This window comes from Bradyrhizobium sp. U531 (assembly GCF_051710265.1).
In the GTDB taxonomy this organism is placed as follows: Bacteria; Pseudomonadota; Alphaproteobacteria; order Rhizobiales; family Xanthobacteraceae; genus Bradyrhizobium.
Genome location: NZ_JASVEN010000018.1, coordinates 1 through 55776, shown reverse-complemented (window position 1 = coordinate 55776; position 55776 = coordinate 1). Strand labels below are relative to the sequence as shown.

Sequence of the window (55776 nt, the reverse complement as noted above, 5' to 3'; positions counted from 1 at the left end):
GCGGGACTTGTTCTGAGCCCCTGTGGCTTTAGACTGCACAATGAAAAGATATCGGGAAACGATCCAGGCCCATGCTGACCGAAGCCAAGACCTACGACGAACTCGTTCGCAACTTCCGCTGGGACGTCCCTGATCGCTTCAACATGGCGGAGGCGTGCTGCGATCGGCATGCCGACGGAACGGGTCGGCTCGCGCTGATCTATGTCGACGAGAACGGCGCGACCAGCCGCACCTCCTTCGACGAGGTCGCCGAGATGTCGCGCCGCCTCGCCAATGTGCTGAAGGCGGACGGGCTCGTGCGGGGCGACCGCGTCGCGGTGTTCTTGTCGCAATCGCTGGAATTGCCGGTCGCGCATATGGCGGCGTTCCGCTCCGGGATGATCTCGATCCCGCTGTTCGCGCTGTTCGGCGAGGACGCGCTGGAATTCCGCCTGTCGAACTCGGAGGCCAAGGCGATCGTCACCGACGAGAGCGGGTGGGAGAAGCTTGCAAAGATCCGTGATCGCCTGCCGCAGTTGAAGACCGTCTATATCGTCGGCGCGCGTGCGCCTTCGGGCACGACATCGTTCTGGGACGCGGTAAAGGCAGCATCACCCGACTTCGCGCGCGTGGACACCTCGTGCGACGATCCCGCGCTGATCATCTACACCTCGGGCACGACAGGTAATCCAAAGGGGGCGCTGCATGCGCACCGCGTCGTGCTCGGGCATCTCCCGAACGTGGAGATGTGTCACAATTTCCTGCCCCGGCCCGGCGATCTCATGTGGACGCCGGCGGACTGGGCCTGGATCGGCGGCCTCGTCAACGGCCTGCTCGCGTTCTGGTATCACGGCATTCCCCTGGTCGGCCATCGCGCGCGGAAATTCGAGCCGCAGGCGGCGATGCAGATGATGGCCGATCTTGCCGTGCGCAACGTCTTCCTGCCGCCGACCGCGTTGAAGCTGATGCGGCAGGCCGGGGTGAAGCATCCGGGCGTCAAGCTGCGCAGCATCTTCACCGGCGGTGAATCGCTCGGCGGCGAGCTGCTCGGCTGGGTGCGCGAGACCTTCGGCATCGACGCACATGAAGTGTTCGGCCAGACAGAGTGCAATCTCGTGATCGGCAGCAACTCCAATTTGTTTCCGATACGCCCGGGGTCGATGGGCAAGGCGACGCCGGGCTTCGACGTTCGCATCGTCAACGACAAGGGCGAAGAGCAGAAGCGCGGCCAGCGCGGCATCATCGGCGTACGCCAGCCGTGCCCCGTCACCATGCTCGAATATTGGCGCAATCCGGAAGCAACCGCGAAGAAATATGCCGGCGAGTTTCTGCTCACCGGCGATCTCGGCGTGCAGGACGAGGACGGCTATTTCTGGTACGTCAGCCGCGAGGACGACGTCATCACCACCGCCGGCTATCGCGTCGGCCCCTCCGAGATCGAGCATACGCTGATGAAGCATCCCTCGGTGGCGATGGCGGCCGTGGTCGGCATCCCCGATCCGATCCGCACCGAATCGATCAAGGCCTGGATCGTGCTGCGTCCCGGCTTTGCCGGCACCGATGCGCTCGCCCGCGAGATCCAGGAGTTCGTCAAGGTGCAGCTCGCCGCCCACGAATATCCGCGCTTCGTCGAATTCGCCGAGACATTGCCGATGACGGCGACGGGCAAGGTGCTGCGGCGCGAGCTGCGCGCGAAAGGCTAGCTTTCACACCATGGCAAAGGCGTCTCAAGCCGCGGGACTTCACCGCGCCTCGCTCGACAAGCTGCACGATCTCGATGCGGCGCTGGAGCTGATGTACTACGGCTGGCGCGGCATGACGCTCGAGGCCGACGAATACCTCGCGAAGCAGGGCCTGTCGCGCCCGCACCACCGCATCCTCTATGTCGTGGCGCGCCGGCCCGATATCGCGATCGGCGCGCTGCTCGAGGTGCTCGGCATTTCCAAGCAGGCGCTCAACCGGCCGCTCAATTTGCTGCTGGAGCGCAAGCTCGTGACCTCGAAGCGCGCGCCCGAGCAGCATCGCTCGAAGCTGCTGCGTCTGACAGCGGCCGGGCAGCGCATCGAGCAGCGCGCCTCCGACCACGAGCGCAACGTGATGCGCCAGGCGTTCGATCGCGCGGGGGCGTCCGGCACGGCGGCCTGGATGGCTGTCATGGGGGCCATCGCCGACCACAATTGACGAATCTCAAGTCAACATGGTTGACATGAGGCGCCGGCTTTGCCACTTTCCTCGCCGACAAGCGAGGGGAGGGCCGCCTCATGAGCGGACATGCAATGAATCACGCGGCGGCCGGACCCTTCGTCGCGGCCTGGTGCGCGAGCTGGTGCAGGGTCGATATCGATGCCGTCGTTGCGCATTTTGCCGAGAACGCGCAGATGCGCAGTCCGCTGGCTTTGACGCTGACCGGCTCGCCGGTGGTGAGCGGCGCCGAGAACATCCGCGCCTATTGGCACAAGGCCTATGGCCACATCGAAAGCGCCGATCTGAAGATCCTGAGCTGGAGCTGGGACGATCGCATCGCGCGCCTGGTCGTGTGGTGGCAGCTCGGCGACACGCGCGCCAGCGAGTTCATGGATTTCGACGATGCCGGCCGCGTCGTCCGCAGCGAAGCCTTCTACGGAAAATGACCATGCGCCTTTCAGATATCGTCCTGCTCCTCAACACGCTGTGGTTCGTCGGCGCCTTCGTCCAGTTCAGCATCGCGCAAACCAACACGCTGAAGATCCTGCTGCCGCGGGAAGAGCGCGGCAATCCGATCGCGCCGACGCTCGCGGCCAGCGTGGCGTTCCTGGGCGGGATGAACCTGCCGATCGGGCTGTTGTCGTTCTACCTTCTGGCCGCGCGTCCGTCCTTCTTCCAGCCGGTCGAGGCGCAGCTCGCGCTGTTCCTGTTCTTCTCCGCCTGTCACTTTAGCCAGTTCGTCTACAACCTCCCGATCCTGATGCGCGGCGGACGGGTCGGGGTTGCCTATTGGCCGGTGTTGAAGGGCCCGATGCTCAAGATCTTCGTCATCGACGCGGGCCTGTTCGCGGCAAATCTCGCGGTGGCGCTCCGGCTCGCGATCGCGTCCTGAGTTACCGCGACGGCTCGGAGAGCGCGGCCCGCAGCATCGCGGCGAGGTCCTTGCGGCGGAACGGCTTGGTCAGGATGCGGGCGTCGCCGATTCCATCGGGCGACTTGACGGGATTTTGGCTGTAGCCGGAGGTGAAGAGCACCTTGAGGCCGGGCCGCAATTGAATGGCCTGCCTCGCCAGCTCCGGCCCGAACATGCCGCCGGGCATCACGACGTCGGTGAACAGCAACTGGATGTCTCCCGCCTGCCGCAGCACGTCCAGCGCGGCGGGGCCGTTCGAGGCCGTGATGACGCGGTAGCCGAGCGCCTTCAGCTCGTTCTCGACATAGGCTCGCACCATGTCGTCGTCCTCGACGACGAGGACCGTCTCGTGGCCGTCGGGTGCGGTGACGCGCTCTGCGGGCAACGGCTCCTCGTTCGCCGGTGTCGCGAGACGGGGGAAGAACAGCTTGACGACGCTGCCTTGCCCCGGTTCGGACTGCATCTGCACGAGGCCGCCGGATTGCTGCGCGAACCCGTAGACCATGCTGAGGCCAAGGCCGGTCCCTTTGCCCACCTCCTTGGTGGTGAAGAACGGCTCGAACGCGCGCCCCAGCACTTCGCTGCTCATCCCGCTTCCGGTATCCTTCACGGCCAGCATGACGTAATCGCCAGGATGCGGCTCGCCGTTGACGTCGAGATCGGCTTCGCCGAGCGATGCGTTGCGCACCTCGACCGCCAGCTTGCCGCCGTCGGGCATCGCATCGCGCGCGTTGAGCACGAGGTTGAGCACGGCCGTCGCCAGCTGGCCGGGATCGACGCTGGCGAGCCAGAGATCCGGTGCGAAGGTGAAGCTGGACTCGATGTGCTCGCCGAGGGTCCGGCGCAGCAGTTGCTTCATGCCGGTTATCTGCTCGGCGATGTCGATCTCTCGCGGCCGCAGCGGCTGCTTGCGCGCGAAGGCGAGCAGGCTCCGCGTCAGGTCGGAGCCGCGCTCGGCGGCGGTCGCGATGTCGTTGGCGATCCGGTGCAGCTCCTTGTTGCCTGCCAGCCTGTCGGCAAGGTGCTCCGAATTGCCGAGAATGACGGTCAGGAGATTGTTGAAATCATGCGCCACGCCGCCGGTGAGCTGGCCCATGGCTTCCATCTTCTGGGACTGGCTGAGCTTGTGGCTAAGATCCGCGATGGCGGCGCGCTGCTGCTCCAGCGATTCGGCCGTGCCGTTGAGCAGGCTCATCAAGCCGCCGAGCTCGCCGCTCGGATGAGGCTCCGGAATGCGCGCGCTGAGATCGCCGCGCCCGAGGCTCTTCGCCATCGCGGCGAGCCGCCCGACCTGTCGTCCGATGCTCACGGTGGTGAGGATCCACAGGCCGGCGAGCAGCAGCAGCAAGGCCACGGCAAGAATCGCCATGTCCTCGTAAAGCCGGCGGTTCGCCGCCGCGACCAGCTGGTCCTTGGACCGTCCGACGAGAATATAGAGTCCGGCCTTGCGGATCGAGGGCGAGCGGGCAACACCCCAGATCTGTGTGCGGCCCTCGCGGTCGGTGACCTCCCGGAACGGCTCGCCGTCGGGCGCCGCCGCAAAGCGGAACAGGTCGGAGCCCGCGATGGATCCGCCAATGGGCACGCTCCAGCCGCCGCCCTTGGGGGCAGCCAGCACCGTCCCCTTGGCGTCGAGGAGCAGGATGTCCTTCTCGGCGAGCAGCCGCTTGTCGTGAAACTCCGCGAACTTGTTCAGATTGAAGGACGCAAGCAGCACGAATTTCAGCGCGCCCGCCTCCGATCGCACGGGATAGGCGATCTGCAGCACCGACAGGCCGGTGAGACGGCCGAACACCGGCTCCACCGCGACGACGCCTTGCAGCCCCTTCACCTGCTTGAAATAGCCGCGGTCGTTGAGGTCGAGTGTGCGGTTGGTCCGCAGCGAGTCGCAGAACAGGCTGCCGTCGGGCTCGATGGTCAGGATGCCCGTGAACTGCGGATATTCCTCGCGAACATCGGACAGGAACGCCGAGCACGCCGCCTTGTCGCGCGTGTCGAGGTCGCGGGCACGGGCGAGCCCGTAATGGAGCTGGGCGGTGCCCTGGATCTTCTCGTCGAGATCGCTGGCGATGTCGTCGGCGGACGCAGCCAGATTGGCCAGCGCCGCGTCGATCTCGCTGGTCCTGTTCTGCACGAAGCGCAGCCCGACCAGGATCGCCGGCACCAGCATGGCCGCGATGACGAGGATCAGTAACCGGGTACGCAGGTTCATCGGTGGGGCGGTCCGCTCTCGGACGAGGGGGCTCGGAGGTACAATTTGCGGCACGAACATCTGCCCAGTCCATAGCCATTGGCGCGGAAATCGCACCCATGGTCAAGGATTTCACACCGCGTGCATCGTGTCCTCGCCGCTACCTTCCGCGCCGGCCGGCATCAAGTTGCGCCCGCGCGCGGTGGCGCTAATATCACGGCATGCGCGCGACGACAGATCGCGCCGATATGCGGAGGAAGCTGATGTCCATCTCGGGCAAGGTCGATCCGGTGGTGCGTCCGGTCGCCGTGACCGACATCGCCGAGGCGCTGGTCGAGGGCCTGCGCGATTTCCAGGCGCTGCCGCTTTACGGCCTCTGCTTCGGCGGGCTCTACGCGGCCGGCGGCATCGCCATCATGCTGTGCTTCACCGCCTTCGGCATGGTCTATCTCGTCTATCCCCTGGCGGCAGGCTTCGCCCTGATCGGCCCGTTCGTGGCGATCGGCCTCTACGAGGTGAGCCGCCGCCGCGAGCGCGGCGAGCCGGTGTCCTTCGGTGCGATCTGGTCGGCCGTGCGCTCGCGCCACGAGATCGGGTGGATGGCGTTCGTCACGCTGTTCGTGTTCGTGGTCTGGATGTACCAGGTGCGGCTCCTGATCGCACTGCTGCTCGGCCTGCACGCCTCGTTCTCCAGCTTTCAGGAATTCATGACGGTGGTGCTGACGACCAACGAGGGCCTGCTGTTCCTCGGCATCGGCAATGCGGTCGGTGCCGCGCTGTCGCTGATCCTGTTCTCGCTGACCGTGGTGTCGTTTCCGCTGCTGCTCGACCGTGAGGTCGATTTCGTCACGGCGATGGTGACGAGCGTGCGTGCGGTCATGACGAGCCCGCTGCCGATGATCTCGTGGGCCGCCGTGATCGTGATGCTGCTGATCGTCTCGTCGCTGCCCTATTTTCTCGGGCTGATCGTGACGCTGCCCGTGCTCGGGCACGCGACATGGCATCTCTACCGGCGGCTGGTGGCGCCGGTGTAGCTTCGCTGCCCTTCTTCCTTCTCCCCTTGTGGGAGAAGGTGGCGCGAAGCGCCGGATGAGGGGTATTTATCCGCATGCACTGATGCGAGAGAATACCCGCGGAGAGAGATCCCTCACCCGTCTCGCCGCTATCGCGGCTAGCCACCCTCTCCCACAAGGGGAGAGGGAAAGAAGCGGCCGTTGTCCGGCCGTCTTCATCTACGGCGTCTTGATCCCCATCGCCTTCAGCGCTTCCAGCATCTTCACCGGCGGGGACATCTTGATTTGCGGCGCCTTGCCTGTTTCGAGCAGGCTCTTCAATCCGGAGAGGATCGCAGGCCAGCCGGTGCGGCCGCCGGAAAGGATATCGTCACTGAGCGCGCGGTCGTGGCGTTCGCTCATGGTGAGACGGACGGCTTCACCGGCTGTCTCGATCTCGTAGGTGACGAGCGTGGAGCCGAGCTTGGCGACGAGGTCGGGCCAATTGACGTTCCAGCTCACCGTGAGCTTTCTCGGCGGATCGTATTCGAACACCTCGCCGGAGATGTGCTCGGAGCCGTCGGGTGCGCGCACGACGAAACGGCCGCCGAGCTTCGGCTCCATCTCGACCGCAAAGCCGGAGAAATACTTTCGGCTGAACTCGGCCGAGGTCAGCGCCTCCCACACCTTCTCCGGCGTCGCGGCGATGTAGATGGTGTAGACGGTCAGCGGCTTGAATTGATCGATGTTCATCACGCAAATCCTTCGATGCCGAGCGCTGCGGGCGGGATCGCCGGTGCCCTGCCGGTCTCCAGCAGGCTCTTGAGACCCGACAGGATGGCGGGCCAGCCCCTGGAAATGCTGTCGAGAAGCTTGCTGCCCGGGGCGAAGCCTTCATGCGTCACCGTCAGCTTCACGAGATTGCCGCAGGGCACCAGGGTGAAGACGACCTTGGTCGCAGCTTCGTTCCGCATCTCCTCCATCAGCTCGTGCTTGAACGTGTAGGAGAGCCGACGCGGCCGGTCGGCCTCCAGGATCTCGCCGGTGTCCGTGACCTTGCCGCCCATCACGAGCGCGAAAGGCGAGCCGACCTTCCAGTCGGACCTGACTTCGGTGTCGAACCAATAGGCCCTGGTGAATGCGCTGCTGGTGAGCGCCTCCCACAGCTTGTCCGGCGTGGTCTCGATATAGGTGACATAGACGAATTCCGGCTTACTCATCACGCTTCTCCAACTGGCGTTTCAATTCGCCGAGCGCGGTGAGCTTGCCGCGCTCGAATTTTTTGATCCAGCGTTCGCCGATCTGATGGATCGGCACCGGGTTGAGGTAGTGCAGCTTTTCACGGCCGTGCCTGATGGCCGTGACGAGGTTGGCTTCCTCTAGGACCATGAGGTGCTTGGTCACCGCCTGCCGCGTCATCGCGAGGCCCTCGCAAAGTTCGTTCAGCGTCTGGCCGTTCCTGGCGTGAAGCCTGTCCAGCAGCGAGCGTCGCGAGGCGTCGGCGAGCGCTTTGAAGACCTCATCCATGGCGGTGACAATAGGCAACCAAATAGTTGCATGTCAAGGGTCGCTTCATTCCGGGGCGGCGCGTTAGCGTCGAACCCGGAATCTCGAGATTCCGGATAACCGCTGCGCGGTTTCCGGAATGACACCTTGAGAAATCGTGTTTTGGTCGATCGCATTCGGCTGTGTTAGCCTCGAAGCTCAGCCAACACAGATTGGTTCCGGGAGGACATCGATGTTCCGTTGCGTTCTGACTGCTGCAAGCCTCGTCCTTCTCGTATGCAGCACCGCCGTTCACGCGCAGAAGCAAACCATCGGTGCGCCGCCTGAAGCGTCCAACATGAAGCTCGTCGGCAGCAATGATCTGCAGGCCCGCAGCGCCTATCAGCCGACCATCCATCACCAGGGCGATCGCTGGATCGCCTATATCGGCCATCACGGCGGCACCGACGACGTGCCGGCTCCCGTCAATCCGATGACGGGCAAGGCCGAGCCGAACGGAACCTCGATCGTCGACGTCACCGATCCCGCGCGGCCGAAATATCTGCGGCACCTGCCGGGGCAGGAGGGCAAGTACGAATCCGGCGGCGCGCAGATGGTGCGGGTCTGCGACGGCAAGACGCTGCCGAAGGGCGATCCCAATGCGGTCTACATGCTCAGGACGTTCGGCGGCGAGGCGCACGAGATCTGGAACGTCGCCGATCCCGCGAGCCCGGTGCTGATCACGCGGATCGGCGGCTTGAAGGACACGCACAAGAGCTGGTGGGAATGCGGCACCGGCATTGCCTATCTCGTTTCGGGCGCGCCCGACTGGCGCACGCGGCGGATGACGCAAGTCTACGATCTCTCCGACCCCGCGCGCCCGCAGAAGATCCGCGACTTCGGCTTGCCGGGGCAGGAGCCCGGCTCGACCGGCGCGGTGCCGACCGAGTTGCACGGGCCGATCTCGACCGGGCCCGATGGCAACCGCGTCTATTTCGGCTACGGCACCAACAAGGGCGGCATCCTGCAGATCGTCGATCGCGACAAGCTCCTGAACGGGGCGAAGGAGCCGACCCCCGAGAATCTGCGCTATCCCGAGATTGCGCGCATGCCGATGTCCGCCTTCAACGGCGCGCACACGACCTTTCCTATGCTGGACATGCCCATCGCCGAATTCTCCGAGGACAAGGACGGCAAGACCCGCGACATCGTCATGATCGTGGACGAGGCGATCCTCAACGAATGCGGCGAAGCCAGGCAGATGGTGTGGTTCGCCGACGTCACCACCGAGACGCGGCCGATGATGATCTCCAGCTATACCGTGCCGGAGGCGAGCGGACAGTTCTGCCAGCGCGGCGGCCGGTTCGGCGCGCATTCGTCCAATGAGAGCATGGCGCCGGTCTATTACAAGAAGATGGCTTTCATCGCCTTCTTCAATGCCGGCGTGCGCGCGCTCGACATCCGCGATCCCTATCACCCCAAGGAGGTCGGCTATTTCATTCCGTCGATCACGCAGGCGACCGACAAGCGCTGCATCCCGATCGAGGGCGGCGAGCGTTGCAAGGTCGCGATCCAGACCAACAATGTCGAGACCGACGATCGCGGCTACATCTACATCGTCGATCGCGCCAATACCGGCCTGCATATTCTCGAACTGACCGGCGCGGCTCGCGCGGCTGCCGGCCTGCCAAAAAACTGACGATGCGGCACGCGGCGATGATCGCGGGCCTGGCCATCGCGCTCGCTGCCTCCGGTGTCGGCGCCTATCAGCTTGCACCGTTGCCCGCGGAGCCATCGCCGCATTGGCGTGAGATCGCCTGGCCGTTCCCGCGCGACGGCTGGCCCGCAGGCCGCGCGTTTCGCTGCACGGTGGGTGGCTGCGAGGGGGCCGAGCTCTACGTCCGCGCCAAGCGCGGCTTCTGCAATTGCGACACCGGCGTTGCCGATGACGACGAGGTCGATCGCGTCGCCGATCTCGACCTCATCAGCCCGCGCTTTGCGGCGGTCGCGCCCGGCACGGTCGCGGGCGTCGCCGACATGAAGGGCCGCATCAGGCAATATGATCTCGGCATGCCTGGCGGTACGCACCACGCCGCCGGGCTCGCACTGTCGCGCCGCTGCGACCTGCTCGTCGCGGTCATGCAGGGACGCGGGGAGGCAGGCGCGATGCAGCGCGCGGCGCTGGCGTTTCTGGACACGCAGGAGATGAAGGGCTGGATGATCGCGGCGCTCGACGGAGGGTGAGGGGCGCGTGGGGCTTCCGCTTCACCGCTGTCATACCCCGCGAAGGCGGGGTATCCAGTACGCTGCGGCCTCTCCGTATCCCACGTACGCCTCGGCGTACTGGATACCCCGCCTTCGCGGGTGATGACACTGGTGATTGAGGAGCTTCCGTGGCCCGCGCTCATCCGGCTTCCGTTCCCGGCCGTCCCATGCATTAATACCTCCAAATCGCTCTCAGCCGAGTCTTCCCCATGATGTCCATGCAAGCCTATTTCGCCTTCCTCGCCGCCTGCATTGCGCTGGCGCTGCTGCCGGGGCCGATCGTCACGCTCGTGATCGCCAACGGCTTGCGTCACGGCACGCGCGCTGCGCTCACCAACGTGGCCGGCGCGCAGGCGGGCCTCGCCATCGTGATCGGCATCGTCGCGATCGGCCTGACCTCGCTGATGGCGACCATGGGCTATTGGTTCGACTGGGTGCGCTTTGCCGGCGCTGCTTATCTGGTCTGGCTCGGCATCAAGCTGATCTGGGCGCCGGTCGAGGGCGTCGAGGTCGACACGCCGCCTCCGCCGCCGCGCGGCGGCTTCTTCCTGCAGGGATTTCTGGTGCTGCTGTCGAACCCGAAAGTGCTGGTGTTCTTCGGCGCCTTCATTCCGCAGTTCATGGACATGAACCAGCCGCACTTTCCGCAGGTCGCACTGCTCGGTGCCACCTTCATGGTCACCGCCGTGATGACGGATGCGCTCTATGCCATCGCCGCCGGGCGCGCGCGAAAGTTCTTCTCGGCCCGCCGCACCCGGATGATGTCGCGCATCTCCGGCGGCTTCATGATCGGCGGCGGCATCTGGCTGGCGCTGACCCGGGCGAAATAACCCGATTTCGGGCCGGTCCGGCTTGAACCCTTCGCGGCGGCAAAGCGTCCAATCGGGCATTGCCGCCGACGAAGGATTTTTGCCGTGCCGAATTTGCCGCCGCTGGTTTACGCGATGCTGCTTGCGCCGCTCGCGCTCATCCTGATTGCCGCGATCGTCAAGACCTGGCAAGTGCGAGAGGCGCGAGGCTGGCCGCAAGCCGCGGGCAAGGTCGTCACCTCCGTGGCCGAAGTGCGCGAGGTCAAGGTGTCCGATGACGAGCGCGAGGACGGCTATCGCACCGAGAACCGCAATTTCGCGAATGTCACCTACGAATATTCCGTCGGTGGCCGCAAGCTGCGCTGCAATCGCATCTCGATCGGCGAGGACCTCGGCAATTTCCAGGTCGCCGAGAAGCTCGCGAAATATCCCGCCGGCAGCATCGTCACCGTCTATTACAATCCGCGCCACCCCGATCAGGCCGTGCTCGAGCGTGATCTGCCGAAGGGCCTGTGGGGCTGCCTCGGGATCGGCTCGGCGATCGTTCTCGCCATCATCTTCGGCTCGGTCTTCGGGCTGAACCAGAGCTATCAATATCTCGCGCGTCACATCGGCCGGCCCGATCTTGCCGGTCTCGTCGTCGCCTTCGGCGCGTTCGGCCTCGTCATCGCGCTGATGGCGTGGGCGGTGCGGCGGCAGGCGTCGATGGCGACGCGCTGGCCGGTCGTGCCGGGCACGATCAAGCTGTCGGGCGTCGAGGAGTATCACGAGGCCAGCGAGGCGGGCGAGGGGCGCGGCCTCGAGATGTTCGGCAAGCGGGTGACCTACACCTATCGCTACCAGAACATCAGCTACACCAATGAATGCGCGCGCGTCGCGGCGGAATCGCCCGAGTCCTCGGACGCGATGCTGAAGAAGCTGATGTCGCGCTACCAGGACGGTGCCACCGTCGAGGTGCGCGTCAATCCCGACAATCCGGCAGAAGCCACGCTCGACGCCCGCGCCGACGGCCGCATGGCCTACGTGCTGTGGGGCATTGCCGCGATCTTCGCCGCGCTCGCGCTGTTCGTCGCAACCCGCGGCGGCTGATATCCACCTCGCCCCGCAAGCGGCATGGCCATCGCATATGGCGCGATTTCGCCTGTGGCCATCCTTCGAGACGCCCGCCGTTGGCGGGCCCTCAGGATGAGGACCGGAGGGCGTTGCGCCCGTTTCACTAGGCTCCGATGCTGCTTAGCCTCATCCTGAGGAGACCGCGAAGCGGTCGTCTCGAAGGACGAGGCGTGCGCTCAACTCACCAACAACTCCGCCTCGATCTCGCCGAAGATCCTTGCCAGCCGTTCGGCCCATTGCTGCTGGCCCGTGTGGTCGGCGATCAGATCCTGCCGGATCTCGATGCCGGTGTTGACGAGGCCGCGCGCTTCGCCGTGGACGGGAATGGTGTAATCGGTGAGATCGCTCACGGCATAAGGCTCGTTATCGCCGACGACGAGATCGCCTTCGCCGCGCAGATGCCTTAGCAGCAGATGCGGCAGCACGGTGTCGCGGTTGTACAACGCGCCGATGTGCCAGGGCCGCGCGACGCCGGCATAAACAGGCGTGAAGCTGTGCAGCGAGACCAGCACGGTCGGCCGCCCGGCATCGCGGCGGGCGTCGATCGCAGCATCGATGCGATCGTGATAGGGCGCGAAGATCTCCCGCCGCCGCGCCTCGCGTTCTTCATCGAGGAGGGCCTCGTTGCCGGGAATCGCGGTCGCCTCGGAGATGATGGGGATCGAGCTCACCGCCGTGGGAGGCCGGTTGCAGTCGATCACAAGCCGCGAATAGCGCTGCGCGATCAGATGCGCGTCGAGCATTTTGGCCAGGCGGTCGGCGACGCCGGCAATGCCGATGTCCCAGCCGATGTGCCTGACCAGCTCGCGCTCCGGGATGCCGAGATCGCCGAGCGCGCGGGGCAACACCCGGCCGTAATGATCCGAGGTGAGCAGGAAGGGCGACGTCCCTGCCGCATTCACCTCATGCACGGGCTCGATGTCGCCCTCGCCGAGCAGCTGATCGGCCGCCTCGGCCGTGCGCACGTCCATCCTGATTGCCTATGAAACGATTACGTGTCTAAACGGAGTAACCTGATTGCACCGACGTCGCAACGTTAGAACAGCATGACCTCCGATCGCCTTTTCGTCTACGGCACCTTGATGCGCGGCTTCGACCATCCGATGGCGCGGCTGCTCGCGGGCCATGCGGATTTCCTGGGTGAAGCGACCTGCCGCGGCCACCTCGTGCTGGTGAAGCATTATCCGGGATTGCTGCTGTCGCATGCTGCCACCGACATCGTCCATGGCGAGCTGTTTCAGATGCGCGTGCCGGGCGAGCTCCTCGGCGAGCTCGACATGTACGAGGCCTGCGGCGAGGGCTTTCCGGAGCCGACCGAATATCTGCGCCAGCTGGTCGACGTGACGCGCGCCGATGGTGCCGCCGAGAAGGCCTGGACCTATGTCTACAACTGGCCGGTCACCGATCTGCCGCGCATCGAGTCCGGCCGCTTCCTCGATCACTAAGCCGATAGCACTTCCTTCACCACGCGCACGTCGACCTCGTGCTCGACATAGCTCCATTCCTCGGTCCGTCGCAGCATGCCCACGAGCTCCTCGAACAGCGAATCGTGCGCGGGGGCGAATTCGAACCAGGTGAGGAAGTCGAAGGGGCCGCCGAGGTCGCGGCAGTGGTGGAGCTGGCGCGCGATCGCGGGCAGGAAACGCATGCTGCTGGCGATGTGGTGCGACTTGTCCTCGAAGATCTTGCGGCGCTCTTCTTGGGTCAGATCCCACCAGGCCTGCGCCTTGCGGATCGGGATCAGCGCCGCGCTCGTCGCCTCCATCCGGCCGAGCCCGGCCTGCACGGTGATGAGCTGCTCCTTCTCGGCCCGCTCGGTGTAGCGCAGATTGCTGGCGACGCCGACCAGCCGCCAGGCATTGCGCGAGGGCACCAGCGGCAGCGAGACGGCCGCGCTGTCGGTCACCGACAGCGCAGGGACGAAGGGCAGGGGCTCGCCCGTCACCGGTACAATCGAGGTCACCCGCCAGCCCCCGCTCTGGCCGCCTCGGAACGTCCTGAACATGGGGGTATGGAAGCGTGGAACCGGGCGCGGTTCAAGCCTTCTGTCATTCCGGGGCGCGCGAAGCGCGAACCCGGAATCCATTTCTCCCAGCATTTCCGCGGCCCGATGGATTCCGAGCTCGCGCTTTGCGCTCCCCGGAATGACGGAAAGGCCTGTGAACAGCGCGCATAATCCTGACAAACCTGACTTTTAGGCCCGTCATCCCTATATCCCTCATCCTTCGCCCGACTCAAACGCTCGGCTAAACTCACACCATGCGCTTCACGCCCCAGTTCCTCGACGAGCTTCGTGCCCGGCTTTCGGTTTCCGAGGTCGTGGGCAAGCGCGTCAAGCTGAAGAAGGCGGGGCGGGAGTGGAAGGGGCTGTCGCCGTTCCAGCAGGAAAAGACGCCGTCCTTCTACGTCAACGACCAGAAGGGTTTTTACCACGACTTCTCCTCGGGCAAGCACGGCGACATCATCAACTTCGTGATGGAGACCGACGGCCTGCCGTTCGCCGAGGCCGTCGAGCGGCTTGCCAACATGGCGGGGCTGGCGCTGCCGGCGGTGACGCCCCATGCGGCACGCGAGGAGCAGCGGCGGCGTTCGCTCTACGACGTCATGGATCTCGCAGCCAAATATTTTGCGGAGACGCTGGCCTCGCGCGTCGGCGCCAAGGCGCGCGGCTATCTCGCCGACCGCGCCATCTCGCCCGCGACGCAATTGCAGTTCCGCCTCGGCTATTCCTCGCCGGACCGTTTCGCGCTGAAGGAGCATCTCGGCAAGCTCGGCGTCTCCGTCGAGGACATGGTCGAGACCGGCCTGTTGATCGGCGGCGAAGACATTCCCGTGCCTTACGACCGCTTCCGCGATCGCGTGATGTTTCCCATCACGGATTTGCGCGGCCGCGTCATCGCCTTTGGCGGACGCGCGCTGGAGAAGGACGTTCCCGCAAAATACCTGAACTCGCCGGAGACGCCGCTCTTCCACAAGGGCGACAACCTCTACAACCACCAGACCGCGCGGAAAGCGACCCATGACGGCAGCGCGCTGATCGTGGTCGAGGGCTATGTCGACGTCATCGCCATGGTCACCTCGGGTTTTGCAGGCGCCGTCGCGCCGCTCGGCACCGCGCTCACCGAGAGCCAGCTCGCGCTGCTCTGGAAGATGGCGGACGAGCCGATCCTCTGCTTCGACGGCGACCGCGCCGGCCAGAAGGCGGCGTATCGCGCGGCCGATCTTGCCTTGCCGTTCCTCGCGCCCGGAAAGAGTCTCCGGTTCGCGCTGCTGCCGGAAGGACAGGACCCCGACGATCTCGCCCGCTCCGGCGGGCGCGGCGCGATCGAGGAGGTGATCGGCGCGGCCCGTCCGCTCGCCGACATGATCTGGTCGCGCGAGCTCGAAGGCGGCAACTTTGCCACCCCCGAGCGCCGCGCCGCGCTCGAGGCGCGCATCAAGGAACTGACCAACGGCATCCGCGACGAGGTGGTGCGGCGCTATTATCGCGACGAGTTCGTCGAGCGGCTGCAGCGCGCCTTCGCGCCCGAGGGCGGTCGCGGCGGCTTCGGCGGCCGCGGCAATTTCCGCCAGGGCGGCGGTGGCCGCCCGTTCCAGCCCGGCGGCGGCGCGAATCGATTCGGCGGCCAGAGATTTGGCGGAGGGTTTGGCGGCGGGCGCCGCGGCCCGTCCGGCCCCACCCCGCTACCGTCCGGCCCCTACCAGGCATCCAGTCCCCAGCTGGCGGCGAGCCCGATCATGAAGGGCCAGCGCAGTGCGATCTCCCGCCGGGAAGCCCTGATCCTGCAATGCCTGATCAACCACCCCTGGCTGCTGCACGACCACCTCGAGGAGGTCGCGGCGCTGGAGCTGGCCCACCCCGAGGCCCACAAGCTCAGGGCCGGCATCATTGCCGCCTTCGCCAACGACCATCATCATTCGCCGGACCCTGAAGAGCAGGCCGAGAAGATGCGGGCCGACATCGAAAAAGGCGGATTTTCACAGCTTCTTCAAAGAGTTGAAGGTGGCATCACGACCGCGGCGGTGTGGGGCGTCCGCGAGGGGGCGGCACGCGACGACGTTCTCGCCACCTGGCACCAGCTCGTCGCCTTGCATCGCCAGTACCATTCACTACTTAGAGAGCTGAAGGACGCCGAGCTGGCCTTGGGGGAGGACCCCAGCGAGGCCAATTTGGCGTGGCTGCGTGACGTCAAGGCTCGGATCGGCGAAGTCGATGGCACCGAAGCCCTGATCGAGGGTTTTGGCGAGCTGTCGGGCCGGTTCCAGAAGAGCGTGTGATGAAAGAATCATGCGGACGGCCGTGGCCGGAACCGCTAAAAGACTCGCCAAATCCAAGGTTTGGCGACAAAAACAGGGTTAATCGAGGCTTAACGGTCTTGTAGCACTTTGGCCACCAGGCGGCCGCAGGCATAACAGACGCGTCAGGAATGAATCCGCGCAATCGCTGTTGGCACTACACCTGCATCCGCTGCGACAAAGAGGCTGACGAAGCGTTAGGCAAATCCGGCGAGAGAAAAGGTCGGGGTGGCGAGAGATATCCGCGCCGCCCTTTCCGTGTCGCGATCTGACGAAACGAGAGCGTCGAGCAACAGGTTCAAGTGATTTCACACGGGCGCGGCGAGCCGTCGGTGTGAAGCGCGTTTAGGAGCAATGGATGGCCACCAAGGCAAAGACGCTGCAGGCGAAGGACAAGGAAAAAGACGACAAGGCAGCGGATGCTCCGGAGAAGGATTCCCAGGACGCGCCCTCGCCGTTGCTCGATCTGTCCGACGCGGCCGTGAAGAAGATGATCAAGCAGGCCAAGAAGCGCGGCTTCGTGACCTTCGATCAGCTCAACGAAGTCTTGCCGTCCGACCAGACCTCGCCCGAACAGATCGAGGACATCATGTCGATGCTCTCGGACATGGGCATCAACGTCACCGAAGCCGACGATAGCGAAGGCGAGGAAGAGAAGGACGAGGGCGAGGACGAGACCGACAACGAGCTCGTCGAGGTCACCCAGAAGGCCGTCACCGAAGTCAAGAAGAGCGAGCCGGGCGAGCGCACCGACGATCCCGTGCGCATGTATCTGCGCGAGATGGGCACCGTCGAGCTGCTGTCCCGCGAAGGCGAAATCGCGATCGCGAAGCGCATCGAGGCCGGCCGCGAGGCGATGATCGCAGGGCTGTGCGAAAGCCCGCTGACCTTCCAGGCCATCATCATCTGGCGCGACGAATTGAACGAAGGAAAGATCTTCCTTCGCGACATCATCGATCTCGAAGCGACCTATGCCGGTCCCGACGCCAAGGCCGGCATGAACAACGCGATGATCGCTGGCCCCAACGGCGAGGGCGGCGAAGCCTCCGCCGAGGGCCAGGCGGCCGCGAACGGCGGTGCGCCCGCGCATGTCGCGCCGCCCGCAGCGCCGCCGTCGCCGACCCCGTTCCGCGCTGGCCAGCCCGCCCCCGGCGGCAACCAGGGTGGTGAGGAGAAGGATCCTGCGGAGTCCGCCGCCGAAGCCGACATGGACGAGGACGACGAGTTCGAGAACCAGATGTCGCTCGCGGCCATCGAGGCCGAGCTCAAGCCGAAGGTCGTCGAGATCTTCGACAAGATCGCCGAGAGCTACAAGAAGCTGCGCAAGCTTCAGGAGCAGGACATCCAGAACCAGCTCGAGAGCACCTCGCACGGTCCCTCGCTGTCGCCGCACCAGGAGCGCAAGTACCGCAAGCTCAAGGACGAGATCATCGTCGAGGTGAAGTCGCTGCGCCTCAACCAGGCGCGTATCGATTCACTCGTCGAGCAGCTCTACGACATCAACAAGCGCCTCGTCTCGCATGAGGGCCGCCTGATGCGCCTCGCCGACAGCCACGGCGTCGCGCGCGAGGACTTCCTGCGCAATTACACCGGCTCGGAGCTCGATCCGCGCTGGCTCAACCGCGTCTCGAAGCTCTCGGCCAAGGGCTGGAAGAACTTCGTCCACCACGAGAAGGACCGCATCAAGGACCTCCGTCACGAGGTGCATCAGCTCGCCGCGCTGACCGGCCTCGAGATCGTCGAGTTCCGCAAGATCGTGCACTCCGTGCAGAAGGGCGAGCGCGAAGCCCGCCAGGCCAAGAAGGAGATGGTGGAAGCCAACCTCCGTCTCGTGATCTCGATCGCGAAGAAGTACACCAACCGCGGCCTGCAGTTCCTCGACCTGATCCAGGAAGGCAACATCGGCCTGATGAAGGCCGTCGACAAGTTCGAGTATCGCCGCGGCTACAAGTTCTCGACCTACGCGACGTGGTGGATCCGGCAGGCTATCACGCGCTCGATCGCGGACCAGGCCCGCACCATCCGCATCCCCGTGCACATGATCGAGACGATCAACAAGATCGTGCGCACGTCCCGCCAGATGCTCAACGAGATCGGCCGCGAGCCGACCCCGGAAGAGCTGGCCGAAAAGCTCGGCATGCCGCTCGAGAAGGTCCGCAAAGTCCTCAAGATCGCCAAGGAGCCGCTGTCGCTCGAAACCCCCGTCGGTGACGAAGAGGATTCGCACCTCGGCGATTTCATCGAGGACAAGAACGCGATCCTGCCGATCGACGCCGCGATCCAGTCGAACCTGCGCGAGACCACCACGCGCGTGCTGGCGTCGCTCACTCCCCGCGAAGAACGCGTCCTGCGCATGCGCTTCGGCATCGGCATGAACACCGACCACACGCTGGAAGAGGTCGGCCAGCAGTTCAGCGTGACCCGCGAACGTATTCGTCAGATCGAAGCGAAGGCGCTGCGCAAGCTGAAGCATCCGTCGCGGTCGCGGAAGCTGCGGAGCTTCCTGGATAATTGATCGTAGATTGCGAGCCGGACATGCCCGGCCGTCACTGTCAAAAACGGCGGGTGTAGAACCCGCCGTTTTTTGCTTTTGCATTTGAGGAATGCGGCGTGCCAAACTACTTCGAATACAGGGTGATTGGCTAAGAGATGACGCCCAACGACTTTATCAAAAAATGGAAGCACGTTGCTCTTACAGAGAGGGCGGCTGCACAGTCCCATTTTCTAGATCTATGCTCCTTGCTGGGTCACGAAGATCCTGTTTCCGCCGATCCAAACGGGGATTGGTTCACCTTTGAGAAGGGGGTGACAAAGACCGGCGGGGGATCGGGTTTCGCCGACGTCTGGAAACGTAATTACTTCGCGTGGGAGTACAAGAAAAGGAAAAAGAACTTGGACGATGCTGTTGCTCAGCTCGTCCGATACGCATCCGCTCTTGAGAATCCTCCGTTGCAAGTTGCTTGCGACACAAGCCGCATCGTAATTAGAACCGCTTGGACTAACACTGTTCCAAAGACTTATGAGCTTGCGCTTGAGCAGCTGGCTGACCCAACTAAGCTTGACATTTTACGAGCAGTTTTTTTCGCTCCTGAGAAGCTTAGACCGAGCGAGACCCGTGCTGGAATCACTAAGGATGCTGCCGACAAATTTTCAGCCATCGCATTGCGTCTCCAGGGAATGGGTACCCCAGAGCAGGTGGCGCACTTTGTAAACCAGTTAGTTTTTTGCTTTTTTGCAAACAGCAGAGACATCCGGCTCTTGCCGGAGGGGCTGCTGCCGAAACTGCTTGAGCGCGCAGCAAAAGCGCCTACGCGCTCAAAAGAGTATTTTGACCGGTTCTTCTCGGCCATGCAGACCGGCGGAGAGTTTGATCTAACAGATATCGTCTGTTTCAATGGTGGGCTATTCGATGGTCGTCGTGCCCTTCAGTTAGATTCCGGCGATGTCGCGCTTCTCCAAACAGCGGCTGCTCTAGACTGGAGTCAGATTGATCCGACAATTTTTGGTACGTTGTTTGAGCGTTTTCTCGATCCGGCCAAACGCTCCCAGATTGGAGCTCATTACACCGATATTGAGAAGATTCTACTGATCATCGAGCCTGTCGTATTGGAGCCTCTTCGGGAAGAGTGGAGCGTAACCCGGCTTGAAATCGAGGGCCTGCTGCTAGGCACGACCAAGCCGCCGATGCGGGCCAAGCCGCGCCGTCGAATGACGCCCCATGAGGCGGCTGAGGAAGTCAGATCGCGCTATCTGGAGCGCCTCCGAAAGGTAACTATTCTCGATCCAGCGTGCGGGTCCGGAAATTTTTTGTACCTTGCTCTCCAGGGGGTTAAAGATATTGAAAACCGCGTGAATTTGGAGTGCGAGTCTCTTGGCCTCGCCCCGAGGGCGTTAATGGTAGGCCCTGAAATTGTGCACGGGATCGAGCTGAATCCCGTTGCCGCCGAACTCGCGCGCACCACAATTTGGATCGGCGACATTCAATGGCGCCGTCGCAATGCGATATATTCCGAGCCCCCGCCAATTTTGCGACGACTGGAGTCCATCGAATGTCGAGATGCCATCCTCGATGGATCTCGTGGCGCGCCCGCGCTCTGGCCACCTGCAGAATTCATAATTGGTAATCCACCATTCTTGGGCGGAAAGTTGCTTCGGTCGGGGCTTGGAGATGACTATGTCGCTGATCTTTTTGCTGCCTATCGCGGCCGAGTCCAACCAGAGGCCGATCTGGTCTCGTATTGGTTTGAAAAGGCCCGGGAGCAGCTGAGCCTTGGCCAGAGCAGGCGCGTCGGCCTTGTTTCGACGAACTCTATCCGGGGCGGCGCGAACCGTCGGGTGTTGGACAAAATTCTTGAAGTTGACGAAATTTTCGAAGCTTGGAGTGATGAGCCGTGGATCGTTGAAGGCGCGGCTGTCCGAGTTTCGTTGATCTGCTTCGGAGTTGGGAGTCACGGAAAGGCGTTTCTGGACGGTAAGCCAGTTTCGCAGGTGAATGCAGACCTGACGTCGGGCGCGTTGGATCTGACGAGAGCCAAAAGACTGGATGAGAATCTTGGATGTGCCTACATGGGGGATACCAAAGGTGGCGCATTTGATGTACCCGGGGAATTGGCGCGCGCCTGGCTCGCACTGCCCGTGAATCCAAATGGTCGACCAAATTCCGATGTTTTGCGACCGTGGAGAAACGGACAAGACGTTGTTCGACGTCCGTCCGAGAAGTGGATTATCGATTTTGGATTTGACATGACGGAGAAGGAAGCCTCCTTGTACGAAGCTCCCTTCCAGCACATCAAAGAGCATGTCTTCCCTGAGCGTTCGACGAACCGACGCGAAGCGTATCGCTTAAGATGGTGGCGCCACGTTGAACCGCGTCCAGCCCTAGTCAAGAAGCTCAGCCGACTTGCACGCTTCATCGTTACTCCGACTGTGGCAAAGCACCGAGTCTTCGTATGGTTGGATCGGGAAATCTTGCCGGATCATCAGCTAATTGCGATTGCGCGTGATGATTATACAACCTTCGGCATCTTGCACTCTCGTTTTCACGAGCTTTGGTCACTGCGTTTGGGTACGTGGCTTGGTGTCGGAAATGACCCACGTTACACCCCGACAACCACCTTTGAGACTTATCCCTTTCCAGAAGGCCTAACGCCAAACGTATCCGCCAACAGCTACTTGGATGATGCGAACGCGCAAGCGATCGCACGGGCTGCGCAACGCCTTGATGTTCTAAGGGCCGCTTGGCTAAATCCGTCAGATATTACTATCTCAGAAGGAGAGGTGGTTGCTGGATTTCCCGCTCGGATACTGCCGAAAGACTCTTCTGCTCTGGCTACCTTGCGCGAACGGACCCTAACCAAACTTTACAATAGTCGCCCGCAGTGGCTCATTGATGCGCACCGCGATTTAGATGCTACTGTTGCGGCTGCGTACGGATGGAGCCAGGATGTATCTGACGAGGATGCGCTTTCGGAGCTGCTTAGCCTAAACGTGGCACGATCGGGAGTGCCGCCAGTTGTTCCTGGAAAACCTCACGTAATCGGTCGCGCCTCATTTGCAAAGATCAACGAAGTCGAGGGAGTGGTACTTAGCGACTCCATGAAGAGTGTTTTTCGCGAGGTTGATCGAGAACATGAGACGGCAGAGGAGCGTCGACGTGCGATCAAGCGAAAGCTGAAGCAGATTACTCCGTGACATGTACGAGGTTGATGACAATCGATACTGCTATCCAAACAGCATGGTGCTGAAGAACAAGGCCGACCTTCGAACGCAAGACGAACTCGCTAAATTCGAGACCTTGATGATCACTCAGCGTTCTGATGAGCCGCTGCCGGTTGCGCGACATTTTAACGTAAAGCACTACCGAGCTGTCCACGCTCATCTCTTTCAAGACGTGTACACTTGGGCAGGACGTCTGAGAACGGTTCGGATATCGAAGGCGGGGAGTATGTTTTGCTACCCAGAGAATATTGGAGAGCAATTACGACTTCTGTTTGCGAGCCTTAGTCTTGAAAATGAATTTCGCGATCTGGAGCAAGAATCATTCGCGCGGAAAGCTGCTCATTTTCTCGCTGATCTGAATGCAGTCCATCCGTTTCGGGAGGGAAACGGACGAACACAAACTGTATATTTAAGTGTGATCGCTAACCAAGCAGGGCACCCATTGGACTTGGAGCGCCTGCACCCAAATAAGATGATGAGTGCGATGATCGCGAGCTTTCATGGGGATGAGGAGCCCCTTGTGGCTGTTATCCTCGAGCTAATGAGGCGTCGATCGTAGCGCATTCCGCCCTTGGGCCAAATGTCTAGAATCTGCAACAGGTTCAATGAATCGCGAACCACAAAGTCCGACATTCTTGTTTTAGCTGACGCTTTGCGTGCCGCGCTGTTGGCCCCTACTTCTTCTTCGCCCCGACCCGCTCGAGCCGCTTGATCTCCAGCACCGGCTTGCCGCTCTTTTCGGCGATCTCGCGGTCCTGCTCCATGATGAAGGCGCGGGCGGGTTCGTCGCCGTCGAGGCCGCCGAGCAGCTCTGAGGGCACGCGGCGGTTGGAGCGCTGGGAATCGTCTTCATAGAAGACGTTGAAGAAGGCGAATTCGCCTTTGGGGTTGGTTCCGGGTTTCTTGGCCATGGCGGCTTGTCGTCGATTGCAGGGCCGCAGTCAAATGACTTCGGCGGCGGTCGACCTCCGCCCGGGCGCGGCCTGGCTCGGTGCGGCTGATTGAAATCCGGCTGCGGGAGGGGGAAACGAGCGCCGGGTACTAATGCCGCCGGCCAGGTTCCTTCGCTAAAACACCCGGCCTCAATAAACGGCGGGCTCGGAGCCCGCCGTTTATTTTGGTCTTCAGTGTCGCCCGGGGCTGGCGGGGCGACAACCTAAAATAGAAGGCTATAGAAGACGCTCTGCGATGGCAAGGCAAATCATGGCGCGTCGGTGTCGCAGCGAGCGCATCAGATATGCGCTGCTTGCGATCTGCGGTTCCCGCGTGCGTCGAAGCAATTGTTTGGATCGTCGAACTACTTTGTTCATCTTCGCAGGCCGCGCAGCGCCGCGTGTGTGACGTGTTGTGCCGCAAGGTGCGCCAGCCTGCATGTCTTCCCGTCGACGTGCAGACACTGTGACCTGATGTGCGCGATTGCATCACCGCCGGGCATCTCATTGCGCGCGCGAACGCTTCGTCACTTCCTGCACGGCGAGCCGCGCTCCGTGTCCACCGCCTTTGCTGCTGTCCTCCTTGCGCCCCTGCGCCATGATCGCGCTGCCCATCGCGGCCGAGCCGAAGGTGATGAGGAAGGAGGCCAGCAGCAGCGCGAGCGCGATGCCGGGCGAGTTGTCGGCGAAGATCAATTCGCGCAGATGTCCGGGATTGAGCCAGAGCAGGCCGCCGACGAGAATCGTCGCGGCGCAGGCGCCGATCGCAAGGTTGATGGCGAGCAGGCGGAACAGCGGGATGCGGAGCAGGGCGCGGGTTGGCCTGTTCTGATGGTCGGGCATGGCCGGTTGCCTCGGACTATGTCGAGCGCGGATGACGGAGTGAATGGATGTCTGCACCCATCTCACGTCGTCCGTGCCGCGATATTGACCCGCATCAAACCCGGACGCAACGTTTCATGGCGCGACCAGCTCGACGCGCCGGTTGAGTGCGCGGCCGGCATCCGTCGCGTTCGAGCCGACCGGCGCCAGCAATCCGACGCCGGCGGTGCGCAGCCGCGTCGGCACGACCCGAAAGCTTTTCACCAGCTCGGCCGCCACCGCCTCCGCGCGTCGCTTCGACAGATCGAGATTGTACTCATAGGCGCCCTGGCTGTCGGTGTGGCCGACGATGAACACGCTGAGCTGCGGCTGGCTCGCGAGCAGCTTTGCGATCTGTTCCAGCGTCGGGCGGCTTTCCGGTTTCAGCACCGCCTTGTCGGTGTCGAAATAGATGCCGTAGAGCGCGATGTGGCCGGTCTCGCCGAGACCCTTCGCCATCGCGGCGGCGTCGACCATCTTGTTCGCGATGGCGCCGAGCTCGGCGACGGTGACCTGCGCGGTGATGTCCTGGTTGTTCTGGCTCACGATGACGCTGGCATAGGTCTCGCGGCCGCCTTCGGCCTTGCGGCCGGCGACATAGCGGTAGCTGAAGCCGTCGACCCACATCTGCGGCACCGGCAGCGTGTCGATGCTCTCGGTGAAGGGAATGCCGCCGCAGGCGTCGGTGTCGCAGGCGAGCAAGGTCTCGAAGCCGGCCTTGGCGAGCTGCGTCTCGAAATTGCGCGATACCTCGAGGATCGAGGGGCCCGGATTGGTGCGATAGGCGATGCGGATGATGCGGCCTTCGAGCCGCCGCGCATCGGTCGGCTGGCCGTCTTTGAAGCTTGCGGCCTGCATTCGCGTCGCGTCAAAATCCTTCACGACATAGCCGGTGACGACGCTGCCGGCGAACCGGCCGATGCCGGGATAGTCCCGCGCGCCTGCCACGTCGCGCGTCTGCGCGGAGGCGGGAACTGCGGGAAGAACGAGCAGGGTGGCAAGGACGAGCATTCCCGGGATGTTTTGTGGCGCGGACATCGGCACTCTCAGTCGGTTGCGGGGGAGGGGACGCAGGGCCTGAGACAATGGCTTGAGATATTAGTCTCGCCTGCCGTCCCGCCGGTTCTAAGCGGCGGAGCATTCCCGGCCCGATCGTCCCGATCCGCCGCGGCCGACTTTACGCCGCCGGTGCGGAGCGGCCGGCCGTCTCGCGCTGCTGCGCTGCCTGCCTTTCCATCATGGTCTGCCACAGCGTTGCGATGCTCGCCTGCGTCTGCGGCGCGATCAGGCAATGGCCCTCATGGTCGAAGCCGCAGAGCCGAACCGCCGGATCCTTCCTCACCTCGATCAGCGCCTGGTTGATCATCTCCAGGCACGTGATGACCCCGTTGATGTCGGGCAGGCGGGTGTGGTGCAGGATATCCATCAGGCGGAACGTCATCACCGCGGGCTGGCCGAAGCTGATGCCGGGACGGCCGAGCTCGAGCAGCACGTTCACGGCCGGAAGCACGCCCCTGATATGCTCGAGCACGCCAGCGGCGTCCTCCACGCTGCAGGCGACGAGATGGGAGGCCTGGGGCGGGATGGTCACGGGCGCGCGAGGGCTGAGGCCAAGCGAGCTGATCACCTCCTGCTCGATCCACTGCCGCACCGCTGCGGGGGCATTGCGGATCTGCTCGGCGGTCAAGGTAATTCCGGTCATGGGCGCTTCTCCTTCGCGGCTCCTGCTCGCGCCAATTTAGGAAGCGGGGCGTGAGACAGTTTGATGCGGATCAACTCTGTCGCTTTGACGCTCGCTGCTTTCCCGGGCATGATCTGCGCGCTGCTTCGCGCCACTATTTTCCTCAAGGGATTGCTCCATATGCTGAGACTGCTTCTCGCCGCCGCGTCCGTCCTGTGTCTGGCCGGCGGAGCGGCGCAGGCCGCGCGCTGCGGCGGCGACTTCAACGCGTTCGTTGCCTCTATGGCGCAGGAAGCACAGGCAGCCGGCGTCTCGGCGAGCGTGACCAATTCGGCCCTCAGCGGCGTCACCCCCGACGGCGCGGTGCTCGCCTTCGACCGCCGCCAGCGCCACACCTTCAACAAGAGCTTCGAGCAGTACGTCTCGACCCGCGTCGGCCCGGGCCGCATCAATGGCGGCCGCGCGCTGTTGCAGCGCCACGCCGCGCTGCTCTCGCGCATCGAGCAGCAGTTCGGCGTGCCGCGCTATATCCTGATCGCGATCTGGGGCCTGGAGAGCGATTTCGGCAAGGGCGATATCGGCAAGATGCCGGTGGTCCGCACGCTGGCGACGCTGGCGCATGATTGCCGCCGCACCGATCTGTTCCAGGGCGAGCTGCTCGCCGCGTTGAAGATCGTGCAGCGCGGCGATCTCCCCTTGCGCGACCTCATCGGCGCATTCGCCGGCGAGATCGGCCAGACCCAGTTCCTGCCGTCCTCCTACATCAAGTATGGCGTCGATTTCGACGGCGACGGCCATGTCGACCTCCGCCACAGCGTCCCCGACGTGCTCGCCTCCACCGCGAATCTGCTGCACACCAACGGCTTCAAGATGGGCCAGCCCTACGGCGAAGGCACCGCCAATTTCGAGGCGATGCGCGAGTGGAACAGGGCGGTGATCTATCGCAAGACCATCGGCTATTTCGCGGATCGCCTCGCGGGGCAGTGAGGATCCACGAAACCGGTGTCATCGCCCGCCTTGTGCGCCCTTGCGCACTGGGGCGGGCGATCCAGTACTCCGAGACAGCAGTGATTGAGCCGAGAAGCCGCGGCGTACTGGATTCCCCGCCTTCGCGGGGAATGACAGTAGGGCGGGCGTTATCTCGTAGGATGGGTAGAGCGTAGCGAAACCCATCGCACGAAATCACGTCCCCTTCGCCATCTTCTCCAGCCGCCGCTGCAACGGCGCCCAATACGTCGCCGGGCGGAAGCGCTGCAGCAGGTCCATGAATCTTGCGTCGCTGCCGATCAGGATGCGCTGCTCGTTCCGCTCGATGCCCTTGATGATGCGCAGCGCGGCATCCTTCGGCGTGGTCTTCGCCGCGTTTTCGAACCGCTCGATCGACTGCGCGCGCCGCGCATTGTCGGTGACGCCGACGCCGGTGCGGGAGTTGCGCGCGATCGCGGTGGCGACGCCGCCGGGATGCACGACCGACAGCTTGACCGGACTGCCGGCAACGCCGAGCTCATGCCGCACGCTCTCGGAAAAGCCGCGCACCGCGAACTTCGCCGCCGCATAGGCCGATTGGCCGGGCGGCGCGATGATGCCGAAGATCGAGGAGAGGTTGACGATGTGCGCCTCGTTCCTCGTCTTCAGATGCGGCAGGAAGGCGCGCGTGCCGTGCACCACGCCCCAGAAATTGATGTCGAACAGCCAGTCCATCTGCGCCTGGTCGATCTCCTCGAACGAGCCCATCAGCGCCACGCCGGCATTGTTGACGAGAATGTTCAGCGCCGGATGTGCGGCGATCGCTTCGCTCGCGAACTGGGTGATATCCTCGGCCTTGCCGACGTCGACGCGGTGGACGCTGACCTTGCGACCTTCTCCGATCTCCGCGGCCAGCGCCTTCAGCCCTGCCTCGTCGCGATCGGCCAGCGCCAGGTCGCAGCCGCGCTGTGCAAGCTCGATGGCCAGCGCCCGGCCGATGCCGCTGGCGGCTCCCGTGATGGCGGCGGCGCCGCGAATCGCAGTCATGATGTCCCCCGTCAAGTCCTGATGCGGGAACTATGCTTTACATTTTTTCAGAATGGAACCGAACCACATGGGAATTTGCTCCTTAACTTACGATACGAAAGCAAGCATTGGGAGACGCTCATGGGACAAGCACAGCCTTTTCGTGCAACCGCTCTGATCGTTGAGGACGACCCCATGCAGCGAGAGATGCTCAGTCTCCTGCTGGAAGAGAGCGGCTATCAGGTCATCCAGTGCGAAAGCGCCGAAGCAGCCCAGCGCGTGCTCGACAAGAACGCCGGCGCGCTTTGCCTGATGATGACCGACGTGCAACTGGCCGGCCGCATGAACGGGGTCGAGCTTGCCCACGTCGCCAAGGATCGCAATCCCAAGCTCGACGTCGTCGTCACCTCCGGCCGTCCGCTGCGACAGCCCTTGCCCGCGGGTGCCAAGTTCTGGGCAAAACCCTGGGCGCCGCTCGACGTCCTGCGCGAAGCCGAGATCGCGCAATTGTCCTGAGACGAAGACGGCTTCACCGGTATCAAGTCCGTCATCCTGAGGTGCGAGTGATGGGGCGCAAAGCGCCCCATCGGGAGCCTCGAAGGATGAACGGCCGAGATGCCGCGACAGCCGGGCCGTCGCCCTTCGAGGGCCGCTGAAGAAGCGGCCGCCTCAGGGTGACGGATCAGAAGTCGCTTTGTGGTGGTTAGCGCGTTCTTCGCCCGTTATCCCGTAGCGCTCAACCGACTTCCCCACTGCGAGGCCGGGTGATAGCGTTAGGCCATGTCCTGGTCCTTCCTGCTCACCTCGCTCATCGTCGTCGCCTCGCCCGGCACCGGCGTGCTCTACACGCTGGCCGCGGCGCTGACGCGCGGCTCGCGCGCCAGCCTGGCTGCCGCCTTCGGCTGCACGCTCGGGATCGTGCCGCATATGTGTGCCGCGATGCTGGGGCTTGCCGCCGTGCTGCACACCAGCGCGTTGGCCTTCGCCGCGCTGAAATGGGGCGGCGTCGCCTATCTGCTCTACATGTCCTGGCAGGCGCTGCGCGAGACCGGGGCGCTGTCGGTCGAGGGCAATATCCGCGAGCGTTCGAGCGGCCGCGTCATCGTCACCGGCTTCCTGATCAACATCCTCAATCCAAAACTGTCGATCTTCTTCCTCGCCTTCCTGCCGCAGTTCATCGCCGCGGACGAGGCCCATGTGCTGGCGCGCATGCTGGAATTGAGCGGCGCCTTCATGGCGATGACCTTCGCGGTGTTCGCCGTCTACGGCCTCTGCGCCGCCTCGGTGCGCGAGCGCGTCATCTCCCGCCCGCGTGTCATGGCCTGGCTGCGCCGCAGCTTCGCGGCGGGCTTTGCCGCCCTCGGCGCCAAGCTCGCGTTTGCGGAGCGGTAGGCTTCTTCTTAAGGTCGCCCGTGACTGGGGCATTTGCGCTTGCCGCCATCCTTCGAGACGCCCGCTTAGGCGGGCTCCTCAGGATGAGGGCGGAGTGCGTAGCGGCAGCTTCAAGGGGCACAGTGTTGCTTAGCCTCACCCTGAGGAGACCGCCGGAGGCGGTCGTCTCGAAGGGCGAGGCGTGCGTTCAGGTGCAGCCGCTGTTGGCCCTTGCGCGGTCGTAGGATTGAGAGAGCCAATAAAAAAGCGTGCCCTGTGCCCGCTGCCTTTAAACTCAGAAACGCAAACCCGACGCCCGGGCGGAGCGAACTCCACCCGGGCAAAGAACAAGCCTCGTTACTTCTTCTTCGCCTTCTTGGCCTTTTTCGCCTTCTTCTTCGTCGCCTTCTTCGCTTTCTTAGCCATAGGATCCTCTTCAGGGTTAATGGTGAAACGCGACACGAGGGATGCTAGGCGGAGGGCCAGCCTCGCAACATCCTCGACGACAAGCTCAGCAGATTCGCAGGCCGCTGCCCCGCGCTGTCACATCCGTGTCATCGCGTTATCCACAGCTCAGATGCATTTTGGGGTGATTTTGCTCCGCGAATCCGCATCGACGGCGCCGCCGTGTCATCGCGGCCGACACGCTTAACGATCCGCCAACGGCCGCGCCATTCATGAATCCAAAACCAAAGTGGAACTTTCGACGATCGCAGTGAGACTCCATTAAGCGCAACCGGCGCATGGTCTCCGCAAGAAAACGGGGACGGGGTCATGGACGGACGGCTGCCAGGGACGGGGGGCGCGACGCTGCGCGTGCTGCACGCGTCATGCTGAACGTACCCACCTTGTGGACCGTCTTCGTCGTCAACTTCCTGGCGCTCGGCGTGATCTGGGCCTACGTGACGCGGTCCTATCCGAAATTCGCCGCCGCGCGGTTCTGGATGGCATCGTCCTTCGTCGGTGCGACCGGCGCGATGACGGCGCTGATCCGGCTCTTCATCGACTCTTCCCTGCCGCTCCTGCTCGGCGCCGGCGGGGTCATCGCCGCGAGCTGCCTCGCCGCCATGGGCATCCAGCGCTTCTACGACCGGCCGGTTTCTTGGCGCCTGATGTCGGCGACGGGAGGCCTCAGCCTTGCCGGCGTCGCTCTCTTCATGGTCGGCTTCGAGCACATGCAGCTGCGCATGCTCAGCTACACGCTCGGTCAGGCCTTGCCGCTGGTACTGGCGCTGCGTCTGTTGCTCTGGCCGCCCAAAGGCCGCGCCAGCCCGGGCGCGCGGCTGTCCGGCATCGTCATCCTCGCCATTCTCACGATCCTGGGGGCCCGCACGATTGGTAATCTGCTCGGCTTCGATCTGTCGGCGAAGGCCGGCGGCCAGGTCCATGCGGTGATGGTGCTGGGCCTGATGTTCCTGTCGATGACGCTCAATTTCGGCTTCCTGCTGATGGCGATGGACCGCCTGCGCGGCGAGGTCGCCGATCTCGCGCTGCTCGACGATCTCACCGGCGTCGCCAACCGGCGGCATCTGTTGCAGCGCCTGTCCGAGGAATGCGCCCGCTCGGAGCGCAGCGGCGCACCGTTCTCGCTGCTGGTGATCGACCTCGACGGCTTCAAGACCATCAACGACACCCACGGCCACGCCGCAGGCGATGCCTGCCTCCAGCACTTCACCCTGATGGCGCAGACGCGGCTTCGGCCGGGCGACATGCTCGCCCGCACCGGCGGCGACGAGTTCTGCGTCGTGCTGCCGTCCTCGTCGCTGCGCGAGGCCGCCGGCATTGCCCGCCGCGTGCTCGAGGTCTGCCGCCAGGATGCCGAGGCCTGCACCGGCAGCGACATCCCGATCGCGATCTCGATCGGCGTCGCGCAATGGGATGCCGGCATCGGCGCATACCCGGATCGCCTGATGGCCAATGCCGATCACGCCCTCTATGCCGCCAAGAAGAACGGCAAGAACGACTTCGCCGTCTACGATCCCGTGCCGTCGCTGTCGCCCGACGCTCTCGGTCCGGACTTCGGCCAGCGCACTTTTGCGTAAGGCCGTGCTACATCAGGGGCCGTGACTGGATCCCGCATGATGATGTCTCGCCTGCTCGCGGCCATTTTCGCCGCTCTCGTTCTGATCTCACCCGCCACTGCCGCCGACTCCGACCTGACGAGGCTCGCGCGCGGCTCCGGCACGCCCGACATCCCCGGCCTCAGAATCGTCTGGCTCGCGCCCTGGGGTGACGTCCGCAACGCAAATCCCTGGCGCAACGTCATCGTGCACCAGACCGAGGGGCCTGCGGGCTCGGCGCGTGGCGGCGCGGCCGAGCAGGCCAAGAAGCCGACACGCCGCGGCGTCACGGTGTGGGTGGAGACCGACGGCACGGTCTATTGGGCCGTCGCCGAAAACCTGGTGCCGACCCACGGCGACGGCGCCAACCGCAACGACAACAAATACATCGACAATAGCGCGACCTACCGGCAGGTGGTGCGCGACAATTCGATCGGCGTCGAGTTCGCCGGCAACTATCCAGATGTGACGACCGGTCCGACCGAAGCGCAGGTCGCGGCGTGGAGGATTTTGGTGAAGGTGCTGCGCGCGCGCTACGACATTCCGCTCGACCACGTCTACGCGCACAACTGGATCGACTACAAGGACGCCCGCTATTGCGAAGGCTGCTGGCTCGCGACCCTGGCGCGGACGTGGGGGGAGTAGGCGGCATCCGGGCAACCGGCGGCCGAGGCCGCCGGCGCCGAATGGCCGAGTGACGAGCCGTCCTCCAATCAGGAGAACGCCTTGGGGAGGTCGGCCGAAGGCTTCGTGACGATCTGATGCGCATCGCGCCAGATCACTTCACGCTGGTGCGATGTTGCGATCGCACGCACCGGCAGGCCGCCTTCCTCGAGCAGCCAGGCGCAATAGCGCGCGCGGCTGACCGCCTCGCGGGCTCGGGGGTCGAACCAGCAAATGCCCCAGATCGTATCGCGCCGCTTGAAGTGCCGCGCGATACGTCCGGGAAGCGGCAGATGCTGCCCGAACCAGTTGAACTGGTCCGATAGCTCGTGCCGAATCCAGTCGGGGCAGTTGGTCCGGTCGAGATACCAGGACGCACGAAAGAAGCCGCTCTCCACACGGCTGCGCGGGTGGATGAGCGGTGTCACGAACCGCAAATACATGACGACACGGCGCAACGCTGCGCGTCACGCCCCTCGTAACCGAATTGAATGAATGGAAGAACGGCCGCGAAGCGGCGTTCAGCTCATGGCCGGCTGCCGGCGACCTGAAGGTGGCGGCGGTCGGAACGTGTCGATCTCAACTTCATGCCGCCTCCCCTTGAAGAGCGTGAACAAAGCGGCGCGCAATTGCGCCGGGGCGCAGCACATACACCAGGCGCAGCGCCGCGACAAGCGGGACGACGGCGACGCGTCGACCGCAATCTCACACCGGCTGCGACATCCAGTCGAACAGCCGTCGCATCAGGCCCGGCCGCTGCGGCAATTCCGGCGGCTCGTCCGCGGCCAGCACGCGTTTGAAGAAGTAATCCAGGAACACCATGTCGTTCGGCTCAGTGACGGTGAACTGCTCCTCGCCGAAGAACACGCTGTAGCTGAAGAAGAACGGGCCCATGATCGGGATCGTCGCGGTCGACGCGTAGTCCTTCGAGATCACGAACTCCGACGGCTCGAGCCCGTGCTCGCGCATTGCCTGCTCGACCAGCGGGAGCTTGCGCATGAACTGGGCGGAGAATCCGCCGACGGTGGATTGCAGGATGATCGACACGGTGTCCGTCCAATCGATGCTGTCGGTCCGATCATGTTGCGTCGGTCGATCGGCCGCGTGGGTTCAAATCGGGACGGTTTTAGGACGGACGCGGAGCGGGGACTGTGAGCGTCGTCTCATTGGCGCGGATCCTTCTGGCAAGCTTCTCGCCGATTGCAGCCACCACCACTGTCATCGCCCGGTTCAACCGGGCGATCCAGTATTCTAGAGGCCCGTGTTGAGGATCTCGCTTCTGCCATGTCCGCCGCGGCGTACTGGATGCCCCGGTCGAGCCGGGGCATGACACCGAATGCGGAGCTGCACCCCGCATCATGCAAGCCAACAAAAAAGCCGGCGTTGCCGCCGGCTTTCCGTCTTTTTCGATCCGCCAGTTTCTGGCGCCGTGAAAACCGCGCTTAGTGCGCGGCTTCCAGCGCGGCCTGTTCGGCCCTTGCGATCGTGCCCTTGACCGCGGACTGCACCTTCTCGAAGGCGCGGACCTCGATCTGGCGGACGCGCTCGCGCGACACGCCGAACTCGGCGGCAAGATCTTCCAGCGTCATCGGATCATCGGCGAGGCGGCGGGCCTCGAAGATGCGGCGTTCGCGAGGATTGAGCACGCTCATGGCGCCGTTCAGGGCGTCACGGCGTTCGTCATATTCCTCGTGCTCGGCCAGCATGGCTTCCTGGTTGGGCGTGTTGTCGACCAGCCAGTCCTGCCATTCGCCGGCTTCGCCGTCGTCGCGGATCGGTGCGTTGAGCGACGCGTCGCCACCGAGGCGGCGGTTCATGTCGATCACGTCCTGGTCCGTGACGCCGAGGCGCTTGGCAATGATCTTCACCTGGTCGGGGCGGAGATCGCCCTCGTCCAGCGCGTTGATCTTGCTCTTCGCCTTGCGCAGGTTGAAGAACAGCTTCTTCTGGTTCGCGGTGGTGCCCATCTTCACGAGCGACCAGGAACGCAGGATGTACTCTTGAATCGACGCCTTAATCCACCACATGGCGTAGGTAGCGAGACGGAATCCCTTCTCGGGTTCGAAACGCTTCACCGCCTGCATCAGGCCGACATTGCCTTCCGAGACGACCTCGGAGATCGGCAAGCCGTAGCCGCGATAGCCCATGGCGATCTTGGCGACGAGCCGCAGATGGCTGGTGACGAGTTGGTGCGCCGCGTCGCGATCGTCATGCTCGCGCCAACGCTTGGCGAGCATGTATTCCTGCTGGGGTTCCAGCATCGGGAACTTGCGGATCTCGGCGAGGTAACGGGATAGGCCGGATTCCCCATTGAGGATCGGCAGAGCAGCGGTACGGGCCATACTGAAGCCCTCCAAGGTTCAGGCCCCCGATAGCGGCGGGCCAGGCAGACGACCGCTGTGTTAAAGCCGGCCGTAGCTGCGATGTTCCGCGTTGGTCATTTCCAACGCAGGCGCAATATACCCCATGGGGGGTCAAAAAGGGAAGGATTGCTGACGTCACGTCCCCGTGTGGCAGCTATAATCTTTTGTAATGTAACGCTTTTCTTAAAGGGGCTGCGTCATAGCGCCGCTTTGAGGGCGCCCTGGAGGAGAAGCAAATCCTCCGGCAAAGGCGCTTCCCAGTGGAGTAATTCTCCCGTTCTCGGGTGCTCCAATACCAGCAGATAAGCATGCAGGGCCTGCCGTCCGAGCGCGGCGAGGGTGGCCTGCGACTCGGCCCCGAGCTGGTTCGCCTTGGTCTTGAAGTGCGGCCCATAGACCGCATCGCCCATCAGGGGATGGCCGATATGGGCGAGGTGGACGCGGATCTGGTGGGTGCGCCCGGTCTCGAGCTCGCAACCGATCAGCGAAGCGATCGGCTTGCCGTCGCGTCCGGCAAAGCTCTCCAGGATTTCCCAATGCGTCACCGCCTCGCGGCCGCCCTGGCGTACCGCCATCTTCTCCCGCGCATGCGGATGGCGGTCGATCGGCGCGTCGACGGTGCCACGGTGCCGGCCCGGCACGCCCCAGGCAAAGGCCATGTAGCCGCGCCGCATCTCGCCGGTACGGCCGTGATCGGCGAACTGCGCCGACAGCGAGGCGTGGGCCATGTCGTTCTTGGCGACCACCATCAGCCCCGTGGTGTCCTTGTCGAGCCGGTGCACGATGCCGGGCCGGCGCACGCCGCCGATGCCTGAGAGCGAGGCGCCGCAATGGGCGATAAGCGCATTCACCAGCGTGCCGGTCTCGTGGCCGGCGGCGGGATGCACCACCAGCCCCTTGGGCTTGTTGAGAACGACGATGTCGTCGTCCTCGAACACGATGTCGAGGGCGATCTGCTCGCCCTTGGGCTCGGCGGGCGCCGCCTCCGGCACCTCGATTGTGATCGTATCGCCGGATGCGACGTGATAAGCGGGGTCGCGGATTTGGGTCGCTTCTTGGGTCGCCTTCAGGCTCACCGCGCCCGCCAGGATCAGGGCTTTGAGCCTTGATCGCGACAGGTCCGGCAGGCGCGCCGCCAGCACGCGGTCGAGCCGGGCCGAGCCCTCGTCGCCTTCGACCACGACCTCTAACCTCTGCGCTGAACCCGGGCTTGCCATGACGACGTCTGATACCGCTGTTCCCGAACCGACCCCCGAGCAGGCCGCGCTGTTCGCGCGGGTGCGACGGATGATGCTGATCGCGGGGTTGACCACGGCGCTGGCTGTCTGCGCCGTGCTGATCGCGGTGGGCTACCGCCTTTTCAAGTCGGAGGGAAGGGCGGTCGAGCCGGTCGGTGACGTCACTGCCATCCTGCCGAAGGGCGCCAAAATCGTCTCCACCGGGGTCGCCGGCGACCGCCTCGTGGTCACGCTGGATCTTGGCGGGGTCACCGAGATCCGCACCTTCGACGCCCGCACCCTGAAGCCGGCCGGACGGCTGAAATTCGCCAATGAGCCGTAAAAGGCCCGTCGGGGTCCTTGCGGCGAACAAATTTCGAGGCTATTGGCTAGCCCTCACGCTCCCTTCGTCTAGCGGTTAGGACGCGGCCCTCTCAAGGCTGAAACAGGGGTTCGATTCCCCTAGGGAGCGCCATTTTCTTGATCCAGCCCTTCCCCTGATCGTCATTTGATTGTTCCACCCTTGGGGTGAGCCCGTGGCATTGGCGATCAATATTCGGGCCGACAACAAGTCAGCAGGCGAGATCGAGCGGTTGTGGAATCAGGTTGCGGCGTTCGAGGTCGAGCCCTCGATGCGCGCCCTCGGCTACAGACCTCATTTTACCTTTGCGATCTACGACGGACCTGAGATCGACGAGAAGGCTGCGTGGGATGTGATGCAGGCAGCCATTGCCGGCGAAACGCAACTGCGGATCGCGTTCAACCGAATTCGCTGGTTCGAAGCCTCTCCGCTCGTGCTCTGGGCGGAGTCGGAGGCCGACAAAACCTTGGCTCGCATCCATGGCGCGATCAGCGCGGCCATCGATCCCGCGCACTGTCGTCCTCATTACCGGCCCGGCGCCTGGACGCCCCATTGCACGCTCGGCACCGCCATTGCCGACGAACGGCGCGATGATGCGATTGCCTTTGCACGGGCGTTTGATCGCAGCATCGAAGTGCTGTTCGACGTCGCGGATTGCGTCGTCTTTCCGCCGGTGCGGATCATTGCCGAGCGAAAACTGCCGTCGTAGTTCGTCGCTTCGGCGTGAGTGATCACATACATCGAACGCGTGCCTTGCAGTCGCCTCTCACGCCGTCGTGCCGTCGATGGACCGCCGGATCACCTTCTGCACTTCCGTATTCGACAGGAACAAATCGTGGTTGACGATGCCCCAGCCTTCCGCTGACGCATCGACCACGCGCACGCCGAGCCGCGCGATGGCGGCTTTCTCGGCGGCGCCGACCCGCGTCATACCGCCGGCAAGCTGACCCGACAGCGCCAATGCGCGATCGTTCGTCGAGGCGATCACGGTGATCTTGCCGGCCAGCGGGCCGATGCGCTGGATCGCCGACGAGAACACGTCCATGTCGATGTCGGGCGCGGCAAACACCACCGCGCCGATCTTGCTCGTGACGGTATCGCCGTATTTCGCATGGAGCTGACGCAGGCTTTCGAGCGTCAGCATGGTTCCCATGCTGTGCGCGACGATGTTGACGCGGCCGCCGCTTGGCGAGGACACCAGCGCTGAGAGCACGCGCTCGAAATCGTCACGCGACCACATCGCGCTGTCGCGGTCATAGGCGTAGTCGAACAATCCGGCCTTGGAGGGCCAGGCGAACACCATGGTCCGGCCGCGGAACTTGATCGCATCGGAGAGATAAGCGCCATCCAGCACTGCTGTCTCGAACGTCTGCTTGAAGCCGTGCACATAGATCAGCACGTCGCCTCCGCCGGCCTGCGCCGCGAGATCGCCGGCGTCGGCCGGCGCGGGTTCGATCCGATCAAGACGCCAACCGCCAAGTCCAACCGAGGCAAGCGAAAGACGGCTCTCGTCCGGCGCCACCAGCTTGGCCCGCGCGACCGTCATGCTCGTCGCGCGCTCCGGACCGAACCAGGGCTTGGCGCGAGCACCATTCACGGGCTTGCGCGTGGTGGCGACGAGCACCGTCGAGTCGACCGAAAGTGACGAGGCATCGTAGCGCGCGCCGGTCGCACCGAGGCCAGCGCAACCACCGAGCGCAAGCGCGCTCCCCGCCGACATGAATCCGCCGAGCAAAGCGCGGCGCGAAATGGAATGATGAGAGTCTCGTTGCAGCAAACGTCGGACGGTCACACGGAACCTCAGGGAACTTTGCCCACCGTAACGCCGCCCCGTGTGGCTCACTGAATGACAATGGGGGCGAGAAGACGGCGGAGCCGCCTCGCGTACGTCGTGGTGTTCGAGTGATTGCCCGGTCAGTCGACGATCTCGATGGAATGGACCTCGCACCAATCCCGCAATGCCCGCTCTGTCGCCTTGTCCCGATAGTCATGCCAGGCATCGATCGCTCCCCTTCGAGAGAGCAGGGTCTTGAACTTCTGGTAGGCACCGCGTTTGCTGAAGATGTAGCGAACCTCGTCGAGGTCATCAGGCAGGCGCTCGCGGGCGAAAGCCAGCACGAGGGGCCTGCCGAGGCCGAAATCGCGTGAGTTCGGGATCGGCAAGTATTTGGTCTCGTCTTCGATATCGTCAGGCAGTTCATCTTCCTCTAGGTCTTGCAGACTGTCGTCGTCGAATTGGTAGTAGACCTTTCCTGTCTCCCTGCAGACGAAGGTGTGGCACTCCCCCATGCCGCCGCCGACGTCGCCGAACTCGAAAGCCTGGAGGATGTCTTTGAATTGAACGGGCATGGATACCCCGCTAGCGAAGCGATGCCGCAATGTCGGCGATGGACCTGAAGAGTATAAGCGCATCGTCCTTCGAGGCGATGAACCCGCGTCGCGACCAAAACGCAGCAGCTTCGGCGTCGACCGCGTTGACAACCAGCGCGCGTCCCCCGATCAAGCCCGCGGCCGTGACGCAGCGCTGCAGCGCATGCTTGACCAGGCCGGTGCCGATTCCTTTGCCGATCCAGTTCTCGTCGGTGGCGAGCTGCCCCAGCAGCAGGCATGGCACGGGATCTGGGGGCTGACCGGTCCGTATCGACCTCGGCAGCGTCGACGGGACGATCGCCGTCGGCGCAAGGCCATAATAGCCGATCACCCGGTTCATCTCGTGAACCACCATGACGGCCGTGAACCCCTTTTCCTGATTGGACAGCGCCCGCGCCTTCAGCCAGCGGTCGAGCGACGGCTTGCCGCAGGAAAAATCGTCGAGATGGTGCGCCGGCGTCAATGGTTCGGGGGCGGAGATCGCCAAAGTTCAGCGCCTCTTGCCGGAGCTTTTCTTTTGTCTGGACGCGCCGTCCTTATGCGAGTTGGCGTCCAAATCGCTGGAGGATGCTTTGCTCTCCCATGGCGCAGCGCGACTGAAGAGTTCGGCCATTTCCGGCACCGGGGCGACCGGACCCGACAATGTCGCCATGAACGCCTTGAACCCGGCCGGACTCATGCGAATGGGCACCGTCTCCATCAGCACCTCCTCGGCCGCGCGCACCGCCGCGTCGCGCACGAACTCCGTGCGCGAGCGCCCGCGCAGCGCCGCGGCGCGGTCGATGATAGCAATGTCGGTCTCCGGCATCCGCATCGAAAGCGGATGCTCCTTGCGTTCAACAGCTCGCGACATGATGAGGCTCCATGGCGGCATCATACATATTGTAGCGCATTTTACAATACAATCCCAAGAGGCACCGCGATGGCCGAAACACCCGCTCCGCTGTCAACCCCGTCCCTCAAAAATATTCCACTTTACCGAAATTCGGTTTTGTCGTATGTGTCGGCCATCGGCGTTAAAGGCGGAGCTTGCGCGTGCAGGGCGAGATCACCTCGTGAGCATGCGTGGCCTGCGAAGACGAACGGCGCTCTCGCGTACGGCGAAACCGTGTGGTCCTGGCCGTCGTTGCTACGGTCAATCCTCTTGCGGAGATGCCAGCGAGCCCAACCGGGCAGACTGCATCATCCAATCCGCGGGGCGAGGGAGGCCAAAGGAAAGTTCGGCTCCCGGGAGAGCACGGCATAGGCCGTCAAACCATCGCGCAGGGAAGGCCTGGTTTCGGCTGCCCTGTGACTCCCCTGTGCATTGCGTGTGCATCTGTTCAGCACGGGGGTCTTTACGGGTGCCAGCCGGCGCCCGGCCTTCCCTGCGCCCTTTCTTTCGAGGAGGTGTGACGAAAAGCATCACTCGGGCCAATCATGCCGCGAGGACGCGCATGCTTGTCTGCGGCTTGCCCGCGAAGTGATCTCCCCGGGCAATTTCTCCAAGTGATCTTCCCTATCAGCATGCTGCGTCGGCTTCAGTGGAGGTGGTGGTCCGTTCCGGAATCTGCCTTGATGCGATTTCGAGGTGGAGGAGTGACGAGATGAGCGGTTTGGTGATCTCTGGCGGCCGGGTGGTGGATCCCGCGAGCGGGATGGATGCCGTCGGCGACGTGGCGGTGATGGACGGCAAGATCGTTGCCGTCGGCACGGGCCTCGGCGGCGCCGAGCGGGTGATCGACGCCACCGGCCTCGTGGTCGCGCCCGGCTTCATCGATCTGCACGCGCATGGCCAGTCGATCCCGGCCGACCGCATGCAGGCGTTCGACGGCGTCACGACCACGCTCGATCTCGAGGCCGGTGTGCTGCCGGTCGGCTCCTGGTATGAGCGGCAGGCCCGGAAGGGCCGCGTGCTGAACTACGGCGCCGCGACCAACTGGGCCTTTGCGCGCATCGGCGCGATGACCGGCTCGAATGCCGAGAGCTCGCTGGAGGCGTTCGGCAACGCCATGCGCGATCGTCGCTGGATGGACAATGTCGCGACCGACGCGGAGGTCGCGGGCGTTCTCGATCGCCTTTCGCGCGGCCTCAACGAGGGCGGCATCGGTATCGGCATCCTCAATGCCTACGCGCCCGGCGCCGGCGTGCAGGAGCTGACGGCAGTGTGTCAGCTCGCCGCAGCCAAGGATGTGCCGACCTTCACCCACGTCGCCTTCATGTCGCGGATCGACCCCGAGAGCGCGGTCGAGGCCTATGTCCGCCTGATCGGCTATGCCGGCGCCACCGGCGCGCACATGCACATCTGTCATTTCAATTCGTCGAGCAAGACCGATATCGAGCGCTGCCGCGTGCTGATCGAAAAGGCGCAAGGACAGGGCCTGCCGATTACCGTCGAGGCCTATCCTTACGGCACCGGCTCGACCGTGCTGGCTGCGGCCTTCTTCAGCGACCCCGACTTCGTCGAGCGCAACGGCACCGGCTATGATTCCGTGCAGCGCGTCACCGACGGCTATCGCTTCCACGACCGCGAGGAGCTTTTGAAGGCGCAGGCGGAGGAGCCGTCCTCGCTGGTGCTCTGGCACATCCTCGACACCGAGCACAATGCGCATCACCGCGACCTGCTCGACATGTCGGTGCTGTATCCCGGCGGCGCCATCGCCTCCGACGCGATGCCGTGGACGACGTCGGACGGCAAGACCTACACCGGCGATGCCTGGCCGCTGCCTGATGATGCCACCTCGCATCCGCGCTCGGCCGGCTGCTTCACGAAATTCATTCGCGAATGGGTGCGCGAGCGCAAGACCGTGTCGCTGCTGGAAGGCGTGCGCAAATGCGCGCTGATCCCGGCCGAGATCCTGTCGCAAAGCACGCCCGCGATGCGCGCCAAGGGCAGGCTGGCGAAAGACGCTGACGCCGACATCGTCGTGTTCGACTACGAGAAACTCTCCGATCGCGCCACTTTCACGGCGATGAATCGTGCGTCCGAGGGCGTGCGCCACCTCGTCGTCAGCGGCCAGCCGCTGATCGCCGACGGCGTTCTCGACGTCGCCGCGCGGCCCGGAAAACCCGTGCGCCGTCCCGTCGCCGAGGGCTGATCCATGCCGGTCCCCATTCTGCTGGTCACGGGCTTTCTGGGGGCGGGCAAGACCACGGTGGTGAACCATCTGCTGGCGCATGCGGGCGGACGGCGCATCGCCGCCGTCGTCAACGATTTCGGCGCGATCAACATCGATGCGGAATTGATTGCGGGCGCCAGCGATGGCGTCGTCAGCCTCGCCAATGGCTGCATCTGCTGTTCGCTCGAGGGCGATCTCCTGCGCACGCTTTCGACACTGCTGCGGCGCGATCCGAAGCCGGACACTATCGTGATCGAGACCAGCGGCGTCGCCGACCCCGCCGATATCGTCCGCAACCTGATGGACCCCGTGATCCTGCGCGAGGCGCCGCTGGAGACGGTGCTCTGCGTGCTCGATGCCGGCACGCCGCCATCCGCGCTGGAGGACGCCCTTCAGCGCTCGCAATTGCGCGTCGCCGACATCGTGGCGCTGACCAAGCTGGATCTGGCGGAGGAGGGCGCGGGAGATCGAATGCGCGTAGCCATTCGCGCCCAGCGCGTTCCCGCGGTGGTGGTCGATGCGAAGCACGGCGAGATTCCATCCGCGCTGCTGTTTCCCGCGCATGCCGCTCGCGCGCCCGCGCCGCGCGAGCCCGGCCCGAAGCGCCCTGCAGAAGAACGCTTCGAGACCTTGAGCTGGACCTCGGAGCACCCGCTCTCGCTGCCGCGCCTGCAGCAGGCGATCGGCAAGCTGGCGCCCAAGCTGGCGCGCGCCAAGGGCCTGTTCGAGACGGTCGAGCAGCCCGGCCGCCAGATGGTGTTTCAGTTCGCCGCCGGCCGCGCCACGCTGGCCCCGGGCGATGCGTCGACGCCAGGCGTGCCGCGATCGCGCATCGTCTTCATCGCCGAGCTCGGCGTGCTCTCGAAGGCCGAGCTCGACGCGATCATGGAGGGGTGCGTTGCTCCGGCGTGAGGCCCGCGCGATGCTTCAATCCTCCGCCGGCAAGCCATCTCCGTGCACATACCAGTCCGCGCGCGACGTCCATTGCACATGCCGCTCGGGCGCCGCCCGGAGCGGCTCGTCGAACGCGCCGGCATGGATGATCGCCTCCCGCCCGCTGCGCGTGAGATGCGGCATCGGGCTGCCGCAAGACTTGCAGAACGCGGTGGCAAAGCTGCGCGCGTTCGGCAGGTCGAAGCGCATGACCGACGCCTCGCCGCGCAGCCAGCGCAGTGCCTCAGCCTTCACGATCACCTCGCAGGAATGGGCGGTGCCGGTCGCCTTGCGACAGCGCGAGCAATGGCAGTTGAGGAAACGGTCGAACGGACCCTCGACCTCGAAGGCGACCCCGCCGCACAGGCAGCTTCCGCTGAATGCCGTCATCTCACTTTCCCTCGAACTGTGCTCCCGCTTGGAGGCGGGAGGCGCCTTGCGGAACTTGATCCCGCCACTCATCAAACCTTGCCGTGCGGCAATTCTCAAGACGCCCAGTCCAGGCGCCTCACGCAAACTGCGCGATGCCGTGTCCGACCGACCAGTTCTCCTTGGGCGCATCGAGCACGTTGACGAACACGTCCTCCGGCCGGATTCCCGGGTTCGCGCCGAGACGATCGGCGATCTGGCGATACAGCGCCTTCTTCTGCTCAGGCGTGCGCGAGGCGAATACGGTAATCTGGATCAGCAATGCGTCGTCGCTGCGCGCGATGCCGTAACCGGTGCCGCAGCGGAAGTTCGCCGGCTCATGCTCGGTGATGGACATGAACGCGTCGTCCTCGGGCACGTCGAGCGCTGTGCGCATGGCCTGGTAGAGGCCGTCGAGTATCGCCTGCCGGTAGGCTTCGGACTTGCCGGCGCGCATCGCGATGTGAAGCAGAGGCATGAGCTGGTCCCTTTGCATGCGGGCGCGATCCGGCGGGGCGGGTCGCCTCGCCGGGTTCGTCCGATTGACGGAACGGGCTATCAATCCCGTCTGGTTTTTGACACGATGTCGAGAAAGCATGTTTTTGACATCGTGTCAAATATACCGAGGAGCTGGATTTGAGGCCGCGCGAATTCGATCACGACGAGGTGCTGCGCATCGCGTTCGACCAGTTCTGGCGCAAAGGCGTGCGCGGCACCTCGCTGTCGGACATCGCGCGCGATGCCGGCGTGCAGCGCGGCAGCCTCTACAATGCCTTCGGCAGCAAGGAGGCGCTGTTCCTGCAGGCCTATGAACGCTATGCGGGGGATTATCTCGCAGCGTTGCAGAAGGCGCTCGGGACGGGCACGCTGCGCAAGCGCCTCACTTCATTCTTCGATCTCACCATCGGCAATTTCCGCTCCGGCACGCCGCCGCGCGGCTGCCCGACCACGCGCGGGCTGATGGAGCTCGGCGCCGCCGAAGGCGAGGGGCTGGATGAAGACGCGCGCGAGGCCTTTGCGAGCCTGATCGCGCGCATCACGGCATTGGTTCAGGATACGTTGTCGGCGGGCGCGGCGCGCGGCGAGTTCGACGGCAATGCCGCGGCCGCAGCGCTGCACATCATCACCGTGACGCGCGGCCTCGCCGTGCTCGAACGTGCCTTCGGCGACGAGCCGCAATTGCGCAAGATCGCCGCGCACACCATCGATCTCGTGCTCGGCCGGAAAGGAGGATAGATGTCAGCACAGCGCGAGCGCGTTCACGGCCCGTGTCGCCGCAGCTTCATTGCCGGAGCCGACGAGCTGGCCGACGATGGATTCGATCTCGCCGGGCCGCTTGCGGCGCGCGACCGTCAGCAACTGCATCAACTGCGCCTCGTCCTTCGACAGGCGGCGGCACGACGGGGGCATGAAGCACAGCTCGCAAGGGCGGCCGCTGCGCAGGATCCTGACGAGCGCGGCGGCGCGGGCAACCAGCAGCGGACTGTCGGAAATGCCCGGCGCTTCGTCGGCATAGCGATAGGCCGCTTCCCAGCAATCGGACGCGCCGGTCGTATAGGCCGCGCCGATGAACCGGAACAGCGACAGCGCGACACGGCAGAACTCGTCGCAGCTCTCGATGCAGGGATGCGACGCAAGCGCGGCCTGCAGCGGACAGAGTCGCGCCTCGCCGCTCTCGGGGGATGCCACTGCTGCGCAAACATTCGAGGTCATCGTCATCTCATCAGTGCAATGTCGGGCTGCCGACCAGCCAGCTCTTCATCGCCATGGTGCGGTCGTGGTTGACAGACCGCAGCTGCCGGTCGGGCAGGATGAGACCTGCCATGCGGAAGATCGTCGCCAGCCCGCGCACCGGCGCGAGCGCCCAATCGGCGCCGACCGGCGGCAGCCAGCTCTCGAAGCGTTCGCGCGCGATGTCGATGCGGTCCTGCTGTGCCGCGGCGATGGCGTGCAGGATTTCGCGCTCGCTGTCCGACATGCGCGGGCAGGTCGGGCAATGCACTTCGATGGCGGTATGGGCCGTGCAGGCGAAGATCTCGATGATCGATTCCAGCGAGAGCACGGCATCGCCCACGCGAAAATGGTCGTACACGTCCTGGATGTCGGCCGCGGTCGGCACCGCGCCGCCGCTGCGCGCCTTGGCGCGGAATCCCCAGATGAAGAGCCGTTCGGCGGCGCTCAGCGCCGGCAGGTCCAGCGACCCGCGATGTGTCGATTGATGCATGGAGCCTCTGGCATCTGCAGCGCGCACGCCGCCTCTGATCTGTGCCGATCGTTCGGCCAGAGCGTCCTCCAAGTCAACGCGCGCAAGCGCGATATCGAGGTCTTCTAGAATCGCGACCACGGAACCGCATCACTGTTTGGCCGGGTAGTCCCGCGAAACTACGTAGAACGAGTCCAGTCTTGAACCGTTCAAACCGTACCATGTTGCCGCATATCCCGGCGAAAACGTACGCGTGAAGCTGGATTTACGACGCCTTAAGCCAATCCGGCGCATACCAGATCAATTCGGGCGATGGTCGAATTGCCTCAAGACATTGATTGCACGCGGGCTTCGCGAGTTGCTGCGCCCCACTCCCAGAGAGAATGATTGTGCTGAACCAGATCTCGATCCGTACCAAGCTCCTGAGCGCCGTCATCGCGATGGCGGTGGCGATCTGCTGCGTCACCGGTATTGCGCTGTGGTCGATGTACCAGCGGATGTATCAGGACAGGATCAACGTCCTGAAGGCCATGGTCGATGCCGGTTACAGCCTCGCGGAGAAGCTGGAGGCGGCCGCCGTGGCGGGCCAGGTGACGCGCGAAGAGGCGCAGGCGCGCTTCAAGGACGCGCTCTTGAAGATCCGCTACTCCGGCGACGAATATCTGTTCGCTCACAGCTACGACCAGATCGGCTTCGCTCATCCGAGCCCGAAGCTGATGGGCAAGGACGTCTCCGTCATCAAGGACAGCAACGGCGTTCCCGTCATTCCGGCGATGCTCGACATCGTGCGCAAGCAGAACGAGGGCACCTACGCCTATGACTGGCCGTTGCGGCAGGACGATCCGAAGACGGCGGTGAAGCTGTCTTACGTCAAGGGCTTTGCGCCGTGGAAGATCTTTGTCGGAACCGGCGTCTTCGTCGACGACATCTGGACCGACTTCATGGCGATGGTCTGGAAGATCGTCGGCATCATCGCGCTGCTCGCGCTTCCGGCGATCGGGCTCGTCGGCCTCGTCGGCTTTGCCGTCAGCCGCAGCATCCGCGGCGTCAGCGCCGCGATGCAGGCGCTGGCCGATGGCGATCTGTCGATCGATTTGCCCGAAGCCAAGCGGGCCGACGAGGTCGGCCAGATGGCGCGCGCCACGATTTATTTCCGCGACCGCATGGCGGAGAGCGAGAAGCTGCGGACCGAGCAGGAGAAATTGCGCCTGGATACCGCAGCCCAGCGCAAGCAGGACATGTATCGCCTGGCCGACGATTTCGAGCAGGCGGTCGGCACGATCATCGAGACGGTGTCGCAGGCCGCCGGTAATCTCGAGAGCTCCGCGGGCACCCTGACCTCGACCGCCGACAGGTCGCAGGACCTTGCCAAGACGGTGACGATGGCCTCCGGCGAAGCCTCGACCAACGTCCAGTCCGTCGCGGCGGCGACCGAGGAGCTCAGCTCCTCGATCACCGAGATCAGCCGGCAGGTGCAGACCTCGGCGCGCATGGCCGGCGAGGCCGTCGCGCAGGCGCACAAGACCAACGAGCGCGTCAACCAGCTGGCGCGGGCCGCGAGCAGCATCGGCGACATCGTCGCGCTCATCAACGGTATCGCGGCGCAGACCAATCTCTTGGCGCTCAATGCCACCATCGAGGCCGCGCGCGCGGGCGAAGCCGGCCGCGGCTTCGCCGTGGTCGCCTCGGAGGTGAAGCTGCTGGCCGAGCAGACCGCCAAGGCCACCGGAGAGATCGGCGAACAGGTCAGCGGCATGCAGGCGGCGACCGGCGAATCCGTCGCGGCGATCAAGGAGATCGGCGACACCATCGGCGGCCTCTCGGAGATCGCCTCAGCGATCGCCGCAGCGGTCGAGGAGCAGGGCACCGCGACGCAGGAGATTTCGCGCAACGTCCAGCAGGCGGCACACGGCACGCAGCAGGTGTCGACGGGCGTCGCCGACGTGCAGCGCGGGGCGTCCGAGACGGGGGCCGCCTCGTCGCAGGTTCTGTCCGCGGCACGCTCGCTCGCCACCGACAGCGCGAGCCTGAAACAGAAGGTCAGCTCCTTCCTCACCTCCGTCCGCGCGGCTTGAAAATGGCCTAAATTCCGGGAACCGGAATGCTTAAAGCTTTGCTAAGGAGATCGGGATAAATTGGCATATCTGTACCGCCAATTTTGCGAGCCCCGATGTTTTTCTCCCGCATCAGTTTCAAGCTGGTTCTGATTGTCGGCATCAGCCTGCTCGGCATGATCGCACTCGTGCCGATCGCGCTTTCGACGCTGCGTGCCCAGATGGTCGCCGATCGGCAGGCCAAGACGCAGCACATGGTGGATGTCGGCTACGGCATCCTCACCCATTACCAGAAGCTCGAGAGCGACGGAAAGCTACCGCGCGAGCAAGCTCAGGCCGCCGCGATGGCCGAGATCAAGAGCCTGCGCTACGACAAGGTCGAGTATTTCTGGATCAACGACATGACCCCCAAGATGGTCATGCATCCGATCAAGCCGGAGCTCGACGGCAAGGACCTGTCCGGCATGAAGGACCCCGCCGGCAATGCGCTGTTCATGGGCTTCGTCGATGTCGTCAAGAAGCAGGGCGCGGGCTTCTATGGCTATCTCTGGCCGAAGCCCGGCTTCGACCAACCGGTCGGGAAGATCTCCTATGTGAAGGGCTTTGCGCCCTGGGGCTGGATCATCGGCACCGGCATCTATCTCGACGACGTCGACGCCGTGTTCCGTCAGAACGCGATGACGTTCGGCTATGTCTGCCTCGCCGTGCTGGTGCTGGTCCTCGTCGCCTCCTTCCTGATCGGACGCGGCGTGACCCGGCCGCTGGCGACGATCACCGCGCTGACCGAGCGCCTCGCCGCCGGCGACAGCGCTTTCGAGGTGCCCTACACCGATCGCAGCAACGAGGTCGGCGCGCTTGCCAAAGCGCTCGCCGTATTCAAGGACAACGCCTCGACCGTGGGCCGGATGCATGCCGAGCAGCAGGAGCTGAAGCAGCGCGCGGACGGCGAGAAGCGCAAGGCGATGGCCGATCTCGCCGGCAAGTTCGAGGCGAGCGTCCAGGCCGTCGTCCGCGACGTCTTCAACGAGGCGCGCGCGATGCAGCAGGCCGCGCAGGGCATGTCGGAGACCGCGAACAAGGCGAGCGACCGGGCGAGCTTCGTTGCCACCGCCTGCCAGCAGGCTTCGACCAACGTGCAGACGGTGGCCTCCGCCGCCGGCGAGCTGTCGTCCTCGATCTCGGAGATCAGCCAGCGCGTCGCGCAGGCAGCGTCCGTGGCCGACAGGGCTGCCGCCGACGGTCAGCGCACCAACGACACCGTGCAGGGGCTGGCCGCGGCCGCGCACAAGATCGGCGAGGTCATCGACCTCATCAACCAGATCGCCTCGCAGACCAACCTGCTCGCGCTCAACGCCACCATCGAGGCGGCGCGGGCGGGCGAAGCCGGCAAGGGCTTTGCGGTGGTCGCGAGCGAAGTGAAGTCGCTGGCGAGCCAGACCGCGAAGGCGACCGACGAGATCGGCGCGCAGATCAATGCGATCCAGGCCGAGACCAATCAGGTCGTCGGCAACATCGAGAGCATCCGCGCCACCATCATGGAGGTCAACGAGATCTCCTCGTCGATCGCCGCCGCGGTCGAAGAGCAGGGCGCGGCCACGCAGGCGATCGCACACAGCGTGCAGGAAGCCGCCTCCGGCACCGACCAAGTTTCGCAGAACATCTCCGGCGTCACCGATGCCACGGCGGCGACCGGCCAGGCCGCCGGCCTCGTGCTGCAATCGAGCGGCCGCTTGACGCAGAAGCTGCAATCGCTCGAAACCGAGGTCAACGCCTTCGTCGCCGGCGTGCGAGCGGCGTAACGACCGCAATACGTCTGCTATTTCCGCGTCGCGGCATCGGCCGCGACGCCGCTGCTGTTTTTCTTGACATGACCTCTGCCGTGCTCGACGTGTAACGATGTCGATCGACGGCAGCGTTGCGTGCCGTCGCGAGAAGAAAAGCAGCACGGGAAAGACGTCATGAACGTGGGCCTCGACGAGAACGGCTACCTCGCCACCTTGCGCGGCCTGTGGGACAAGGCTTGGCCTAAGGGCATGCCGCGTTCGCCGAACTATCTGCACGGCGAAGTTCCCTTGACGGAATATCTGCGTGCCTGGGCGAAGCGGAGCCCCGATCGTCCTGCGGTGATCTTCTACGGTCACGTCACGACCTATGCGGAGCTCGATCGGCAGAGCGATCGCTTTGCCGCGCTGCTGGCGGCGAAGGGCGTGCGCAAGGGCGACCGCGTCGCCGTGTTCCTGCCGAACTGTCCGCAATTCCACATCGTGTTCTTCGGCATCCTGAAGCTCGGCGCGGTCCATGTTCCCGTCAGCCCGCTGTCGCGCGCGTTCGAGCTGTCCTACGAGCTCAACGACACCCAGGCCGAGATCATCGTGGCGCTCGACCAGCTCATCCCCGTCGTCGAGCAGGTCCGCGGCGAGGTGCGTCTGCGCGAGATCATCGTCACGAGCTTTGCCGATGTCGTTCCGGCAACGCCTGCCTTTCCCGCGCCGGATTCGATCCGCACGCCGCGCATTGCGGTCGAAGGCGCGACCGATCTGCTGCCGGCGCTGGCCGCGATGCCCGCGCCGATCCCGCTGCCGCCCCCCGGCCTCGATGACGTCGCGGCGCTCAATTACACCGGCGGCACCACCGGCATGCCGAAGGGCTGCGTCCATACCCATCGCGACATGGTCTACACGGCTGCCGCCAACTACGGCATCTCGGTGCTGTCGGACGAGAGCAGCGTGTTCCTGTCGTTCTTTCCGGAGTTTTGGATCGCCGGCGAGAACTTCGGCCTGATCTTCCCGCTGTTCTCCGGCGCGACGCTCGTTCTGCTCGCGCGCTGGGACGCCGTCGGCGCGATGGCCGCGATCGACAGGTACAAGGTCACGATCACCGCGATGCCGGTCGACGGCGTGGTCGAGCTGATGGACCATCCGCGCTGGAACGAGTTCGACCTGTCGTCCCTCAAGCAGGTGCGCGTCGTCTCCTTCGTCAAGAAGCTCAACGCCGACTATCGCAGGCGCTGGAAGGATCTCACCGGCACCATCCTGATGGAGGCGGCGTGGGGCATGACCGAGACCCACACCTCCAACACCTTCACGGCCGGATTTCAGGACGACGATTTCGATCTCAACAACCAGCCGATCTTCGTCGGCCTGCCGGTCCCCGGCGCCGAGTTCAAGATCACCGATTTCGAGACCGGTGCACTGCTGCCGCTCGGCGCCGAAGGCGAGATCCGGGTGCGGACGCCCTCGCTCCTCAAGAGCTACTGGAACAAGCCGGAGGCGACCGCGGAGTCGCTGATCGACGGCTGGCTGCGCACCGGGGACATCGGCACGATCGACAAGGACGGCTTCCTGCACTTTCTCGGCCGCCGCAAGGAGATGCTGAAGGTCAAGGGCATGAGCGTGTTCCCGCCCGAGATCGAAGCCCTGCTCGGACAGCATCCGAAGGTGCTGGGCTCGGGCGTGGTCGGCCGCGACGATCCCGACAAGGGGCAAGTGCCGGTGGCCTATATCCAGCTCAAGTCGGAGGCAGTCGGCACCATCTCCGCGGAGGACTTGCGCGCCTGGTGCGCCGAACGCATGGCCGTCTATAAGGTCCCGGAAGTGCGTATTATCGAGGCCCTGCCGCTGACCGCGACGGGCAAGGTGAAGAAGCAGGATCTCGATCCCAACGTGCCTGCTGCTGTCTGAGTGAGAGAGACGATGTCGTTCAAGAAGCTCCTGATCGCCAATCGCGGCGAGATCGCCATCCGCATCGCGCGCGCCGCGGCCGACGCCGGCATCGCGACGGTCGCGATCCATCCCGCCGACGACGCGCTGTCGCTGCATGTCCGGGTGGCCGATGATGCCGTCGAAATCCCCGGCCGCGGCGCGCGCGCCTATCTCGACATCGAGGCGGTGGTGAAAGCCGCCAAAGCGGCCGGCTGCGATGCCGTGCATCCCGGCTATGGCTTCCTCAGCGAGAACGCGGGCTTTGCAAAAGCCTGCGCCGATGCAGGCCTCAACTTCGTCGGCCCGAAGCCGGCCGCGCTCGAACTGTTCGGCGACAAGGTGGCCGCGCGGCAGCTCGCCAAGCGCTGCGGCGTGCCGATCATCGCCGGCACCAGCGGGCCATCGTCGCTGGAGGAGATTTCGGCGTTCTTCACCTCGCTCGGCGGCAATGCCGCCATCGTCATCAAGGCGATGGCCGGCGGGGGCGGCCGCGGCATGCGCGTTGTCGAGAACGCGTCCGATCTCGCGGAGGCGTATGCGCGCTGCCAGTCCGAGGCGAAAGCGGCGTTCGGCTTCGACGGCGTCTATGCGGAGCGGCTGATCCGCCAGGCGCGGCACATCGAGGTGCAGATCATCGGCGACAAGCATGGCGCGATCACCCATCTCTGGGAGCGCGAATGCACCATCCAGCGCCGGCACCAGAAGCTGGTCGAGGTCGCCCCGAGCCCGTCGCTGAGCGATCCCCTGCGCGGCCGCATCATCGAGGCGGCAAGGCAGCTTGCGACGGCGGCCTCTTACGACAATCTCGGCACCTTCGAGTTTCTGGTCGACGGCACCGCCGAGGACAGCTTTGCCTTCATCGAGGCCAATCCGCGGCTCCAGGTCGAGCACACCGTGACCGAGGAAGTACTTGGGTTCGATCTCGTCCGCGCCCAGCTCGCGGTCGCCGCGGGCAGCTCGCTCGCTTCGCTCGGCCTCGCGCAGGGATCGATCCCGAAGCCGCGCGGCTATGCCATGCAGCTCCGCGTCAACATGGAGACGCTGGACGAAACCGGCGCGACGCATCCGACCGGCGGTGTGCTTGCCGTGTTCGAGCCGCCATCGGGCCCCGGCGTTCGCGTCGATAGTTTTGGTTACGCCGGCTACAAGACCAGCGCGGCCTTCGACTCGCTGCTGGCAAAAGTGATCGTGCACACGCAGGGCGAAGCCTGGCACGACGTGGTCGCAAAAGCCTCGCGCGCCTTGCGCGAATTCCGGATCGACGGCGTCGTCACCAACATCGCCTTCCTCCAGGCCGTGCTGGCGCATCCCGATTTCAGAACCAACCGGATCGCGACCGATTTCATCGATCGCAACATCGCCAAGCTCGTCGAGGCCGCCGATGGCGCCGCCAAGCCGCTGTACTTCGCGGCCGCTGAGCGAAGCGGCGGGCATGGTCCCGAAGCGCATGTCGCACAGGCGGTGCCTGAAGGCGCGGTGATGGTCGCCGCGCCCCTGCAGGGCACCATCGTCACCGTTCAGGTCAAGGAGGGCGAGATCGTGCGCCCGGGCCAGCAGCTCGCCGTGATCGAGTCCATGAAGATGGAGCACCTCGTCATGGCCGAGCAGGGCGGCCGGGTCATGAAGGTTGTTGCGGGTGACGGCGTCACGCTGCTGCATGGCGAGCCCATCATGTATCTCGAGCCGCTCGACGTCGCGGCCGACAGCACGGCGGCGGAAGCCGATGTCGATCTCGACCATGTCCGCCCTGATCTCGCCGAGCTGATCGCACGCCAGGCCAACACGCTGGATGCGAACCGCCCGGCCTCGGTCGAGCGCCGCCGCAACACCAACCAGCGCACCGCGCGCGAGAACGTCGCGCAGCTCGTCGACGAAGGCTCGTTCATGGAGTACGGCAGCCTTGCGATCGCCGCGCAGCGCCGCCGCCGCAAGCTCGACGATCTCATCAAGAACACGCCGGCCGACGGCCTCGTCATGGGCGTCGCGACGGTGAATGGCGAGAAGTTCGGTCCGGAGGGCGCGCGCTGCATCGTCGTGGCCTATGACTACACCGTGCTCGCGGGCACGCAGGGCCACATGAACCACAAGAAGATCGACCGCATGCTGACGCTGGCGGAAGATTGGCGCGTGCCGCTGGTGTTTTACGCCGAAGGCGGCGGCGGCCGGCCCGGCGATACCGACCGGCTCGGCATGACCGGTCTCGACGGTCCGTCCTTCGTGCAGTTCGCGCGGCTCTCGGGCCTCGTCCCTGTCATCGGCGTCGTCTCCGGCTATTGCTTCGCCGGCAACGCCGCCATGCTCGGCTGCTGCGATGTCATCATCGCCACCAAAAACGCCTCGATCGGCATGGGCGGTCCGGCCATGATCGAGGGCGGCGGCCTCGGCGTCTATCATCCGGCAGAGGTCGGTCCGGTCTCGTTCCAGTCGCCGAACGGCGTCATCGACATCCTGGTCGAGGACGAGGAGGAGGCGACATCCGTCGCGCAGAAATACCTGTCCTATTTCCAGGGCGCGGTGACGGACTGGGAGGCCGCCGACCAGCGTCTGCTGCGCCGCGCCATTCCGGAGAACCGCCTGCGCGTCTACGACATCCGCAGCGTGATCGACCTCGTCGCCGACAAGGACAGCGTGCTGGAGCTGCGCCGCGACTACGGTGTCGGCATGATCACCGCCTTGATCCGCATCGAGGGCAAGCCGTTCGGCTTGATCGCCAATAATCCCCGCCATCTCGGCGGCGCGATCGACGCGGACGCCGGCGACAAGGCCGCGCGCTTCCTCCAGCTCTGCGACGCCTTCGACTTGCCCGTCGTCTCGCTCTGCGACACGCCCGGATTCATGGTCGGTCCCGAAGCCGAGAAGACCGCGATCGTGCGCCACGTCTCGCGCATGTTCGTCACCGGCGCGAGCCTCACCGTGCCGCTGTTCGGCATCGTGCTGCGCAAGGGCTATGGCCTGGGTGCGCAGTCGATGATCGGCGGCGGCTTCCACGCCTCGTTCTTCACCGCGGCCTGGCCGACCGGCGAGTTCGGCGGCATGGGCCTGGAAGGCTACGTCCGGCTCGGCTTCCGCAAGGAGATGGAGGCGATCCCTGACCCCGAGGAACGCGAGACCTATTACCGCAACAAGGTCGCCGAGCTCTACGCCAACGGCAAGGCGGTCTCGATCGCCTCGGTGTTCGAGATCGACAATGTCATCGACCCCGCCGAGACGCGGCGCTGGATCATGGCGGGGCTGCGGTCAGTGCCGAAGCCACCGGTGCGGACGGCGAAGAAGCGGCCGTGCATCGATACGTGGTGAGGGCAGTGCAGCAATCTTGATTGCGTCGCGGCTGTTGCTTCAGCCGTCATTCCGGGGCGGCTCGAAGAGCCGAACCCGGAATCTCGAGATTCCGGGTTCGATGCTTCGCATCGCCCCGGACGAGAAGAGACAGTGTGCCTCCATCCAGTTCCCGGTTCCCGATTGACATCCCCGCCCGTGGTGCCAGACTTTGCACAATAATACAGGGTGGAGACGTCCGCGATGGCCAGCCTTTCGGCCTCGAACCATGTCGCCCGTGTCTTGTCCGTCGCCAATCATGTGGCCGACGTCGACGCCTCTTCGCGCATCGAGAATTCCTGGCGGCGCTGCCTGATCAGCCACAAGCTCGATCCCGCCCGTCAGGGCCCGCCGCAGACGCTGACGGAATCGGAAGTCCGCCACGTCGCCGAGCCCATGGAAGAGACCATCCGGCTGCTCACGCCCGAGCTCGACGATCTCGCCCGTGTGCTGCGCGACGCCGGCTATTGCGTCAATCTGGCGGATGCGAACGCGACCATGCTGTTCAGCCGTTTGCCGGGCGAGTCCGACGCGCGGATGTTCATGGACTGGAAGATCTATACCGGCTCGAATTTTGCCGAGGCCTTCGAGGGCACCAACGGGCTCGGGACCTGCCTCGCCGAGCAGAAGCCGATCCTGGTGCATCGCGACGAGCATTTTCGCGCGCAATGGCACATGTTCTCCTGTGCCGTGGCGCCGTTGTTCGACCAGGCCGGGCGCCTGGCCGGCGCGATCAACATCACCTCGTGCCGCGAGGACCTCGAACGCGCCGCGCATCAGCTCGCGCTTGCGGTGGCGATGGAGGCGACGCGGCGGATGGAGGGCGCGATCTTCCGCGATCATTTCCGCAATTCCTGGATCGCGACCGTGCCGGGCGACGGCGGCAGCGGTCTGCTGGCCTATGACGACGACCGCCGCATCGTCGGCGCCTGCCGTTCAGCGCGCGCCCTGCTCGGCCTTACCGACGGCCTGATCGCATCGGGCATCGACCTGTCGCGCTATATCAAGCTCGATCATGCGCGCGGTGTGGACGAACTCCTAGAGCTGCGCCGCGCCGATGGCCGCCCGCTGGGCCAGAGCCATGTGGCGCCGCCGCTGCGCGCAAAATCGCATGCGCCGCGCCGCGATGTGCCCGTGGATCGCTTCGATGCGCTGCATCGGCTGGCAGGCAGTGATCCCGGTCTCGTCAAAAGCGTGAAGCGCCTGCGCAGCATCGGCGATCACAATCTGCCGGTGCTGCTGCATGGCGAGACCGGCGTCGGCAAGGACGTGTTCGCGCGCGCCATCCACGCCGCGAGCAACCGCGCCCGCAACAATTACGTCGCGCTGAACTGCGCGGCGATGCCGGAGAGCCTGATCGACGCCGAGCTGTTCGGTTATGAGGCCGGGGCCTTCACCGGCGCGCGGCGCGACGGCTCGAAGGGCCTGATCGTACAGGCCGACGGCGGCACGCTGTTCCTCGACGAGATCGGCGACATGCCGATCGCGCTGCAAACGCGGCTTCTCCGCGTGCTGGAGAACCGCGAGGTCTGGCCGCTCGGCGCGCTCAAGCCGGTGCCGGTGGACATCCGCCTGATCAGCGCCACCCACCGCGATCTCGGCCGCATGGCGGAAGAGGGCAGCTTCCGCGCCGACCTCTATTTCCGCCTGCGTGGCATGGAGGTGCGGCTGCCGGCCTTGCGTGAGCGCGCGGACAGGGACGACATCATCCGCCAGATCGTGCGCGAGGAGGCGCCGAACTGCCGCCTCTCCGACGAGGCCTGGTCGCTGCTCGCGGCCTATTCCTATCCCGGCAACATGCGCCAGCTCCGCCATGTGCTGCGGCTCGCCGGCTGCACGGCGGAGGACGGCGTCATCACGGATGCCGATCTCGATCTGCCGCCGTTCGGCGGGAGAGCCGAGCCTGATCTCGAAGCCGCCGAGCGCGCCACGATCGTCGAGGCCCTGCGCAAGCATGGCGGCCGCGTCACAGAGGCAGCCCGCGCGCTGAAGCTCAGCCGCGCCACGCTGTACCGGAAGATCAAGGCGATGAAGATCGAGACGGCGCAGTGATCTTTCTTGCCCTCTCCCCTTGTGGGAGAGGGTGGCTCGCCGCGGCAGCGGCGAGACGGGTGAGGGGTATGTCTCCGCGAGTCCAGCTCTCGCTTGAATTCGTCGAGACATACCCCTCATCCGGCGCTTCGCTGTCCAGCGGATGGATGGGTAACAGAACAGACCGGATGGATAGGTAACAGTCGTTCATGGTTCG

Annotated in this window: 52 protein-coding genes and 1 tRNA gene; 30 read left to right on the top strand and 23 right to left on the bottom strand. The window is 64.6% G+C overall.

Annotated features, from left to right (window positions below; genetic code table 11):
- Positions 1-71: 71 nt before the first annotated feature.
- The 4 genes from QRQ56_RS38585 (at position 72) to QRQ56_RS38570 (ending at position 3055) form a co-directional block, all read left to right on the top strand.
- Positions 72-1682 carry an acyl-CoA synthetase gene (locus tag QRQ56_RS38585; RefSeq protein WP_438747001.1) on the top strand — a complete coding sequence of 537 codons (1611 nt, stop codon included), beginning with the start codon at positions 72-74 and terminating at the stop codon, positions 1680-1682.
- Between the two features lie 10 nt (positions 1683-1692).
- The gene (locus QRQ56_RS38580) at positions 1693-2160 is read left to right on the top strand and encodes a MarR family winged helix-turn-helix transcriptional regulator (protein ID WP_438746999.1); all 468 of its coding nucleotides are present in this window, start codon (positions 1693-1695) and stop codon (positions 2158-2160) included.
- A gap of 80 nt (positions 2161-2240) precedes the next feature.
- Entirely contained in the window at positions 2241-2609 is a 369-nt protein-coding gene (locus tag QRQ56_RS38575; RefSeq protein WP_438746998.1) for a nuclear transport factor 2 family protein, read from the top strand.
- A gap of 2 nt (positions 2610-2611) precedes the next feature.
- Positions 2612-3055: a hypothetical protein gene (locus QRQ56_RS38570; protein ID WP_438746997.1), complete on the top strand. Its 444-nt coding sequence runs from the start codon at positions 2612-2614 to the stop codon at positions 3053-3055.
- 1 nt (position 3056) lies between these two features.
- Here QRQ56_RS38570 and QRQ56_RS38565 read toward each other — a convergent pair whose 3' ends face one another.
- A complete protein-coding gene (locus QRQ56_RS38565; protein WP_438746996.1) occupies positions 3057-5288 on the bottom strand; it encodes an ATP-binding protein in 2232 nt (743 codons plus the stop codon).
- Positions 5289-5530: 242 nt separating this feature from the next.
- Between QRQ56_RS38565 and QRQ56_RS38560 the strand changes: the two genes are divergently transcribed.
- A complete protein-coding gene (locus QRQ56_RS38560) occupies positions 5531-6301 on the top strand; it encodes a DUF2189 domain-containing protein (RefSeq protein ID WP_438746995.1) in 771 nt (256 codons plus the stop codon).
- A 198-nt stretch (positions 6302-6499) separates the two neighbouring features.
- Here QRQ56_RS38560 and QRQ56_RS38555 read toward each other — a convergent pair whose 3' ends face one another.
- Genes QRQ56_RS38555 through QRQ56_RS38545 form a run of 3 tightly spaced genes read right to left on the bottom strand, consistent with a single transcriptional unit; the run spans position 6500 to position 7786 of the window.
- The gene (locus QRQ56_RS38555) at positions 6500-7012 is read right to left on the bottom strand and encodes an SRPBCC family protein (RefSeq protein WP_438746994.1); all 513 of its coding nucleotides are present in this window, start codon (positions 7010-7012) and stop codon (positions 6500-6502) included.
- Positions 7012-7479 carry an SRPBCC family protein gene (locus tag QRQ56_RS38550; RefSeq protein ID WP_438746993.1) on the bottom strand — a complete coding sequence of 156 codons (468 nt, stop codon included), beginning with the start codon at positions 7477-7479 and terminating at the stop codon, positions 7012-7014. The genes QRQ56_RS38555 and QRQ56_RS38550 overlap by 1 nt, the downstream gene beginning before the upstream one ends.
- Entirely contained in the window at positions 7472-7786 is a 315-nt protein-coding gene (locus tag QRQ56_RS38545) for an ArsR/SmtB family transcription factor (RefSeq protein WP_438746992.1), read from the bottom strand. Before QRQ56_RS38545 ends, QRQ56_RS38550 begins: the two co-directional genes overlap by 8 nt.
- 211 nt (positions 7787-7997) lie before the next feature.
- Here QRQ56_RS38545 and QRQ56_RS38540 point away from each other — a divergent pair, with 211 nt between their 5' ends.
- The 4 genes from QRQ56_RS38540 (at position 7998) to QRQ56_RS38525 (ending at position 11907) form a co-directional block, all read left to right on the top strand.
- A complete protein-coding gene (locus tag QRQ56_RS38540; protein ID WP_438746991.1) occupies positions 7998-9443 on the top strand; it encodes an LVIVD repeat-containing protein in 1446 nt (481 codons plus the stop codon).
- Positions 9444-9445: 2 nt separating this feature from the next.
- Positions 9446-9988 carry a hypothetical protein gene (locus tag QRQ56_RS38535; RefSeq protein ID WP_438746990.1) on the top strand — a complete coding sequence of 181 codons (543 nt, stop codon included), beginning with the start codon at positions 9446-9448 and terminating at the stop codon, positions 9986-9988.
- 230 nt (positions 9989-10218) lie between these two features.
- Complete coding sequence (locus QRQ56_RS38530) at positions 10219-10839, top strand: LysE family translocator (protein ID WP_298243353.1); 621 nt, start codon at positions 10219-10221, stop codon at positions 10837-10839.
- An 84-nt stretch (positions 10840-10923) separates the two neighbouring features.
- Positions 10924-11907: a DUF3592 domain-containing protein gene (locus QRQ56_RS38525; RefSeq protein WP_438746989.1), complete on the top strand. Its 984-nt coding sequence runs from the start codon at positions 10924-10926 to the stop codon at positions 11905-11907.
- Positions 11908-12107: 200 nt separating this feature from the next.
- On the opposite strand, the gene QRQ56_RS38520 is transcribed toward QRQ56_RS38525, so the two are convergent.
- Positions 12108-12902: an N-formylglutamate amidohydrolase gene (locus tag QRQ56_RS38520; RefSeq protein ID WP_438746988.1), complete on the bottom strand. Its 795-nt coding sequence runs from the start codon at positions 12900-12902 to the stop codon at positions 12108-12110.
- A 75-nt stretch (positions 12903-12977) separates the two neighbouring features.
- Between QRQ56_RS38520 and QRQ56_RS38515 the strand changes: the two genes are divergently transcribed.
- Positions 12978-13376 carry a gamma-glutamylcyclotransferase family protein gene (locus QRQ56_RS38515; protein ID WP_438746987.1) on the top strand — a complete coding sequence of 133 codons (399 nt, stop codon included), beginning with the start codon at positions 12978-12980 and terminating at the stop codon, positions 13374-13376.
- On the opposite strand, the gene QRQ56_RS38510 is transcribed toward QRQ56_RS38515, so the two are convergent.
- Positions 13373-13936, bottom strand: a complete 564-nt coding sequence (locus QRQ56_RS38510) for a chlorite dismutase family protein (RefSeq protein WP_438746986.1) — start codon at positions 13934-13936, stop codon at positions 13373-13375. The genes QRQ56_RS38515 and QRQ56_RS38510 overlap by 4 nt on opposite strands.
- Before the next feature lie 254 nt (positions 13937-14190).
- Between QRQ56_RS38510 and dnaG the strand changes: the two genes are divergently transcribed.
- The 4 genes from dnaG (at position 14191) to QRQ56_RS38490 (ending at position 22504) form a co-directional block, all read left to right on the top strand.
- Positions 14191-16209 (top strand): DNA primase, encoded by a 2019-nt coding sequence (gene dnaG / locus QRQ56_RS38505; protein ID WP_438746985.1) that lies wholly within the window; start codon positions 14191-14193, stop codon positions 16207-16209.
- 376 nt (positions 16210-16585) lie between these two features.
- On the top strand, positions 16586-18742 hold the full coding sequence (gene rpoD, locus QRQ56_RS38500; RefSeq protein WP_438746984.1) for an RNA polymerase sigma factor RpoD: 2157 nt from the start codon (positions 16586-16588) through the stop codon (positions 18740-18742).
- Positions 18743-18876: 134 nt separating this feature from the next.
- Positions 18877-21918 (top strand): class I SAM-dependent DNA methyltransferase, encoded by a 3042-nt coding sequence (locus tag QRQ56_RS38495; RefSeq protein WP_438746983.1) that lies wholly within the window; start codon positions 18877-18879, stop codon positions 21916-21918.
- A gap of 1 nt (position 21919) precedes the next feature.
- Complete coding sequence (locus tag QRQ56_RS38490) at positions 21920-22504, top strand: Fic/DOC family protein (RefSeq protein WP_438746981.1); 585 nt, start codon at positions 21920-21922, stop codon at positions 22502-22504.
- A 115-nt stretch (positions 22505-22619) separates the two neighbouring features.
- On the opposite strand, the gene QRQ56_RS38485 is transcribed toward QRQ56_RS38490, so the two are convergent.
- The 4 genes from QRQ56_RS38485 to QRQ56_RS38470 all read right to left on the bottom strand — a co-directional run bounded on the left by QRQ56_RS38485 (position 22620) and on the right by QRQ56_RS38470 (position 25440).
- Complete coding sequence (locus QRQ56_RS38485) at positions 22620-22856, bottom strand: hypothetical protein (protein ID WP_438746980.1); 237 nt, start codon at positions 22854-22856, stop codon at positions 22620-22622.
- Positions 22857-23381: 525 nt separating this feature from the next.
- On the bottom strand, positions 23382-23720 hold the full coding sequence (locus QRQ56_RS38480) for a hypothetical protein (RefSeq protein WP_438746979.1): 339 nt from the start codon (positions 23718-23720) through the stop codon (positions 23382-23384).
- Positions 23721-23834: 114 nt separating this feature from the next.
- Entirely contained in the window at positions 23835-24749 is a 915-nt protein-coding gene (locus tag QRQ56_RS38475; protein WP_438747004.1) for an OmpA family protein, read from the bottom strand.
- 166 nt (positions 24750-24915) lie between these two features.
- Entirely contained in the window at positions 24916-25440 is a 525-nt protein-coding gene (locus QRQ56_RS38470; protein WP_438746978.1) for a hypothetical protein, read from the bottom strand.
- 159 nt (positions 25441-25599) lie between these two features.
- Between QRQ56_RS38470 and QRQ56_RS38465 the strand changes: the two genes are divergently transcribed.
- The gene (locus QRQ56_RS38465; protein ID WP_438746977.1) at positions 25600-26406 is read left to right on the top strand and encodes a lytic murein transglycosylase; all 807 of its coding nucleotides are present in this window, start codon (positions 25600-25602) and stop codon (positions 26404-26406) included.
- Positions 26407-26601: 195 nt separating this feature from the next.
- On the opposite strand, the gene QRQ56_RS38460 is transcribed toward QRQ56_RS38465, so the two are convergent.
- Positions 26602-27432 carry an SDR family NAD(P)-dependent oxidoreductase gene (locus QRQ56_RS38460; RefSeq protein ID WP_438746976.1) on the bottom strand — a complete coding sequence of 277 codons (831 nt, stop codon included), beginning with the start codon at positions 27430-27432 and terminating at the stop codon, positions 26602-26604.
- 120 nt (positions 27433-27552) lie between these two features.
- Between QRQ56_RS38460 and QRQ56_RS38455 the strand changes: the two genes are divergently transcribed.
- The 4 genes from QRQ56_RS38455 (at position 27553) to QRQ56_RS38440 (ending at position 31487) form a co-directional block, all read left to right on the top strand.
- Positions 27553-27927 (top strand): response regulator, encoded by a 375-nt coding sequence (locus tag QRQ56_RS38455; RefSeq protein WP_438746975.1) that lies wholly within the window; start codon positions 27553-27555, stop codon positions 27925-27927.
- Positions 27928-28191: 264 nt separating this feature from the next.
- A complete protein-coding gene (locus QRQ56_RS38450) occupies positions 28192-28803 on the top strand; it encodes a LysE family translocator (protein ID WP_438746974.1) in 612 nt (203 codons plus the stop codon).
- An 809-nt stretch (positions 28804-29612) separates the two neighbouring features.
- A complete protein-coding gene (locus QRQ56_RS38445; RefSeq protein ID WP_438746973.1) occupies positions 29613-30824 on the top strand; it encodes a GGDEF domain-containing protein in 1212 nt (403 codons plus the stop codon).
- A gap of 36 nt (positions 30825-30860) precedes the next feature.
- Positions 30861-31487 (top strand): peptidoglycan recognition protein family protein, encoded by a 627-nt coding sequence (locus QRQ56_RS38440; protein WP_438746972.1) that lies wholly within the window; start codon positions 30861-30863, stop codon positions 31485-31487.
- 68 nt (positions 31488-31555) lie between these two features.
- Here the strand turns inward: QRQ56_RS38440 and QRQ56_RS38435 are convergent, their stop codons facing one another.
- From QRQ56_RS38435 to QRQ56_RS38420, 4 genes are all read right to left on the bottom strand, one after another.
- Complete coding sequence (locus QRQ56_RS38435; protein WP_438746971.1) at positions 31556-31948, bottom strand: hypothetical protein; 393 nt, start codon at positions 31946-31948, stop codon at positions 31556-31558.
- Positions 31949-32210: 262 nt separating this feature from the next.
- On the bottom strand, positions 32211-32552 hold the full coding sequence (locus tag QRQ56_RS38430; RefSeq protein WP_438746970.1) for a hypothetical protein: 342 nt from the start codon (positions 32550-32552) through the stop codon (positions 32211-32213).
- Positions 32553-32947: 395 nt separating this feature from the next.
- On the bottom strand, positions 32948-33847 hold the full coding sequence (gene rpoH / locus QRQ56_RS38425; RefSeq protein WP_438746969.1) for an RNA polymerase sigma factor RpoH: 900 nt from the start codon (positions 33845-33847) through the stop codon (positions 32948-32950).
- 218 nt (positions 33848-34065) lie between these two features.
- Complete coding sequence (locus QRQ56_RS38420; protein ID WP_438746968.1) at positions 34066-35085, bottom strand: RluA family pseudouridine synthase; 1020 nt, start codon at positions 35083-35085, stop codon at positions 34066-34068.
- Here QRQ56_RS38420 and QRQ56_RS38415 point away from each other — a divergent pair.
- From QRQ56_RS38415 to QRQ56_RS38405, 3 genes are all read left to right on the top strand, one after another.
- Complete coding sequence (locus QRQ56_RS38415; RefSeq protein WP_438746967.1) at positions 35084-35428, top strand: hypothetical protein; 345 nt, start codon at positions 35084-35086, stop codon at positions 35426-35428. The two genes, QRQ56_RS38420 and QRQ56_RS38415, sit on opposite strands and share 2 nt — an antisense overlap.
- A 57-nt stretch (positions 35429-35485) precedes the next feature.
- A tRNA-Glu gene (locus QRQ56_RS38410) sits at positions 35486-35560 on the top strand.
- Between the two features lie 61 nt (positions 35561-35621).
- Positions 35622-36155 carry a 2'-5' RNA ligase family protein gene (locus tag QRQ56_RS38405; RefSeq protein WP_438746966.1) on the top strand — a complete coding sequence of 178 codons (534 nt, stop codon included), beginning with the start codon at positions 35622-35624 and terminating at the stop codon, positions 36153-36155.
- Between the two features lie 57 nt (positions 36156-36212).
- On the opposite strand, the gene QRQ56_RS38400 is transcribed toward QRQ56_RS38405, so the two are convergent.
- The 4 genes from QRQ56_RS38400 to QRQ56_RS38385 form a co-directional block, all read right to left on the bottom strand.
- Positions 36213-37166 carry an alpha/beta hydrolase gene (locus tag QRQ56_RS38400; RefSeq protein ID WP_438746965.1) on the bottom strand — a complete coding sequence of 318 codons (954 nt, stop codon included), beginning with the start codon at positions 37164-37166 and terminating at the stop codon, positions 36213-36215.
- A gap of 194 nt (positions 37167-37360) precedes the next feature.
- Complete coding sequence (locus tag QRQ56_RS38395) at positions 37361-37795, bottom strand: hypothetical protein (RefSeq protein ID WP_438746964.1); 435 nt, start codon at positions 37793-37795, stop codon at positions 37361-37363.
- 10 nt (positions 37796-37805) lie between these two features.
- Positions 37806-38303 (bottom strand): GNAT family N-acetyltransferase, encoded by a 498-nt coding sequence (locus QRQ56_RS38390; protein WP_438746963.1) that lies wholly within the window; start codon positions 38301-38303, stop codon positions 37806-37808.
- A gap of 3 nt (positions 38304-38306) precedes the next feature.
- A complete protein-coding gene (locus tag QRQ56_RS38385) occupies positions 38307-38669 on the bottom strand; it encodes a DUF1778 domain-containing protein (protein ID WP_438746962.1) in 363 nt (120 codons plus the stop codon).
- Between the two features lie 733 nt (positions 38670-39402).
- Here QRQ56_RS38385 and QRQ56_RS38380 point away from each other — a divergent pair.
- Both QRQ56_RS38380 and QRQ56_RS38375 read left to right on the top strand, forming a co-directional pair.
- Positions 39403-40893, top strand: a complete 1491-nt coding sequence (locus QRQ56_RS38380; protein WP_438746961.1) for an amidohydrolase family protein — start codon at positions 39403-39405, stop codon at positions 40891-40893.
- 3 nt (positions 40894-40896) lie between these two features.
- On the top strand, positions 40897-41826 hold the full coding sequence (locus QRQ56_RS38375; RefSeq protein WP_438746960.1) for a CobW family GTP-binding protein: 930 nt from the start codon (positions 40897-40899) through the stop codon (positions 41824-41826).
- 15 nt (positions 41827-41841) lie between these two features.
- Here QRQ56_RS38375 and QRQ56_RS38370 read toward each other — a convergent pair whose 3' ends face one another.
- Both QRQ56_RS38370 and QRQ56_RS38365 read right to left on the bottom strand, forming a co-directional pair.
- A complete protein-coding gene (locus QRQ56_RS38370) occupies positions 41842-42237 on the bottom strand; it encodes a GFA family protein (protein ID WP_438746959.1) in 396 nt (131 codons plus the stop codon).
- 118 nt (positions 42238-42355) lie between these two features.
- Positions 42356-42733, bottom strand: a complete 378-nt coding sequence (locus QRQ56_RS38365; protein WP_438746958.1) for a tautomerase family protein — start codon at positions 42731-42733, stop codon at positions 42356-42358.
- Positions 42734-42891: 158 nt separating this feature from the next.
- Between QRQ56_RS38365 and QRQ56_RS38360 the strand changes: the two genes are divergently transcribed.
- A complete protein-coding gene (locus QRQ56_RS38360; protein WP_438746957.1) occupies positions 42892-43491 on the top strand; it encodes a TetR/AcrR family transcriptional regulator in 600 nt (199 codons plus the stop codon).
- A gap of 3 nt (positions 43492-43494) precedes the next feature.
- On the opposite strand, the gene QRQ56_RS38355 is transcribed toward QRQ56_RS38360, so the two are convergent.
- Both QRQ56_RS38355 and QRQ56_RS38350 read right to left on the bottom strand, forming a co-directional pair.
- Positions 43495-43968 carry a hypothetical protein gene (locus tag QRQ56_RS38355; protein ID WP_438746956.1) on the bottom strand — a complete coding sequence of 158 codons (474 nt, stop codon included), beginning with the start codon at positions 43966-43968 and terminating at the stop codon, positions 43495-43497.
- 10 nt (positions 43969-43978) lie between these two features.
- Positions 43979-44479, bottom strand: coding sequence for a hypothetical protein (locus QRQ56_RS38350; RefSeq protein WP_438746955.1), 501 nt, complete (start codon positions 44477-44479; stop codon positions 43979-43981).
- Between the two features lie 368 nt (positions 44480-44847).
- Here QRQ56_RS38350 and QRQ56_RS38345 point away from each other — a divergent pair, with 368 nt between their 5' ends.
- From QRQ56_RS38345 to QRQ56_RS38325, 5 genes are all read left to right on the top strand, one after another.
- Entirely contained in the window at positions 44848-46533 is a 1686-nt protein-coding gene (locus QRQ56_RS38345) for a methyl-accepting chemotaxis protein (protein ID WP_438746954.1), read from the top strand.
- A 95-nt stretch (positions 46534-46628) separates the two neighbouring features.
- Positions 46629-48311, top strand: a complete 1683-nt coding sequence (locus tag QRQ56_RS38340) for a methyl-accepting chemotaxis protein (protein ID WP_438746953.1) — start codon at positions 46629-46631, stop codon at positions 48309-48311.
- A gap of 159 nt (positions 48312-48470) precedes the next feature.
- Entirely contained in the window at positions 48471-50192 is a 1722-nt protein-coding gene (locus tag QRQ56_RS38335; RefSeq protein WP_438746952.1) for an AMP-binding protein, read from the top strand.
- 12 nt (positions 50193-50204) lie between these two features.
- A complete protein-coding gene (locus tag QRQ56_RS38330) occupies positions 50205-53510 on the top strand; it encodes a carboxyl transferase domain-containing protein (protein WP_438746951.1) in 3306 nt (1101 codons plus the stop codon).
- Positions 53511-53732: 222 nt separating this feature from the next.
- Entirely contained in the window at positions 53733-55580 is a 1848-nt protein-coding gene (locus QRQ56_RS38325; RefSeq protein ID WP_438746950.1) for a sigma-54-dependent Fis family transcriptional regulator, read from the top strand.
- The last annotated feature ends 196 nt before the right edge of the window (positions 55581-55776 follow it).

What these genes read in the sequence shown, in the direction of transcription:
- QRQ56_RS38585 (WP_438747001.1), top strand. Translation starts at nt 72, where the DNA reads ATGCTGACCGAAGCCAAGACCTACGACGAACTCGTTCGCAACTTCCGC.
- QRQ56_RS38580 (WP_438746999.1), top strand. Translation starts at nt 1,693, where the DNA reads ATGGCAAAGGCGTCTCAAGCCGCGGGACTTCACCGCGCCTCGCTCGAC.
- QRQ56_RS38575 (WP_438746998.1), top strand. Translation starts at nt 2,241, where the DNA reads ATGAGCGGACATGCAATGAATCACGCGGCGGCCGGACCCTTCGTCGCG.
- QRQ56_RS38570 (WP_438746997.1), top strand. Translation starts at nt 2,612, where the DNA reads ATGCGCCTTTCAGATATCGTCCTGCTCCTCAACACGCTGTGGTTCGTC.
- QRQ56_RS38565 (WP_438746996.1), bottom strand. Translation starts at nt 5,288, where the DNA reads ATGAACCTGCGTACCCGGTTACTGATCCTCGTCATCGCGGCCATGCTG.
- QRQ56_RS38560 (WP_438746995.1), top strand. Translation starts at nt 5,531, where the DNA reads ATGTCCATCTCGGGCAAGGTCGATCCGGTGGTGCGTCCGGTCGCCGTG.
- QRQ56_RS38555 (WP_438746994.1), bottom strand. Translation starts at nt 7,012, where the DNA reads ATGAACATCGATCAATTCAAGCCGCTGACCGTCTACACCATCTACATC.
- QRQ56_RS38550 (WP_438746993.1), bottom strand. Translation starts at nt 7,479, where the DNA reads ATGAGTAAGCCGGAATTCGTCTATGTCACCTATATCGAGACCACGCCG.
- QRQ56_RS38545 (WP_438746992.1), bottom strand. Translation starts at nt 7,786, where the DNA reads ATGGATGAGGTCTTCAAAGCGCTCGCCGACGCCTCGCGACGCTCGCTG.
- QRQ56_RS38540 (WP_438746991.1), top strand. Translation starts at nt 7,998, where the DNA reads ATGTTCCGTTGCGTTCTGACTGCTGCAAGCCTCGTCCTTCTCGTATGC.
- QRQ56_RS38535 (WP_438746990.1), top strand. Translation starts at nt 9,446, where the DNA reads ATGCGGCACGCGGCGATGATCGCGGGCCTGGCCATCGCGCTCGCTGCC.
- QRQ56_RS38530 (WP_298243353.1), top strand. Translation starts at nt 10,219, where the DNA reads ATGATGTCCATGCAAGCCTATTTCGCCTTCCTCGCCGCCTGCATTGCG.
- QRQ56_RS38520 (WP_438746988.1), bottom strand. Translation starts at nt 12,902, where the DNA reads ATGGACGTGCGCACGGCCGAGGCGGCCGATCAGCTGCTCGGCGAGGGC.
- QRQ56_RS38515 (WP_438746987.1), top strand. Translation starts at nt 12,978, where the DNA reads ATGACCTCCGATCGCCTTTTCGTCTACGGCACCTTGATGCGCGGCTTC.
- QRQ56_RS38510 (WP_438746986.1), bottom strand. Translation starts at nt 13,936, where the DNA reads ATGTTCAGGACGTTCCGAGGCGGCCAGAGCGGGGGCTGGCGGGTGACC.
- dnaG (WP_438746985.1), top strand. Translation starts at nt 14,191, where the DNA reads ATGCGCTTCACGCCCCAGTTCCTCGACGAGCTTCGTGCCCGGCTTTCG.
- rpoD (WP_438746984.1), top strand. Translation starts at nt 16,586, where the DNA reads ATGGCCACCAAGGCAAAGACGCTGCAGGCGAAGGACAAGGAAAAAGAC.
- QRQ56_RS38495 (WP_438746983.1), top strand. Translation starts at nt 18,877, where the DNA reads ATGACGCCCAACGACTTTATCAAAAAATGGAAGCACGTTGCTCTTACA.
- QRQ56_RS38490 (WP_438746981.1), top strand. Translation starts at nt 21,920, where the DNA reads ATGTACGAGGTTGATGACAATCGATACTGCTATCCAAACAGCATGGTG.
- QRQ56_RS38485 (WP_438746980.1), bottom strand. Translation starts at nt 22,856, where the DNA reads ATGGCCAAGAAACCCGGAACCAACCCCAAAGGCGAATTCGCCTTCTTC.
- QRQ56_RS38480 (WP_438746979.1), bottom strand. Translation starts at nt 23,720, where the DNA reads ATGCCCGACCATCAGAACAGGCCAACCCGCGCCCTGCTCCGCATCCCG.
- QRQ56_RS38475 (WP_438747004.1), bottom strand. Translation starts at nt 24,749, where the DNA reads ATGCTCGTCCTTGCCACCCTGCTCGTTCTTCCCGCAGTTCCCGCCTCC.
- QRQ56_RS38470 (WP_438746978.1), bottom strand. Translation starts at nt 25,440, where the DNA reads ATGACCGGAATTACCTTGACCGCCGAGCAGATCCGCAATGCCCCCGCA.
- QRQ56_RS38465 (WP_438746977.1), top strand. Translation starts at nt 25,600, where the DNA reads ATGCTGAGACTGCTTCTCGCCGCCGCGTCCGTCCTGTGTCTGGCCGGC.
- QRQ56_RS38460 (WP_438746976.1), bottom strand. Translation starts at nt 27,432, where the DNA reads ATGACTGCGATTCGCGGCGCCGCCGCCATCACGGGAGCCGCCAGCGGC.
- QRQ56_RS38455 (WP_438746975.1), top strand. Translation starts at nt 27,553, where the DNA reads ATGGGACAAGCACAGCCTTTTCGTGCAACCGCTCTGATCGTTGAGGAC.
- QRQ56_RS38450 (WP_438746974.1), top strand. Translation starts at nt 28,192, where the DNA reads ATGTCCTGGTCCTTCCTGCTCACCTCGCTCATCGTCGTCGCCTCGCCC.
- QRQ56_RS38445 (WP_438746973.1), top strand. Translation starts at nt 29,613, where the DNA reads ATGCTGAACGTACCCACCTTGTGGACCGTCTTCGTCGTCAACTTCCTG.
- QRQ56_RS38440 (WP_438746972.1), top strand. Translation starts at nt 30,861, where the DNA reads ATGATGATGTCTCGCCTGCTCGCGGCCATTTTCGCCGCTCTCGTTCTG.
- QRQ56_RS38435 (WP_438746971.1), bottom strand. Translation starts at nt 31,948, where the DNA reads ATGTATTTGCGGTTCGTGACACCGCTCATCCACCCGCGCAGCCGTGTG.
- rpoH (WP_438746969.1), bottom strand. Translation starts at nt 33,847, where the DNA reads ATGGCCCGTACCGCTGCTCTGCCGATCCTCAATGGGGAATCCGGCCTA.
- QRQ56_RS38415 (WP_438746967.1), top strand. Translation starts at nt 35,084, where the DNA reads ATGACGACGTCTGATACCGCTGTTCCCGAACCGACCCCCGAGCAGGCC.
- QRQ56_RS38420 (WP_438746968.1), bottom strand. Translation starts at nt 35,085, where the DNA reads ATGGCAAGCCCGGGTTCAGCGCAGAGGTTAGAGGTCGTGGTCGAAGGC.
- QRQ56_RS38400 (WP_438746965.1), bottom strand. Translation starts at nt 37,166, where the DNA reads ATGTCGGCGGGGAGCGCGCTTGCGCTCGGTGGTTGCGCTGGCCTCGGT.
- QRQ56_RS38395 (WP_438746964.1), bottom strand. Translation starts at nt 37,795, where the DNA reads ATGCCCGTTCAATTCAAAGACATCCTCCAGGCTTTCGAGTTCGGCGAC.
- QRQ56_RS38385 (WP_438746962.1), bottom strand. Translation starts at nt 38,669, where the DNA reads ATGTCGCGAGCTGTTGAACGCAAGGAGCATCCGCTTTCGATGCGGATG.
- QRQ56_RS38380 (WP_438746961.1), top strand. Translation starts at nt 39,403, where the DNA reads ATGAGCGGTTTGGTGATCTCTGGCGGCCGGGTGGTGGATCCCGCGAGC.
- QRQ56_RS38375 (WP_438746960.1), top strand. Translation starts at nt 40,897, where the DNA reads ATGCCGGTCCCCATTCTGCTGGTCACGGGCTTTCTGGGGGCGGGCAAG.
- QRQ56_RS38370 (WP_438746959.1), bottom strand. Translation starts at nt 42,237, where the DNA reads ATGACGGCATTCAGCGGAAGCTGCCTGTGCGGCGGGGTCGCCTTCGAG.
- QRQ56_RS38365 (WP_438746958.1), bottom strand. Translation starts at nt 42,733, where the DNA reads ATGCCTCTGCTTCACATCGCGATGCGCGCCGGCAAGTCCGAAGCCTAC.
- QRQ56_RS38355 (WP_438746956.1), bottom strand. Translation starts at nt 43,968, where the DNA reads ATGACCTCGAATGTTTGCGCAGCAGTGGCATCCCCCGAGAGCGGCGAG.
- QRQ56_RS38350 (WP_438746955.1), bottom strand. Translation starts at nt 44,479, where the DNA reads ATGCATCAATCGACACATCGCGGGTCGCTGGACCTGCCGGCGCTGAGC.
- QRQ56_RS38340 (WP_438746953.1), top strand. Translation starts at nt 46,629, where the DNA reads ATGTTTTTCTCCCGCATCAGTTTCAAGCTGGTTCTGATTGTCGGCATC.
- QRQ56_RS38335 (WP_438746952.1), top strand. Translation starts at nt 48,471, where the DNA reads ATGAACGTGGGCCTCGACGAGAACGGCTACCTCGCCACCTTGCGCGGC.
- QRQ56_RS38330 (WP_438746951.1), top strand. Translation starts at nt 50,205, where the DNA reads ATGTCGTTCAAGAAGCTCCTGATCGCCAATCGCGGCGAGATCGCCATC.
- QRQ56_RS38325 (WP_438746950.1), top strand. Translation starts at nt 53,733, where the DNA reads ATGGCCAGCCTTTCGGCCTCGAACCATGTCGCCCGTGTCTTGTCCGTC.